This is a genomic window from Psychrobacillus sp. PGGUH221 (assembly GCF_042055255.1).
Taxonomy (GTDB): domain Bacteria; phylum Bacillota; class Bacilli; order Bacillales_A; family Planococcaceae; genus Psychrobacillus.
On record NZ_JAQMHQ010000013.1, the window covers coordinates 1 to 57,671 of the forward strand.

Annotated in this window: 51 protein-coding genes and 8 pseudogenes (1 of these 59 running past the window's edge); 19 read left to right on the top strand and 40 right to left on the bottom strand. The window is 35.2% G+C overall.

Features of this window, described 5'->3' with window-relative positions; translation table 11 throughout:
• Nucleotides 1-197: 197 nt before the first annotated feature.
• The 4 genes from PGC35_RS19810 to PGC35_RS19825 all read right to left on the bottom strand — a co-directional run bounded on the left by PGC35_RS19810 (nt 198) and on the right by PGC35_RS19825 (nt 3,045).
• The gene (locus tag PGC35_RS19810; RefSeq protein ID WP_375220382.1) at nt 198-650 is read right to left on the bottom strand and encodes an NUDIX hydrolase; all 453 of its coding nucleotides are present in this window, start codon (nt 648-650) and stop codon (nt 198-200) included.
• Between the two features lie 750 nt (nt 651-1,400).
• On the bottom strand, nt 1,401-1,625 hold the full coding sequence (locus PGC35_RS19815; RefSeq protein WP_375220383.1) for a hypothetical protein: 225 nt from the start codon (nt 1,623-1,625) through the stop codon (nt 1,401-1,403).
• A gap of 65 nt (nt 1,626-1,690) precedes the next feature.
• A complete protein-coding gene (locus PGC35_RS19820) occupies nt 1,691-1,837 on the bottom strand; it encodes a general stress protein (protein WP_375220384.1) in 147 nt (48 codons plus the stop codon).
• A gap of 644 nt (nt 1,838-2,481) precedes the next feature.
• Nucleotides 2,482-3,045, bottom strand: coding sequence for a hypothetical protein (locus PGC35_RS19825; RefSeq protein ID WP_375220385.1), 564 nt, complete (start codon nt 3,043-3,045; stop codon nt 2,482-2,484).
• Between the two features lie 409 nt (nt 3,046-3,454).
• Between PGC35_RS19825 and PGC35_RS19830 the strand changes: the two genes are divergently transcribed.
• Nucleotides 3,455-4,906 carry a PQQ-dependent sugar dehydrogenase gene (locus PGC35_RS19830; protein WP_375220386.1) on the top strand — a complete coding sequence of 484 codons (1,452 nt, stop codon included), beginning with the start codon at nt 3,455-3,457 and terminating at the stop codon, nt 4,904-4,906.
• 405 nt (nt 4,907-5,311) lie between these two features.
• Here PGC35_RS19830 and PGC35_RS19835 read toward each other — a convergent pair whose 3' ends face one another.
• The 6 genes and pseudogenes from PGC35_RS19835 to PGC35_RS19860 form a co-directional block, all read right to left on the bottom strand.
• The gene (locus tag PGC35_RS19835) at nt 5,312-6,679 is read right to left on the bottom strand and encodes an MATE family efflux transporter (protein ID WP_375220387.1); all 1,368 of its coding nucleotides are present in this window, start codon (nt 6,677-6,679) and stop codon (nt 5,312-5,314) included.
• Between the two features lie 393 nt (nt 6,680-7,072).
• The gene (locus PGC35_RS19840; RefSeq protein WP_375220388.1) at nt 7,073-7,279 is read right to left on the bottom strand and encodes a hypothetical protein; all 207 of its coding nucleotides are present in this window, start codon (nt 7,277-7,279) and stop codon (nt 7,073-7,075) included.
• Between the two features lie 86 nt (nt 7,280-7,365).
• The gene (locus PGC35_RS19845) at nt 7,366-7,647 is read right to left on the bottom strand and encodes a TIGR04104 family putative zinc finger protein (RefSeq protein WP_375220389.1); all 282 of its coding nucleotides are present in this window, start codon (nt 7,645-7,647) and stop codon (nt 7,366-7,368) included.
• A 274-nt stretch (nt 7,648-7,921) separates the two neighbouring features.
• Nucleotides 7,922-8,065 (bottom strand): annotated as a pseudogene (locus PGC35_RS19850) (dihydrofolate reductase); the annotation flags it as partial.
• A 195-nt stretch (nt 8,066-8,260) separates the two neighbouring features.
• Nucleotides 8,261-8,827, bottom strand: a complete 567-nt coding sequence (gene lepB, locus PGC35_RS19855) for a signal peptidase I (protein ID WP_375220390.1) — start codon at nt 8,825-8,827, stop codon at nt 8,261-8,263.
• Between the two features lie 192 nt (nt 8,828-9,019).
• Nucleotides 9,020-9,520, bottom strand: a complete 501-nt coding sequence (locus tag PGC35_RS19860; protein WP_375220391.1) for a fructose-bisphosphate aldolase — start codon at nt 9,518-9,520, stop codon at nt 9,020-9,022.
• Nucleotides 9,521-10,915: 1,395 nt separating this feature from the next.
• Here PGC35_RS19860 and PGC35_RS19865 point away from each other — a divergent pair.
• A complete protein-coding gene (locus PGC35_RS19865) occupies nt 10,916-11,266 on the top strand; it encodes a hypothetical protein (protein WP_375220392.1) in 351 nt (116 codons plus the stop codon).
• A 736-nt stretch (nt 11,267-12,002) separates the two neighbouring features.
• Here the strand turns inward: PGC35_RS19865 and PGC35_RS19870 are convergent.
• From PGC35_RS19870 to PGC35_RS19880, 3 genes are all read right to left on the bottom strand, one after another.
• Nucleotides 12,003-12,728, bottom strand: coding sequence for a B3/B4 domain-containing protein (locus PGC35_RS19870; RefSeq protein WP_375220393.1), 726 nt, complete (start codon nt 12,726-12,728; stop codon nt 12,003-12,005).
• An 89-nt stretch (nt 12,729-12,817) separates the two neighbouring features.
• Entirely contained in the window at nt 12,818-13,453 is a 636-nt protein-coding gene (locus PGC35_RS19875) for a LysE family translocator (RefSeq protein ID WP_375220394.1), read from the bottom strand.
• Between the two features lie 70 nt (nt 13,454-13,523).
• A complete protein-coding gene (locus PGC35_RS19880; RefSeq protein WP_375220395.1) occupies nt 13,524-14,147 on the bottom strand; it encodes an FMN-binding negative transcriptional regulator in 624 nt (207 codons plus the stop codon).
• Between the two features lie 114 nt (nt 14,148-14,261).
• On the opposite strand from PGC35_RS19880, the gene pdxR reads away from it, so the two are divergent.
• Nucleotides 14,262-15,641, top strand: coding sequence for a MocR-like pyridoxine biosynthesis transcription factor PdxR (gene pdxR / locus PGC35_RS19885; protein ID WP_375220396.1), 1,380 nt, complete (start codon nt 14,262-14,264; stop codon nt 15,639-15,641).
• Between the two features lie 196 nt (nt 15,642-15,837).
• Here the strand turns inward: pdxR and PGC35_RS19890 are convergent.
• From PGC35_RS19890 to PGC35_RS19910, 5 genes and pseudogenes are all read right to left on the bottom strand, one after another.
• A pseudogene (locus tag PGC35_RS19890) lies at nt 15,838-15,969 on the bottom strand (MarR family transcriptional regulator); the annotation flags it as partial.
• Between the two features lie 14 nt (nt 15,970-15,983).
• Nucleotides 15,984-16,631 (bottom strand): annotated as a pseudogene (locus PGC35_RS19895) (aminoglycoside phosphotransferase family protein); the annotation flags it as partial.
• A 15-nt stretch (nt 16,632-16,646) separates the two neighbouring features.
• Nucleotides 16,647-16,907, bottom strand: coding sequence for a protein kinase family protein (locus PGC35_RS19900; RefSeq protein ID WP_375220397.1), 261 nt, complete (start codon nt 16,905-16,907; stop codon nt 16,647-16,649).
• A gap of 591 nt (nt 16,908-17,498) precedes the next feature.
• The gene (locus PGC35_RS19905; RefSeq protein ID WP_375220398.1) at nt 17,499-18,230 is read right to left on the bottom strand and encodes a class I SAM-dependent methyltransferase; all 732 of its coding nucleotides are present in this window, start codon (nt 18,228-18,230) and stop codon (nt 17,499-17,501) included.
• A 50-nt stretch (nt 18,231-18,280) separates the two neighbouring features.
• Nucleotides 18,281-18,592 carry a CPBP family intramembrane glutamic endopeptidase gene (locus PGC35_RS19910; RefSeq protein ID WP_375220399.1) on the bottom strand — a complete coding sequence of 104 codons (312 nt, stop codon included), beginning with the start codon at nt 18,590-18,592 and terminating at the stop codon, nt 18,281-18,283.
• 779 nt (nt 18,593-19,371) lie between these two features.
• Between PGC35_RS19910 and PGC35_RS19915 the strand changes: the two genes are divergently transcribed.
• A complete protein-coding gene (locus PGC35_RS19915; protein ID WP_375220400.1) occupies nt 19,372-19,911 on the top strand; it encodes a GNAT family N-acetyltransferase in 540 nt (179 codons plus the stop codon).
• A 263-nt stretch (nt 19,912-20,174) separates the two neighbouring features.
• On the opposite strand, the pseudogene PGC35_RS19920 reads toward PGC35_RS19915, so the two are convergent.
• Nucleotides 20,175-20,777: pseudogene (locus PGC35_RS19920) on the bottom strand (GNAT family N-acetyltransferase).
• A gap of 320 nt (nt 20,778-21,097) precedes the next feature.
• On the opposite strand from PGC35_RS19920, the gene PGC35_RS19925 reads away from it, so the two are divergent.
• Entirely contained in the window at nt 21,098-21,598 is a 501-nt protein-coding gene (locus tag PGC35_RS19925; protein WP_375220401.1) for a DinB family protein, read from the top strand.
• A 593-nt stretch (nt 21,599-22,191) separates the two neighbouring features.
• A complete protein-coding gene (locus PGC35_RS19930) occupies nt 22,192-22,848 on the top strand; it encodes a CatB-related O-acetyltransferase (RefSeq protein WP_375220402.1) in 657 nt (218 codons plus the stop codon).
• A gap of 773 nt (nt 22,849-23,621) precedes the next feature.
• Here PGC35_RS19930 and PGC35_RS19935 read toward each other — a convergent pair.
• Nucleotides 23,622-23,759 carry a YfhE family protein gene (locus PGC35_RS19935; protein ID WP_156350754.1) on the bottom strand — a complete coding sequence of 46 codons (138 nt, stop codon included), beginning with the start codon at nt 23,757-23,759 and terminating at the stop codon, nt 23,622-23,624.
• Between the two features lie 644 nt (nt 23,760-24,403).
• A pseudogene (locus PGC35_RS19940) lies at nt 24,404-24,581 on the bottom strand (GNAT family N-acetyltransferase); the annotation flags it as partial.
• A gap of 16 nt (nt 24,582-24,597) precedes the next feature.
• Between PGC35_RS19940 and PGC35_RS19945 the strand changes: the two are divergent.
• Nucleotides 24,598-24,807 (top strand): winged helix-turn-helix transcriptional regulator, encoded by a 210-nt coding sequence (locus PGC35_RS19945; RefSeq protein ID WP_375220403.1) that lies wholly within the window; start codon nt 24,598-24,600, stop codon nt 24,805-24,807.
• A 118-nt stretch (nt 24,808-24,925) separates the two neighbouring features.
• Here PGC35_RS19945 and PGC35_RS19950 read toward each other — a convergent pair whose 3' ends face one another.
• On the bottom strand, nt 24,926-25,366 hold the full coding sequence (locus PGC35_RS19950; RefSeq protein ID WP_375220404.1) for an Lrp/AsnC family transcriptional regulator: 441 nt from the start codon (nt 25,364-25,366) through the stop codon (nt 24,926-24,928).
• A 121-nt stretch (nt 25,367-25,487) separates the two neighbouring features.
• Between PGC35_RS19950 and PGC35_RS19955 the strand changes: the two genes are divergently transcribed.
• A complete protein-coding gene (locus tag PGC35_RS19955) occupies nt 25,488-26,039 on the top strand; it encodes a cysteine hydrolase family protein (RefSeq protein WP_375220405.1) in 552 nt (183 codons plus the stop codon).
• Nucleotides 26,040-26,108: 69 nt separating this feature from the next.
• Here PGC35_RS19955 and PGC35_RS19960 read toward each other — a convergent pair whose 3' ends face one another.
• From PGC35_RS19960 to PGC35_RS19995, 8 genes are all read right to left on the bottom strand, one after another.
• Nucleotides 26,109-26,687 carry a beta-class carbonic anhydrase gene (locus PGC35_RS19960; RefSeq protein WP_375220406.1) on the bottom strand — a complete coding sequence of 193 codons (579 nt, stop codon included), beginning with the start codon at nt 26,685-26,687 and terminating at the stop codon, nt 26,109-26,111.
• A gap of 56 nt (nt 26,688-26,743) precedes the next feature.
• Complete coding sequence (locus tag PGC35_RS19965) at nt 26,744-27,373, bottom strand: nitrite reductase (RefSeq protein WP_375220440.1); 630 nt, start codon at nt 27,371-27,373, stop codon at nt 26,744-26,746.
• 88 nt (nt 27,374-27,461) lie between these two features.
• Entirely contained in the window at nt 27,462-29,879 is a 2,418-nt protein-coding gene (locus PGC35_RS19970; protein WP_375220407.1) for a heavy metal translocating P-type ATPase, read from the bottom strand.
• A 74-nt stretch (nt 29,880-29,953) separates the two neighbouring features.
• Nucleotides 29,954-30,166: a copper chaperone CopZ gene (gene copZ / locus PGC35_RS19975; RefSeq protein WP_375220408.1), complete on the bottom strand. Its 213-nt coding sequence runs from the start codon at nt 30,164-30,166 to the stop codon at nt 29,954-29,956.
• Nucleotides 30,167-30,272: 106 nt separating this feature from the next.
• Nucleotides 30,273-30,605 (bottom strand): metal-sensitive transcriptional regulator, encoded by a 333-nt coding sequence (locus tag PGC35_RS19980; protein WP_056830215.1) that lies wholly within the window; start codon nt 30,603-30,605, stop codon nt 30,273-30,275.
• 141 nt (nt 30,606-30,746) lie between these two features.
• A complete protein-coding gene (locus PGC35_RS19985) occupies nt 30,747-32,018 on the bottom strand; it encodes an MFS transporter (protein WP_375220409.1) in 1,272 nt (423 codons plus the stop codon).
• Between the two features lie 160 nt (nt 32,019-32,178).
• A complete protein-coding gene (locus PGC35_RS19990) occupies nt 32,179-32,538 on the bottom strand; it encodes a peptide ABC transporter substrate-binding protein (RefSeq protein ID WP_375220410.1) in 360 nt (119 codons plus the stop codon).
• 281 nt (nt 32,539-32,819) lie between these two features.
• Nucleotides 32,820-34,277 carry a flavin monoamine oxidase family protein gene (locus PGC35_RS19995; protein ID WP_375220441.1) on the bottom strand — a complete coding sequence of 486 codons (1,458 nt, stop codon included), beginning with the start codon at nt 34,275-34,277 and terminating at the stop codon, nt 32,820-32,822.
• Between the two features lie 557 nt (nt 34,278-34,834).
• On the opposite strand from PGC35_RS19995, the gene PGC35_RS20000 reads away from it, so the two are divergent.
• Nucleotides 34,835-35,329: an SRPBCC family protein gene (locus PGC35_RS20000; RefSeq protein WP_375220411.1), complete on the top strand. Its 495-nt coding sequence runs from the start codon at nt 34,835-34,837 to the stop codon at nt 35,327-35,329.
• A 786-nt stretch (nt 35,330-36,115) separates the two neighbouring features.
• Here the strand turns inward: PGC35_RS20000 and PGC35_RS20005 are convergent.
• The 3 genes and pseudogenes from PGC35_RS20005 to PGC35_RS20015 all read right to left on the bottom strand — a co-directional run bounded on the left by PGC35_RS20005 (nt 36,116) and on the right by PGC35_RS20015 (nt 39,557).
• Entirely contained in the window at nt 36,116-37,213 is a 1,098-nt protein-coding gene (locus PGC35_RS20005) for an L-dopachrome tautomerase-related protein (protein ID WP_375220412.1), read from the bottom strand.
• 102 nt (nt 37,214-37,315) lie between these two features.
• Nucleotides 37,316-37,723: pseudogene (locus PGC35_RS20010) on the bottom strand (aldo/keto reductase); the annotation flags it as partial.
• Nucleotides 37,724-37,841: 118 nt separating this feature from the next.
• Complete coding sequence (locus PGC35_RS20015) at nt 37,842-39,557, bottom strand: methyl-accepting chemotaxis protein (protein WP_375220413.1); 1,716 nt, start codon at nt 39,555-39,557, stop codon at nt 37,842-37,844.
• A gap of 644 nt (nt 39,558-40,201) precedes the next feature.
• On the opposite strand from PGC35_RS20015, the gene PGC35_RS20020 reads away from it, so the two are divergent.
• A complete protein-coding gene (locus PGC35_RS20020) occupies nt 40,202-41,884 on the top strand; it encodes a sensor domain-containing protein (protein WP_375220414.1) in 1,683 nt (560 codons plus the stop codon).
• A gap of 78 nt (nt 41,885-41,962) precedes the next feature.
• On the opposite strand, the gene PGC35_RS20025 is transcribed toward PGC35_RS20020, so the two are convergent.
• From PGC35_RS20025 to PGC35_RS20050, 6 genes are all read right to left on the bottom strand, one after another.
• Nucleotides 41,963-42,109 carry a hypothetical protein gene (locus PGC35_RS20025; RefSeq protein WP_375220415.1) on the bottom strand — a complete coding sequence of 49 codons (147 nt, stop codon included), beginning with the start codon at nt 42,107-42,109 and terminating at the stop codon, nt 41,963-41,965.
• Between the two features lie 43 nt (nt 42,110-42,152).
• Nucleotides 42,153-42,488, bottom strand: a complete 336-nt coding sequence (locus tag PGC35_RS20030; protein WP_375220442.1) for a YolD-like family protein — start codon at nt 42,486-42,488, stop codon at nt 42,153-42,155.
• Between the two features lie 141 nt (nt 42,489-42,629).
• Entirely contained in the window at nt 42,630-43,994 is a 1,365-nt protein-coding gene (locus tag PGC35_RS20035) for a PAS domain S-box protein (protein WP_375220416.1), read from the bottom strand.
• 519 nt (nt 43,995-44,513) lie between these two features.
• Nucleotides 44,514-45,650, bottom strand: a complete 1,137-nt coding sequence (locus PGC35_RS20040) for a zinc-dependent alcohol dehydrogenase (protein ID WP_375220417.1) — start codon at nt 45,648-45,650, stop codon at nt 44,514-44,516.
• Nucleotides 45,651-45,674: 24 nt separating this feature from the next.
• Nucleotides 45,675-46,037: a spore coat protein gene (locus PGC35_RS20045; protein WP_375220418.1), complete on the bottom strand. Its 363-nt coding sequence runs from the start codon at nt 46,035-46,037 to the stop codon at nt 45,675-45,677.
• A 16-nt stretch (nt 46,038-46,053) separates the two neighbouring features.
• Nucleotides 46,054-46,260, bottom strand: coding sequence for a spore coat protein (locus tag PGC35_RS20050; RefSeq protein ID WP_375220419.1), 207 nt, complete (start codon nt 46,258-46,260; stop codon nt 46,054-46,056).
• 221 nt (nt 46,261-46,481) lie between these two features.
• Between PGC35_RS20050 and PGC35_RS20055 the strand changes: the two genes are divergently transcribed.
• From PGC35_RS20055 to PGC35_RS20085, 7 genes are all read left to right on the top strand, one after another.
• A complete protein-coding gene (locus PGC35_RS20055) occupies nt 46,482-48,122 on the top strand; it encodes a spore germination protein (RefSeq protein WP_375220420.1) in 1,641 nt (546 codons plus the stop codon).
• Complete coding sequence (locus tag PGC35_RS20060; protein WP_375220421.1) at nt 48,112-49,329, top strand: Ger(x)C family spore germination protein; 1,218 nt, start codon at nt 48,112-48,114, stop codon at nt 49,327-49,329. The genes PGC35_RS20055 and PGC35_RS20060 overlap by 11 nt, the downstream gene beginning before the upstream one ends.
• 25 nt (nt 49,330-49,354) lie before the next feature.
• Nucleotides 49,355-50,512 (top strand): GerAB/ArcD/ProY family transporter, encoded by a 1,158-nt coding sequence (locus PGC35_RS20065; RefSeq protein WP_375220422.1) that lies wholly within the window; start codon nt 49,355-49,357, stop codon nt 50,510-50,512.
• The gene (locus PGC35_RS20070; protein ID WP_375220423.1) at nt 50,509-50,739 is read left to right on the top strand and encodes a YczF family membrane protein; all 231 of its coding nucleotides are present in this window, start codon (nt 50,509-50,511) and stop codon (nt 50,737-50,739) included. Before PGC35_RS20065 ends, PGC35_RS20070 begins: the two co-directional genes overlap by 4 nt.
• 941 nt (nt 50,740-51,680) lie before the next feature.
• Nucleotides 51,681-52,445 carry a TerC family protein gene (locus PGC35_RS20075; protein WP_375220424.1) on the top strand — a complete coding sequence of 255 codons (765 nt, stop codon included), beginning with the start codon at nt 51,681-51,683 and terminating at the stop codon, nt 52,443-52,445.
• Between the two features lie 228 nt (nt 52,446-52,673).
• Nucleotides 52,674-53,975: a hemolysin family protein gene (locus PGC35_RS20080; RefSeq protein ID WP_375220425.1), complete on the top strand. Its 1,302-nt coding sequence runs from the start codon at nt 52,674-52,676 to the stop codon at nt 53,973-53,975.
• A gap of 68 nt (nt 53,976-54,043) precedes the next feature.
• Nucleotides 54,044-55,120 (top strand): hemolysin family protein, encoded by a 1,077-nt coding sequence (locus PGC35_RS20085; RefSeq protein ID WP_375220426.1) that lies wholly within the window; start codon nt 54,044-54,046, stop codon nt 55,118-55,120.
• Nucleotides 55,121-55,541: 421 nt separating this feature from the next.
• Here the strand turns inward: PGC35_RS20085 and PGC35_RS20090 are convergent.
• Nucleotides 55,542-56,306 (bottom strand): annotated as a pseudogene (locus PGC35_RS20090) (IS3 family transposase); the annotation flags it as partial.
• 320 nt (nt 56,307-56,626) lie between these two features.
• Between PGC35_RS20090 and PGC35_RS20095 the strand changes: the two are divergent.
• Nucleotides 56,627-57,027, top strand: a pseudogene (locus PGC35_RS20095) (Rrf2 family transcriptional regulator).
• Between the two features lie 108 nt (nt 57,028-57,135).
• Nucleotides 57,136-57,671, top strand: partial view of an SDR family oxidoreductase gene (locus PGC35_RS20100; protein WP_375220427.1) — the 5' portion only. It continues 328 nt past the right edge of the window; the window shows 536 of its 864 coding nt (coding positions 1-536); the start codon lies at nt 57,136-57,138; its stop codon lies beyond the right edge, outside the window.

Sequence of the window (57,671 nt, forward strand, 5' to 3'; positions counted from 1 at the left end):
TCCCAAGTAGATTGTCAAAGGCTCTTTTCACTTTGACGATCTACTTGGGAATGTGGAACACTCCATGAATGGTGGTTGTGCAGAAAAAACTTAATCTTTTTGTGTCCAGAATCTTGACGTAGATCCATAAAGCACCCGGTTGTTAAACAATATATATCTTTTACGGACAATGGCAATAAATTTCAATTTAATACTACTTAAACTATAAGCTTAACTATACCGTCTTTGTACTCGAATAAATAATCATTCTCTTTTTCTAATAGTACAGGCAAGTACTGTAATACCATTTTAGCAATCCCTAAGTTATTAGGGTTAATTATCCAATCTATTTGTTTCCAATCGAGAATCCCTTCTCTTGTTTTTTGTATGGATTCATTCCCTAATGTCTCATCTACTTCAAATAAGTACACATGTAACCCATCTTTTCCCCCGTCATTTTTATCCCATGTAATTAAACCTTTTGAGTAATATTCGGTTACTTTGATGCCTGTTTCCTCAAATACTTCACGTATTGCACCCTCATCAGCTGTTTCTCCTGCTTCATATTTACCTCCAACCCCGTTCCACACACCCATAATCGGTGGCTTTTCACGATTCAGCATTAAGATTCGGTCATTACTTTTCAAAAAACATACGTTATATTTAAACACTAGATCATCTCCACAATTAAATTCAATTCATTATCTCATTATTCTTCAACTAATATTGAATAAACCTGCTTCGTTCATTAGTTCAATAAGAAAAAATGGCTGTCTAAGTAACCCCATAATCTTTCACTAAAGCACCCGTTAGTGTAAGTACATTTTTTCACAATCTTTTTAGTAAGAGTAACATAATAATACTCACACTTTTTTTGTAAATCTACAGTAATTAATAATCAGGATTGATGTTATTACTAATTTCCTCAACTCTAACTTCCAATCCATGACCCTCAAGATAATGATGAACCCTTCGAATATTCATCTCTAATTTGTTGGAATATACAAGGGCTTCGTCCTTCACTTATTGAATTAATTTTTCCAACACATTGAAATTAGTATAAATTGCATTCTCCTCTCTCAAAGTTTCAAAAAGCATTTCTCCATAAACTTCATCTATTCTCAACATATTTTATGACATTTTTCTAATCACCTTCTTAATATTATTTGTTGCTAAAGCACCCAAACAAAAAAAGTTCCTATGTTTGTACAAAATTCATACAAACATAGAAACTCACTAATTTTCGTATGCCATCGGCAGGAATCGAACACACATCTTAAGAACCGGAATATCACAAGCTATCCATTGTACTCCATCATTAGTCAATTCCCGAGGAAAACTATTACATCAAGTGATTTAGCGACTATTTGCTAAAATCACTGCGTGTTATTTATGCAAACATCGGACCATCCAATACGCCCTCACTCTTTGGGATGAAGAAATACCAGGATTTTACCATCCTGAGCGTCATTAGAATAGCGTTCAGCTTCATCATCTGGGACTCCAATTTCCATAAGAGCATGCTTTAATCCGCCAGCACCAGAGCTGGCCCCTACGACTGCTCCTCCAATTGTTGTAATAATAGGACCTGCAACCAAAACTGCGCCAAATCCGGGAATCAATACAGTGGATAACCCTGCTATCACGCCCGCTATACCAATTGCTCCTCCAGTTACAGCTCCAGCAATGGCTCCATCCTTAGTGGAGGGTTTTACTTCCTGTGTGATTTCAGATAGTTCTTTGTATTTTTAGCAATAACTGAAATTTCCTCAGTTGTATAGCCTTTCTCTTTTAAGTCTTCAACAACTTCAGCCGCTTGTTGTTCATTTTCGTATACGCCAACAACATGATTCTTCATTAAAAATTACCTCCTGTTTGCTTCAGCTATGTATTCTTTACCCTTTCTTTAGTTTTCTAGACACATTTCACCTTTAAGCTTCATTCTTTTTAGAATTCCACTCCTATTTTCGGTTCCCGGAATATTGTTTACAAACACATGCACTTATTTAAAAATAGAAAAAGATCTCCTTCCCTCTCCTTAGAGGAGTTTAAAACAATTAAGAGATAATCAGCATAATGATAGGAACAAGTTCGGAAAAGTCCATTCCTCTATTTTTATAGTTGTCTTTATAATATTTTTATCCTCAAAACCCTATAACGCAGATTATTGGAATCAATAAAATCAGCAACATACTAGAAGACTCTTTTTCTTTAAAGTCCCTGAAAATCTTTCAAACAGGAATGCTGCCACGATAGCCATCCATGCTTTGGACGTAAAAATAGACCATCGAAATGATGGTCTTCTTTAACTAAAGCACCCGTTAGTTTAATAGGAAAAGAGACGCTTGTTAAACAATCGCTCCCGTTAACTGAATAGTGAAAAGCATCTTAATATGAGTATACTTTTAACAAGAAATCCTTTTGTGACTAACATCTTAGCAAACTATATGAACCTTACAAAGATAGAGCGCATTTCTTATCATAACAATGCGCCCAATTTTCTTACCTATTTTCCCCCATCAATTTATACCATTTCTTAAAGATAAACCTGATTAATTCAACCCAAACCCAGCTATATGCAAAAGAAAAAATGTAAATAAACCCCATAACCTTTAATGAAAGAGATGTACTGGCGATTGGTCCTAAAACAGGGAAATGGACTATATATAGAAGAAAACAAATTCCACTCATTAATAATACAGACGTAAAAACTATGATGTAAATTCGTATTTTTAAAATAAGAAGAGCTATTCCAATTCCCAAACCTACTATCCCTGTAGTAAACAGGAAAACAAAAGATTCGCTAGGTTGAATCAGAGTCAGTAAAAAAAACGTTAAAACGTAACTTTGAAGCCCAAAGGGAATAGATATAATAGTACAAATCAAGATAGGGAGAGTTGCAAAAGGACTGATTAAATAACCAAACCCTGGGAGAAAGTTTCCGGTTGACTGCAGGATAGCTGCAAGTGCTGAAAAAATGGCGGCTAATACGAGCTTTTTAGAATAAGAAAACGTTTTAAAATAATGGTGGAGCTTGTATGATTCATCTGATAAAACGCTAAACAATTCATGAGTTCCCCCTTCTCTTCTTACAACACATAAGCTTTATCCTTTTCGGTACAAAAGAAACTTCACACAAATCGCATTTATATATGCAATAGCCATCATTACATCACTTATAACTACTAATATCACTAAAAAAGAATAGAAAAATAATCATATTTCGAGTGGTAATTCAGAGTAAACAGCAGTCATTTCAATTAAATACACGTACTCAGTTCCTCCATATTGGATTCAGGTTTTAGTTAAGACGAAATCCATACTATTTAATGACTGAAGACAAAGAAGAGATTGTTCTATATATGTTTATATTATTAAGTATATTCCCGAAATTTCCCGGGGCTTAATTTAATACTAGTAGAACAGTTCTAATCATATTCTTATAAAAAAACTATAAAAAGGAGCATTAAGTTAATTGTTAAATGTAAAGGTTAGTTTACTACCCATGGTAAGTAAAATAAATTTGCCCACTGTTTTAAAAACAGCAATACTTCCGGGTGACTCAATTGAAAGATTATTTATTGCAACCCAGGTAGGAGAGATCTTTTACATTGGAAACGGAGTTATAAGGACTTTTTTAGATATTCGCCAGCGAATCATAAAACTAGGTGTTTCTGGTGGTGGATATGATGAACGAGGATTGATAGGGCTAGCGTTTCATCCTGAATTTCATTATAACGGTCTGTTTTATCTTCATTATTCTGTAGCTGGTACACAAGGTTCAAGTGCTCTTCCTTCAGAAGCTGCAGGACGAGGCCAAGATGGTCTTCCTGAATTTTTTCAGCCTAATCCGTGTGACCCCAGAACCTTAAACCTAAAGTGGATTAATAGAGAAACTAAATTTGATCATATTGATACAGTTGAGGAATGGATTTTACAATCGAATGATCAACCTCAAAAACGGCGGGCATTACTTAACTTAAGAAGACCATTTTTTAATCATAATGGTGTCAATAGCTTAAACTTTTCACCTGAAACAGGAAAACTTGTTTTAACAACCGGAGATGGTGGATCAGGCTATGATCCATTTAATTTAAGTCAGGATGATATGGAAATCGCCGGTAAAATAATTGAAATTGATGTAGCTAAGAATACATTTATCGGTAATCCACCCGTAGTCACACGTTTTAATGAACTTCCCGCACCTATTCAGGAAACACTAACGGTAATTGCCAAAGGGGTTCGTAATATACCTGGTATTTCATTTCAAAGGTTTCTTAATCAGTATATCAAATATGTGGGAAATGTCGGCCAGGATTTAGTAGAGTCGATATTTTCATTCGTTCATTATAAACCAATACCGGTTACTCAACTTATTCAAGCTTTTTTAATGAAATCTGAAACTGAAAAAGAAGGATTTATTAACTTTGGCTGGAGAGGATGGGAAGGTACTTTTCCTACTTCGATTATAAGGGGCTGCTCTGCAAATCCGACTTTGGAAGAGAAAACAATTGCTTATTACAATGATACAGTAAAAAATTCATTCAGGCGTCTTCAGCCTTTAACTAGTTATTTTCATAAAGATCCCCGACCCGATAAGTTTGGCGGAACTGCACTTACAGGAGTGCAGGCCTATTTGGGAAATGGAATCCCCGATTTAACGGGCAGCGTTCTGTTTACCGATTTTGCCCGGGATGAAGGATCTCAACCACCGGTTAGTGGGGTTTTAGCTTATACTAGGGTAAGAACAGATGGTAAACCAAATGATTTTAGTGTTATTCAAACCGATTATAATTTTGGGTCTCAATCAGCTTATTATGTTAGCTTAGGAACGAATCTGGATCAAACTAAACTATATTTAGGGGTTTATGGCTCTATGAATGTGACTGATTCTAACCAAGGTACTGTTTTTGAAATTGTTCCATGATTCATAACTATAAAATTCGACTTAATACCAGATAAATCTCTTTCCTAGATTTAATTGAATCGAAATTTAAAACAAAATTTAGGGATATATGGAATTACGATAATGATTAACCATCCTATTGTCTCTCCCATAATTGCTCCCAGTACCCACCACGAACCATTAAGCCTATTAGAAGAGATTTAAAGACATATATTGAAAATAACTAAGTTTTAAAGGTCCTCTTTAACCCTTATATAACCATAAATATAAGAATCCATTTTGAAAAAAGATTGTTCAAAATGGATTCTTTCGTTGTGATTTAGTATTCAGTTTCATAAAAATGCTTGATATTTTATTGTTCCTACTTCAACTAAAGCTCCCGTTAGTTGAAGAAGAAATTAATTAACTTGATCTCTAGAATGAACATCATAAAAGTTGTTTGTTCCATTTTTCCTTTGTGAAAAAGTTTTTAAATCTAAAAAACAAGAATATAGCCCGAACTAACAAGTCAATGGCTATAGATAACCAGACCCCTGCTATTCCCATTTCAAGTTGGATTCCTAAAATATATACTCCTAACACACGGATAAACCACATTCCAATCGCAGTACTATACATCGGACTTTTTGTGTCTCCCATCCCCTGTAATGCACCAGCTAATATTAAACCTACTGCTAAAGCAGGTTGTGCAAAAGCATCTATTCTAAGTGCTGTTATAACCATATCAATAGCTACCTTATCATTCGTGAACCATGTGGCCAACCATGGAGATAGGAAGAATAAAAATAACCCTCCAATAGACATTATTATGATTCCGATCCACGTTGTTAATAAACCAAACTGGTAAGCTTCCTTATGACGATTTGCCCCAATACTCTGCCCAACTAAAGTCGTTGCCGCTATTGCCAGACCATAACCAGGCATATATGAAAACATTTCTATATTACCTGCTATTGAATGAGCAGCATACGTTTCAGTACCGATTCGAACGATGAGTCCAAAGTATAGCACCTGTCCTAACCGCATAATAAGTCGTTCAGCAGCAGCAGGAGTAGATAAATTTAAAATTGGATATATATATTGAGTATCTTTGAATGTATACTCAAAAAGAGAGAAACTGAGTTTTGACTTTCTTATGGAACGATATAAGGCAATTGTCCCTAATACCCGTACTATAACTGTTGCGATCGCTGCCCCTGCCACACCCAAGCCAGAGAAATTTAAAATGCCAAATATTAAGACATAATCTAAACCAATATGGATGACGTTAATCCAAACACTTACTTTCATAGGAGTTTTCGTATCCCCGGCAGCCCTAAGAATGCTTCCGAAGATAAACATGAGTGAAATGAAAACAGAAGGTACAGCTACAATACGGAAATAAGTTATACCATCTTTTAGTACTTGCGGGTCTGCACCCATAATCTTTAGAAGTGGTTCTGCAAAAAAGTAAGAAATTATTCCAAATAAGATTCCGCTGATTATTGAAATCCATGTAGATTGTTTTGCAATTGACTTAGCCTTTCCAAAATCTCCAGAACCGACACTTCGTGCGATGAGAGAAGAAGTCCCTACACCAATTGCCATGAAGATAGCTATATAAACCGCTATAATAGTGTTTGCAATACCAACAGCTGTAACTTCATTCAAACCTAACCGAGCAACAAAAAGTGTATCCACGAAACCAACCACAGTCTGCAATACATTTTCGATTATTGCTGGAATAGCTAAAGATAAAATAATCCATACCTTCTGTTTGGTTGAGTGATCTTGAACCGTGCCATTTGAGGACATTTGCCGTCACTTCCTTATTAAATTTAAAAAGAATAATAGAAATATAGCTGACATTTAGAAACTGTTTATCAGAGTCTTTTCCCTACTATCCTGCCTTGTTAGTTCAATTAGCTATTTCTCATTTGCATGGAATCAACCTGCTGCGTTTGTTCAACTAAAGCAGCTGGTAGTTGAATAAGAAGGCTACGTTAGTAACAGTTCTTTATTTGGGTCGAACGTTCTCGTCATCCTTTCTGACAACGGATTACCGTTCGAAGTATGTCCTCCGACAGGAAAATTTATAGTAATATTTATTTCACTGACTGGTTTTCCATCTTTGTCTACATAAAAAGCTTTTTCTTTGTACCACCCTAAATCAAAAATAAACTTTGAAGGTGATGAAGTTAGAATATTTCAGTGTTCAGGTACTTTAAATAGTAAGGTATCATCTATAATTTCCAGTTCTTTCTCATTAGGTTGATTGAAATAAATGTTAATACATCCTTTGAAACCTTCAGGTAAGTGATAAACAACGGTAGTTTCATTGCTTGGTTTACTCATCCACCATGTGATGACTACCATAAGAACTAAACTAATTACTATCCATAGACTCTTCCTCATATCACTACTCCAATTACTGATTTCTGACACTCTATATAGAAGCTTTTTATAATACTTTCTTATTGATTTTACATTTTTATTTAAGTTCACTCATATTTTACTAAAAATGGAGTAAACAAAGAACCTATAATAGCCATGATGATACTGATCATTATTGTTGTAAAATCATTGAATGGCGACAAAAAATAGGCGAATATTAACATTGGTAAAATAGTTAGACCCACTACTATTAATCTGGAGGTAAAAGTTATTTTATGTTCGGTACTACATTTACTGCATTGAATAGGTTTATAACCTTTTATCAATGACAAGTAAATCACTTTCCATTTAAAATTGGTATTACAAGAATCACATTTTTGTAAACTCATCTTTACCTCCCTTTAAACTATTTACTTTTTAAGTAAATTGCCCCGTTCGAAGTGATTTGCATAAGCAACCCATGTTCTGTAGTTCTTCGACTAAAGTACCCGTTAGCTTAACAAGAATACTCCGGTTTTATTGTTTATGAGACTCATGTTATCTCGTCCCCAGAATTTAATGTAATTGTAGTCTTAAAATATTCATCTTCTACTTCTAATCAATTGAGTTAATATAAAAGCCACTTGTTTCCAGAATTGGAACGTAAAGCACTTCCGATTGATTCAAAGTTTTTCTACCTAATATTATTGGAAATCCTTTTGTGATGTTTTTAACATACTCCCAATCATTCGGAATTCTCCAAGGAATGTCATTCTCCTTACCTATTACCCTATTCTTATCCATTACAACAATTATAGAAATTTTCAAGTATCACACAGTCTTTTTTAAACTATCTTTTCTTGAGATTTTTATTTCTATTAAAAATTAATTTTTTTACTAACCTGTCCCTTTAGTTGTACAAGAAAAAAGAGCTGTCTAAGCAGCTCAAAGATCTCTTCAAGTAAAATACACGTTAGTTGAACAGGAACATCAATTAACTTATTTCATTTACAATTCACTTTATTATTTTATTATCTTTAGATTATCTAGAGGTAAAAATACAATTTTTGCGGTACCCAATATTTTATCCTTCGAAACAAATCCAACACTAGGGTCTCTGCTATCTGTGCTGTTACGACGATTATCTCCTAGTACAAAAAAGTATCCATCTGGCACAGTTAATTCACCTAAAAATTCGTCTAATGTAAAATCTCCTGTAAGTGTACCATTGTCTATCAAAGCTTTTTTATATTCCTCTAAGTATGGTTCTTCGTACCTTTCACCGTTAATAAAAAGTTCATCGTTTTCATAAGCGATGCGGTCACCAGGAATACCAATAATACGTTTGATATAATTAGTATCTTCTTTTGCTTCAAATACAATCACATCAAATCTTTCATATTCCATCAATTTTGGTCCGATTTTATCCACTACTACTCTGTCACCATTCTCAAATGTGGGCATCATAGAAGCACCGTCAACTACAATAGGTGTAAATAGGAAAAATCGAATACCACATGCAAATAAAATAGCAATTCCTATTGCTTTTGCCCATTCCAAAAATTCATTTTTTTCTTTTACTTTTTTCACGTTCAACACCTCTTTCTCTTTTAAACACTTAACATTTACTTGAATAAATCATTAAATTATCTTATTCGACCTCCCTTTAATAATACCTGCTAGTTATACTAAACTGCTGCGTTAGTTCAATATTAAAAAATGAGCTGTCTAAAGCAACTCGTGTTCTTCAGCTAAAGCACCCATTAGTAGAATAAGACCTTCTTAATCGTTATTAAACTCTATTAAATCCGCTATTTTGTATTGTTTTTCTTCTTGTTCATTATTATTGTCAGTCCACGAAACTGTAAGCTTTGCATCACTAAACGCTTTCTTAATATCCTCTTCAGATAATCCTTTTGCGTAATAAACAAGTTTATATTGATATTCCGCAAAGTTTTCAGATGCGTTATCTTGTGATGAAGCACTTCCATACCAATAACGGTCAATTTCATCTATGCTATTTAGCGTTTTTCTCCAATCTTCAAAACTCTCAATTTTTCGATTGGTCACAGCATCTGTGTGTTTCATATTAAATGTATATTCAAGTACCTTAAAATCTTCTTGTTTTGGTTCAATTAAATCTTTAGTGGCACCAACTTTACTGTATTCATCACCACTGATTGAAGAAACTTTTACTTCAATTTCTATTAAAGGTTCTTCATTATTACATGCTGTTAATAAAAGAAAAAATAAACATAAGATTAACAAACTAAATTTATTCATACTTACACCCCCTCGAATACATCTATTTCAGTATTATTTTATTTAACTATTCTACAAAAAAAAACAATACCTAATGATGGCTTTTTTAACTAAACACCCGTTAGTTTAAGTACAATTCTTCACAAACTAACCTTCAAGAAGTTGCAAATAGTACAAATATCTCCCTTCAAATTAAGAAAATAAATAAATAAATAAATAAAATAATAAATATATATTTTGAAGAATTTTTCGTCACTGATAAACTCCTCCACTAATTTTATCATCAGAATTTTTCTTCTATCGTTAGTTGAACAAGTAGACTCTTCTATTGCGTAAAACGTATAAAATCTTGTGCTATGAACACACTACTTTACTTTTAATGTTTGCTCATTCATAAATATTTTCAATATGCTTATAAAGAGCATAATAAATGGTATTGGTTGAACAAGTAAAAAACATCTAAAAAAATCAATATTATCACTGTCAGGGGTGTCTATTGCCATTCCGCCTATAAATAAAGAAAATGGAAGAGCAGTTACATTAACTCCTAAACTAAGATATATAAATGACAAATATATGTTTTTAGTCCTCGTTGCCTATGCCTTCATGAGTAAAAGTATTGCAAAGAGTATAATAATAATTACTACTCCATAAATAATATTCATATTTCAACCTACCCTTTGCTCGAAATAGTAGGAAATCTACAATGACATTCTATCTAATCTTCAATTAACCTGCTGCGTTAGTTTAATAAGAGAATAGATACCTTTTTTTTCTTATAGACGAGTAACAGCATTAAACACCAAATATTTTTAATCGTTAAAACCAAAAATGATGATTTATCAAGTTCGTTTTTTATACTCTAATAAAGCCCAATAAAGCATGAAAAGAGCACCTACAATCATCAGGGAACCTAATATAAAGGAATTTATTCGGTGGGTGGTTTGAAAAAAAACCTTGTAGATACCGATAGGTAAGCAAATGATCCCCACTAAGAAATTCCTCAAAATATTCGAATCTTGTTTTAGGAATAATTTAATTTTACTTATCTTAAGCGCTCCTTATTTTAGAGAGTAGAAAATTAGATTGTTATTAATTCTCCTTATTAACCATAATTTCCTTCTTCAACTATTCTGTTACGTTAGTTAAGTGTAGCATTTCACACTGGATCGTCGAAATCTACTTGATGATCTAGACATAAAAATAGACCATCGAAACGATGGTCTTGTTGCTGGGTTAGTTACTACTAATGGGGTTAAAAAACCAAAGGCAATTACTTATAGTAAAGACTTTCTTAATTAATATTTAATATTAAATTTAGTTTTTTTATAACACCATTCAGACTACCCGAACGGTGTTATTGCCATTATAATATGATATTAAATAAGTAAGTCGTTTTCTAATGGGAGGAACAAAATGATTAAAGGATATGGTCTACTTGCATTTATGAGCGTATTTCTATTATGTGGTTGTTCGGAAGAAAATATTAAGAATGACAGCAATACTGGGACTAATGATAGCAACCTAGTAAGTGCATCAGACAACAAAGAAAATTATCAAATACCTTTTAAAATAAACGCTATTGATAGTAAAATACTCGATCTTAACGATACTGCATCTACAAAGCCCCTTAAATCAGTGAGGTTTGAAATATTATTATTCTCAAAAGAAAAAATCCCTGCTGAAAGTTATTTATCTTATCTGTTTGAAATTGAACCCAATTCCCCTTTGAAAGAATCTTTAGTACCAGTCGAACCTCTTATCTAACCTCTTAGGTTTGCAAAAACTTTAAGTGATGGATATTTGTATATTGTTTCATTCGAAACTATCTTCAGAGAGCATTCACAAGAAGAGCTTGAAACTTTAAATAAAGTACGAGATTTCAAATTATTTGTTAATTATGAGGGAAAAAGATATCCTGTTGAAGTTCAATCATGATCTTTATATTTCATTCACTAAAAAAGAATGTATATAAAAGTTCAGTTGTCTTTTATATAAATTCCTTTATTATATAAACTCAACAAATATCTCTGGTTTCCAACTATGAATCGCATGACGTTCTTTTCAAATAAAAGAAATGAGGCGGTATGATGGCACTTAAAAAGATAAGCATTTTTTTATTATTTGTTTTAGGTGTATTAGGTATAATCTTTGGAATCAGTTCAATTGTATTGTAAAATCATACATTAGTTCCAATTTCATTGTTTTTAGGATTTTTTACTTTGTTAATAGCTTTATATATTAATAGAATGAATAATTGAGCATTCAATTGAAAAAAGAGAACTGAATTTTTTGATTCAGTTCTCTTTTTAACAATTTCAAGCAAGCAATCCTTGTGAGCAAATTGGACACCAAGCAACTTTTTTTTCGTAATATCCCGTTTAAAAATCTCCTTTTCAAACATATAACCAATATTATAATCCTTATTAAACTTATCTGCCCCGTTAGTTCAATAAGAAAAAGCTACCCTTACAGGCAGCTACTTGTTCAAGTAAAGTACCCGTTAGTTTAAGTTAAAATCTTCACAAACTGTAATTTCCCTATTATTAATATCTAATACCTCAATCTTCACGTTACCACCAAGATAATGTGAAACCAAATCAGCCAAACCGTTAAGCGCCATATGAAACTCATCGTTTCTTGTTTCATCTATTGATTCAATACAGAGGAATGCATTTTTAGTATTTTCTGTTAACATCGTTCTCTGAGCTTCACGCCAATTCCAGCATCTGCATATTGCACCGTCATCATCTTTATAAATAATTTCACCTTCATAAGGAGAAGCATTTTCATCATTTCCCAATGGGGTAAACGGTTCATTACCATTTGCCTGTGCTAGTCTAATATCGCCTACAAAAGTATCGATATCTTCTCCACCACATGGAAACCCATAACACAATGAAATTGAATTATAGATGTCAACAAGCGGGTTTATTGTTCCTATATGATTGTCATTCTTCACTCTTTTTAATAAGGCTTCAATGGAACACCTTGCCCCTTTCTTTGTCTTAAATTTTTGAAAAGCTTCTCGCCAAACGGATATGACTGGATTACTACTGAATTCCTCCTGACTAAGAAATTTATGTGCTTCTTTCTCTGCCTCCAACAGCAGCATTTCGAAAATTTCTACGTCCCTTATTGAATTATCAATCCCCTGGCAAATAACGGTTCCTATTTTTGCATGAGGGAATAACGTCCAAAAACCTTCTTCAATGATAAATTTAGGCATAAAAATATCACTCCATTTTATTTTACTCATTTTCTTGGTATAATCGCTATTTATGGTGTAGCAATTTGATACATTTAATCATAACACTCTTATATTTTGGAGGGGCTCGCAAAGGCGCAGATTACTCCTAGAACAATATACAGATAACTAGTTATCCGACTCTGTAACTTTGAACTCACTTTACTACCTAAAATCCGCTTTCTAATACTTGCTGCAAGAACTGCATACAGACCATCACAAATAAAAGCCAAGAGAAGAAATATAGCTCCTAAAAGCAAAAATTGTACTGGGACTGATCCAGCCGAAGGTGATATGAATTGCGGAAAGAATGCTAAAAAATAGAGTGCTGTCTTAGGGTTCATTATCTCTACGAGCGCAGATTGGTAAAAAATCTTTAATAATTTTTGGCTAGGGGCTTTTGGAATTTCTGAAGTCGTTTTATCAGGTCTAGAAAATAAAGTCTTACACCCCAGATAGATAAGATAAGCAGCACCCAAGTATTTCACTATACTAAAGGCTGTTTCTGATGTCATAAGGATCGCAGAAACTCCAATTGCTCCAGCTAAAACGTGAACCGAACCACCAAGAGATACACCAAGAACTGATACCAGACCTGCTTTCTTTCCTTGTTCTATACTTCTTGCCATAATATATAACACAGCTGGTCCGGGTATTATTAACACTGTAGCAGCAATTACAAATAGCCAAATAGTTGAAAAATCCATAAGATGCATCTCCTTGTTTTACTTTTGCACACGAGTTGAAAATGTTTAGGTTATACATAATGTTTTTTTCTCATTTCCCCCTATTTTTTATTTTTTTCATCGCTTCTGCCAATTGATGAGAATTCAGGTCTTCCTCCTTCTGTAGTTGACCAATGATGTTGCCGTAATCCTCCTCATTTCGATTCTGGCTTAATTTATAAGCGGCTTGAACTTCTTGTACTTTAATCTTAAATCCCACAATACCTTTAAGTTCCCTTTCCAATAGCTGAGGCGAAAGCTTATCCCATAAAATTGGATTTTTCCGATGTTTTTCATATTTTTCTAGTAACATAACCAGGTCTTGCTTTAACTCTTCTTGCTCTAAAATAACCGGTTTGCCATATACATGGACGGCTTGATAATTCCATGTTGGAACATTTTCATGACCATACCATGAAGAAGAAATATACGCATCCGGTCCCTGGTACATAACAAGTGCGTTCTCACACGTCTCGAATGTTCTCCATTGATGATTCCCATATGCCATATGTCCAGTGATATAAAATTCATCGCCTTTTTTTCTAAACTCCAAAGGTATATGAGTGGCAATTGGTTTCCCTTGTTTTGTTGTGACGATGGTTCCAAAAGAGTTTGCTTGAATAAACTCTTTGACTTCATCCATGTCCGTGACTTTAAAATATTTAGGAATAAACATGTTTGACAACTCCTTTATTGGTTTTATAAATTTTCGATATAAGTATCCTACTATACAAACTGACATCTAAAAAGGTACAATTACAAACAAATAAACATGTCAAGGTGATTGTAAATGAAAAATACTATTTTTGTTTTGAATGATGAATCCCCCAAATACAAGCAAATATACGAGCAGTTTAAGTCTTTTATTGAGCGTGGCGACATACATCCTAATGACCCATTGCCATCCATTCGACAACTTGCAGAGTCCCTTCAAGTCAGTCGCAATACGACATTGATGGCATATGAGCAGCTTGTAGCGGAAGGCTATATCCGCGGAGAAGGGAGAAAAGGGTATTTTGTAAATGAATTAGAGCCGGTTTTATTTCAAGATACCTTCATCCCACCTGATAAAAAGCATAAAGAGACGGTAACGCGTGTCGAAATTGATTTCAGAGCAGGGGCCGTGGATCAAACCAATTTTCCCCTGAAAATTTGGAGAAGAATATCAAATCAAGTTTTAACATTACGAGAGAGCTTTCGATATGGGGAACCATTTGGGGAAGTATGCTTGCGTGAGCAAATCGCCGCTTATTTATTCCAATCTCGTGGAGTGAAAACAGATTCAAATACGATTATAATCGGCAGTAGTACCCAACAAATGTTAATTCATCTTGGACAAATCTTGAAGGATGATATTGCTGGCATTATTATAGAGGATCCAGGTTATGATGGAGCAATGGAAGCTTTTCGATTTCATCGTTTCACGATTGAGACTTTACCAGTTTATGAGACAGGGGCTAATTTTTCAAAATTAGAAAAATTGAGGTCAAGGTTAATCTATGTAACCCCCTCCCATCAAAGTCCACTAGGTGTAAGTATGTCTATCCAGCAAAGACAAATGCTTATTCATTGGGCTAATAACAAAAATGGATTTATTATCGAAGACGATTATGATAGTGAATTTCGCTATACTCAACAACCATTTCCAGCACTTGCATCCATTGATTCAACGAGAGTCATTTACCTAGGGAATTTCTCAAAGTCCTTTCTTCCAGGAATCCGCCTAAGTTATATGGTGTTGCCACAGTTAGTATTAAATCGTTATAAAAATCAATTTCTTCATTTCGAGAGTACCACTTCACTCCTAAGTCAGCTTACAATGGCTAAATTTATGGAAGAAGGAGAATGGAATCGCCATATTAAACGAATGCGACTTGTGTATAAGCGAAAAATGCAGTGCTTAGTTTCAGAATTAAAAAAACACTTCAAACAAAGTATAACCATTATTGGGGAACAGTCTGGTTTGTATGTTTTAGTTAAGGTACATCTAAATCGTTCAGAAGATTGGTTAATCGAGCGTGCTTCCGTTTATGGGGTTAAAGTGTATCCTACCTCGATCTATTTCATAAAAAACCATCCTGCAGAAACAATTATTAAACTTGGATTCAGTAATCTTACCTGTGATGAAATTCAAGAAGGCGTGAAGCTTTTAAAAGAGGCGTGGGCATAAAAACACCCCTTCGTCGTTAGTTGAGTCTAACGATTAAGGGGTGTTCCAATTGTAAGATGTCTAATTTCAGCGTTTATATAACCAGGACTTTTTTATTTTTTCCCATAACAATTTACTTAAAAAAGGCTCCAATAGATAATCAATAATTTATCTTGTTTCCTTTTTTTACAAATTCCCAGTCTTTTTCTATATTTTTTCATACTTTTTGAAGAAGATTAAAAATGGTTTCAACTACTCTTTCGGAAAATCCCTCTAATACAACGATATTGGAAAAATCATTTGCTCTTTTTATAAAAGGAAAAACATTTTTCCCTTTCTCTGTTCTAAAAGGTTGAAGAGTATTTACGGTCCTTTGTGGTTTGTATTCATTTCACCCTGAATGAGATCTACTGCTTCTTCAAACATCTCTCTATCATTTCTTTTTAGTCCAGCTAATAATAGTGTCACGTTATCAGCTGTCAGGAAAAAAGAGAGCTTTTCGAACTTATGTTGAACGTTTTCTTCCTCTCTCAATTCCATCACTTTTATAGTAAATGTTTCTCCACACTCTTCCAACAAATATAAATATTCATAATCAGGGTCACCAATCTTCATGTCACCAAAATCGATGATTCCTGTTATTTCTTGCCTCTTTAGATCAAATAATAAATGGTCCATCGATAAATCAGCATGAAGAAGCTTAGGTGAATATCTGAAAAGGTTTTTATCTTCTAGGTATGTTTCGAATCGAAAAGCAATATAAGTTTGCATATCTTGATTGATTTTAGGAAAGACTTTTTCCTTCACCTCGTTGAAAGTCTCTAAGTAATATTGATAGAAATTCGTTTCAGGTATATTTAAATTCTTCGCCTGTTCAACACAGAATGAACTGATCTGATTCATAAACTCGGCGATTTGATGGGCGATTTTGCTTTTTGTTTCTGATGGTAATGAGCAAAATAGTTGTTCATCCATAGGCTCTCCTGGCAATAATCTGTAACCGACAAAGGGATAACCATTATCTTGTTACCCACAATAAATAAATTCCGGTATTTTTAGAGAAATATGTTTTTTTATGCTTGGTAACGCCTTTATTTCTTTTTCTGTATCAATAGCTCCATCTTTTTCCTTTGGAAATCGAAATACTATCTCATGATTGACTAGATAGGCACGACTCATCCATCCCTCGCCAAGTTGCATTATATGATTAATTTTCAAGTTCTTATAATTAATCATAATCATTTTTTTAACCCACTCAAACTCAGCATACTCGATACTGTTATCCATCCTATTTTGTCTCCTTTACTAGTATGGGGACTTCTTAGTATGACCCTACATACCGAACAATTTTGTTTAACTAAACTGCTCCATTAGTATAATAAGTTCAACAAAAAGAGCGTTAATCCCTTTCAAGAATCAACGCACAGATTTATTTCATCAGTTTTCTGAAAACCTTTTTTAAGTTCAACTCGTTATTCCTTCGGTTCGCTCAATTTTCAACCTTTTTGCGTTAATCCTTCTTTTCTTCACTTTAGGAGAAAATAAAAAACGGCTAAGACCCTTGTCGTAAAAGGATTTTGGCTGTTTTAAGTAAAGCAGGTTATTTGCGTTAATTACGACTTAATTATCGATTAGGCACGAACTGTTAGAAACAATGGAAATCTATTTAGAGAAAGTATTCGCAAAAGAAAACCATGCTACTTTACCTAGATTAAAAATTGTTATTCGATGAAGCAAACATAAGAGTTCAATTCTCTTTTATTTCGTTTTTTGTGTCAAATACAGCATAAAAACTCTCCTACTCTTATTCAACTAAACTGCCCCGTTAGTCGAATAAGAAAAACGACCCTACGTATCGAAGGGACGTATAATAAACAATTACTTTTCTGCTGAGACTAATAAGAACATAGGTCTACGGAGTTCATCTTTCATTTCAGGAATACTCTTTAACATTTCTTCAGAGGGAATTGGTTCCTTGACTGTCCTTACAATAAAACCAGCATTAATTATGTCATTGATATAAGTTGAAAATGTATGATGATATTTAATAACGTTTTCAGTTAGGAATGTTGTTTCACGCAAGCCTTCCGATTGGTAATTGTCAACTGCCCAATGCAGACGATTCCCTTTGTCATCATAATACCAATCTTGTTCGTTCCGAGAAGTGAAAATTGGATGTTCAACTGAAAAAACAAAAGAACCTCCAGGCTTAAGGCAATCATAGACCTTTTTACAGATTGCTTCAAAGGACTTAATATAGTGAAAAGCCAATGAACTGATGACAACATCAAATTGAGAGTCTGAAAAATTAATGTCTTCAATCGACATTTTAATATATGTAATTAAAGAATCATTCGTCATTTCACGAGCTTTTTGAAGCATTTTTTCAGATATATCTACTCCAATAACAGACCTTGCTTGCTGTTCACGAGCATAACGGCAATGCCAACCGAAACCGCATCCCAAATCAAGTACACTTTTATTTCGGAGTTCTGGTAAGAGTTCTTTTAATACGTGCCATTCTCCCGCACCTTCAAGCCCTTTGACTGAACGTGGCATTTTTTCATATGCAGAAAAGAAATTCACATCATCATATTTGTTTTGCTTCATAATTTATTCAACTCCTAAATATTAATATAGCCTCCTAAAACAATTCGTCGTTAATTTCCAATCACGCCACTGAATACCATAAGGAAATTTAGAAGGATATGCCAGATGATTGCCGGCAGGATGCTATTTGATTTGATAGTTACAACAGCATAAAAGAATCCACCAAATGCAAAGCCGATGCAGACAGGCCATGGAAAACCAAGTGAGTAATGCTGCAATACAAATCCCAAACTGGTGATTATAACAGCCCATTTCTCACCTAACTGCTCTGTAAACCTGCTCAGCAGTACCCCACGCCATACCAATTCTTCAAGTATTGCATTGGAGAATGAGAAAATAATGGCAACCCAAAAAACTTCCATGATAAAATTTCATCCGTTCATGATAATGAATGGCAACATGACAGCAATGTTAATCAGGAAGGCAATTGGAAGGAAAACTTTTATCTGAACATGATGGAATCCGGTCCAGATGAATGGGAATATAATAATTCCGTTCCAATCTGGCCTCTTTAGATAGTTTATAAATGGAACCTTTATGTATAAGGAATAAGTGAATAATGGAATTAGGATAAAAACCAAGGAAAGCCGATTGAGAAAGATATCCATTTTCGATGTTTCAACGCCTGGCACCGCAAAATCCTTGGCGAATAAATAGATGATAAAACCAAATCCGAAAAGTATGGTCGTCACAATAAACAGCTTGCCCGACTTTTCCACTATAAAATATATAAAGAGTACAATGGTTGCCCAAACGATCAATAACGTGTAATTCTCTGTTTGAAGTAAAACCAACAGTACTGCAAATAGGAATAAAATGACGATGTTCTTCATTATGTCTTTGCTAATAATCTCACCCCCATTCCGATTTTTCCTACATTCGGAATTCCACATATACTAACTAGTTCGACACTCTTCTAAAAAACTCCTATTTATTCAACTCATTTGCAGGACATTAAAAAGAAAAACAAGCTTCCTATTCAGCTCAATGATCTTTACTAAAACACGCAAAGTTGAATCAGCACCTTATATTTTATTACACATTATGGTCGTACTGTGTACAATCTCCTAACTAAAATCTCAATCTACCCTCTTGCATGATATAATTTTATAGGTTCCATCCATAAAGAAAGGAAGATTAGATGTCCAAGAGTTTTAATGTATATATACGACCGCTTATCCTCTCAGATGCTGTCGAATTACTAAGTTTAGAAAAGAGAAATCGAGCTTTTTTTGAAAACTATTCTATAACTCATCCAGAAAATTACTGGACTTTAGAAACTCACAAAGAATTAATCGAAAAATGGGAACAAAATACAAAAAAAGAAACAGAATATCGGTTCGGAATTTTTAAAATTAAGGATGATATTCTTATAGGTACTATCGGCTTATTTCAAGTTCTCCGTGGACCTCGTGAAAGTGCGCTTTTGGGCTATTCCTTAGACCAAGAACATAATGGCAAAGGTTATACTACCGAAGCTGCCAATTTAGTTGTTAATTATGCTTTCGAAATTTTAAACTTACATCGAATTGAAGCTGGAGTGATGCCAGATAACATAGGTTCTATTCGAGTATTAGAAAAAGCTGGTTTCCATAAAGAAGGAATAGCTAAGAAAAACGTTAAAATTAATGGGTCTTGGGAAGATCATCAGATGTTAGCTATTATAAATCCGAAAGACTAACCTTGTAATTCATAATAATTAATAGACAATCTCTATCTCCACTCATTTAAATTATAAGTGGATTTCTTATTGTTCATGACGTATTTTGTTTCAAATGCGACATAAAAACTCCGATTCTCTTCTTCAACTAAACTGCTACGTTTGTTTAAGTGTAACATTTCACAATGGATTTCTGAGATTCGCTTAATATATTAGATAAAAAATAGACCATCAAAATGATGGTCTTGTTCAACTAAAGCATCCGTTAGTTTAAGTGCATTCTTTCACAATGTTGTTCTCATGCTTTTTTCTATTATCACTTGTTTTACTTTTCTCCAATCATCATCTGTAATTGAGTATATTACTGCATTTCTAATATATCCGTTTTCAAGAATTCTTTCTTTTCTTAAGATACCTTCTTTAATAGCTCCTAAACGTTCGATAGCTTTTTGAGAACGGACATTTCTCTCATCTGTTTTAAATTGTACTCTTATCATCTTTAATTCCTCAAAACAATATTTTAGTAGTAGATACTTACACTCTGAATTGGCAAAAGTCCCTAAAAAGTTTCTTGCATACTAAGTTGCACCTATTTCACATGACTTCTGACTTAGGTTAATTTCGTAAATACTTGTTGTTCCAATAATTTCATTTGTTTCTTTTAAAAAAACAACAAACGGTAATGCCTTCATTTGATTGCGAAGTTGAATTTTTTTGGACACATGTTTTTCCATTTCAGTTACCGATTTAATTTCACCAAACATATATGTCCAAACTTCAGGGTAGCTAATAGAAAATAAATATCTTGCATTCTCTTGTTGTAAAGGTCTAAGTATGATGCTTTCACTCTCTAAGACAGGTGGTTCTATAAACAATAACTGACTCAAATAGGTTCTCTCCTTAATTAAAACAATATTTCATTAAAATATTCTCTTAATACATCTATTTCAACAAAGATTATAACGATTCCTTCCTCAACTAAACTGCCCCGTTAGTTAAACAAGCACCTTCTCTTCTATTACACATTTTTATCATAGTGTACAGTAAAAGAAACAGTTTACTTAATTATTGTTCACGAAAAATAAAGTTGTACCGTTTTGTAAAAGTTAAACTGTTTGTAAAAAAGATAAACATAATATGCTCAAGCGGAAAGTATAATTGAATTAAGATTCATAGAAATAAAACTACAATTACTAGGAGGATTTTTATGTTCCAAAACTTAGACCATTTTTTGAAATCTTGGGAGTTCGAAGCTAGTTCTACACAGAAACTACTAAATATTCTAACTGATGAATCACTTAAACAGGAAATAACTTCACAAAATTGGAATTTAGGAAGTATTGCTTGGCATACCGTTACAGCTATTCATATTATTACTTCAAATACAAACTTAACGTTCGAAGCACCAACTAACGATTTTCCCGTTCCTACTTCGGCTCAATTTATAGCAGAAAACTATTACCAATCCAGTAATGCATTTGTAAAAGCATTAAAAACTCAATGGACTGACCATACATTGAAAGAACGAATTGAATTTATAGGTCAACAAATACCAAATGGTTCACTATTATTGTTTTTGATTCAACATCAAACCCACCATCGAGGACAAATGACTGTTCTTATGCGACAGGCAGGATTAACTGTTCCAGGCATTTATGGTCCGTCAAAAGAGGAATGGGCAAAGTTTGGTATGAATGCCCCGCAGTAATAGTAAACGCATCCGTTTTAGTAGTCTGTAATTCTATTAATTCATTATGTAGTTGCTTCTTTGAGACGGAACTATGAAGTATAATTCTCAATTCAATTGTTGATAATGCCTATACACTGAACCGAAAGCAGTCTGGGAAGCACTGTTGACTATACACCAGTCTAGGTTCTGTATTCTTCGCAACATGGTCGTACAGTCTAGCAACGACCTTTGGCATGATATAGATTCCTTTTTTATCTAATTCTATTTCGCCTATACCCCAACCCAAGAGGTCAGGACTTTCTACCAATCGGAAAGTCTTTATTATTTTTGAGAGGGTTTATTATTTAAATATTTACCTTGATAATGGTGATATATCCAATTGCCACTAAATTGTTTATCTTAAATACAATTTCAAAAATGTATTTCGCTTTATGGTCGCACTGAGCAGTAAGGTTTGACGAACAGATGATTCATTTGTTACAATCTCCCTATTAAATAGGAAAAGGATGAGGACGATGGTTCGTCGTTTGAAACGGTTTAAGAATGTTGCTACGGCATTAAGCTTCTAAGTAAAAAAAATGATTTATACTACTTAGAAGCGAGGGAAAAAAATGAAACAACATCGATTTAACCACTGGTCTGAAATTAAGTATTTAAAAGATATTGTCACCAACCCAATGATTGTAGTAGGAGAATACTCCTACTACTCTGGTTATTACGATAATCATGATTTTGAAGATGGGTGCGTTAGATACTTATGGGGAGATGAAAAATCTAGAAAGTTATTTAACCCAATCGAAGACAATGGTTGGCATTTAGATAAGTTGATTATAGGAAATTACGTATGCATTGCAAGTGGTGTAATTATTTTAATGGGTGGAAATCACAATCATCGTTCTGAATGGATTACCGTCTATCCTTTTGTGGAACAAATTGAAACTTCTTACGAACCAAAAGGGGATACAATCATCGAAAATGATGCCTGGATTGGTATGAATGCAATGATTATGCCCGGTGTGACAATAGGTGAAGGTGCCATTGTTGCGGCTGGATCAGTTGTTTCGAAAGATGTCCCACCATATACGATAGTAGGAGGCAACCCTGCTAAAGAGATAAAGAAACGATTTACAGACAAAGAAATCGAAAAGTTGAAAGAAATGCGTTGGTTCGATTGGGAACGTGAGAAAATTGAACGAGCTAGTCATATCTTGTCCAGTTCATCTATTAACCATTTATACGACTTTTATCAAAGGGAAATTAAATCATAATTAATGGATTAATTTTAGATCATCACATGGAATAAATTTAAATAAATTTAATCATAGTCTCTTCTTAATTGCTAATTAAGAAGAGACTATTTTTAAAGTAAAAACTCATCACTACACAGTGCTACTCCATTAATAATCCCAAAGGACATTAATGCTGCCTGTGCATAATCACTCAGGGACTAACATGACTGCATATAATGTTGCAACTACTGAACCTCTTTCATTAGATAATGTAAATTCTGACAAGATAGATCGAAGAATGTTTTACACTTTCTTCAACTAACCTGCTGCGATAGTTCATAATCACTCCGTATATTAAAGCTGTTAAAATATATGTACGAAAACTATATTAAAAAGCCTTATAGATATATTAGCATTAGAAACAGCTTTAAATCTACCTACTAAACGTCTGTTATAGTTCCTATTATAATGTTTATATTATATCCGATATTTAGGTTTTCAATTTCTACTACTTCACCTTCCCGTATAGCTACATAGATTATATTTTTAGGAATTATCAAACGCCTTGACTCATCTCCTAAATGTGAAAATATACAAAAAAATCATCATTTTTGTTAAAAAGTTTTTTATTATTACAACTTTACAAAAAAATGATAAATAAAAGTGACCATCTCATTTGGGAGAAGGTCACTTTTTTCGATTGGATTCAAATTTTTTGGATAAACTTATCGAATCGTACTGTTTTATTCATCTTAAACACGTGTCTCCTTATTTGTTAAAAAGTGAACTCCGTGTATGGCCTATTAATGTGTTTACTTTTTATTTTGTTTTTTCTTAATTGTCTCTTTGTCAGCACGATTAAATTCTTTTTGATATAAAACTTCTTGCATCGAAGACAACCCATTATCCTTCATTGTGAACTGCTCATGTGGTTGCTTACGGTTCTTCATCGTGAACACTCCTTTCGTATTTAATCTTTTTAGTTTTACCTTTGTTACCATTGTTATTCGATTGAAAGGAAATTAAATTTGTTAAATTTTATTATGTTTACTTGAGCTATCCATAGAATCGTGGTTGTTCCTTCAGTAAGTGTAATTCTTATCTTGTCATTAAAAAATACATAACAAGGACTATTAAGCACAACATACACTTATTCAACAATCGAGCCCTTTCGATACTATCTTTTATTTAGCAAATACAGTTTATTTGATTTATAACAAAGAATGAATATAAAATAATTGTTAGCGGAATAAACGACCAAGCGAACCCCTCATTAATGCGAAGGGTGTTTCAAATAGGAAAGAAAACCAAAAGATGTATAAATTGTCTACTTTGATTTCATCATAGTTATGCAAATCTTTAGGCTTTCCTAGATGAGTTATTAAATCCTGAATAGGAGGAGCACAGCAATCATTAACTTGAATGGTTTTTACTGAAACATGTTCACCTTTTGACTAAAGCCATCTTTTCACATTTGCATCTAACTCTACATCCATTAATATCCCTCTCTTTCACCTAATCTTTAGTTTAATAAGAAAAAAGGCTTTAAAAGTAAACCACTCGTTAGTTGAAGTAAAAATTACTTAAACGGAAACTACTCATATCCTATATAGTTAAATACATTTCTGAATCCTATATTTTCTGCAACTGCAATAGATGGCTTGTTTGATTCCATACACCCCCATTCGAAACAATATTATTATCCAAACAATCTTTACAAAAGATAGAGCTATTTTTTGGTCTAACTTTTTTCCTTGATGCCCTTCTAAAGTGTGTTTCTGGTAATGTATGCAATGCTTTTCCAAGCAAAACATAATTTCTGATACTAAGCGTTTTTTCATTTGTTTTCGTAGAGTACATATTTCCATCAACATCAATAAAATTGGCTATATCGAAATTGTGGATGAATTCATTAAAAGCCTGCCCCCCGTCGAATATAGCCTTACTGAAAAGGGGCAAACTTTCTGGCCTATTATTCAGGAAATGTGCCAATGGTGAGAACATAATAATTGAAAGATCCTTTGTCTCTATGCAAAAAAGGTATAATACCTCAGTACGAGGAATTATACCTTTTTTGCTGTTTTTTAATCTTATAGAAAAGTAAATCACTTTTTTATCATGTAGCAGTCAACGGATTCTGTAGTTTAATCTCCTGAATGGATAAATGTACGGTATAATTCCCGTACTCAAGAATTTTATCCAAAAAATGATTCAATTGTTCTTGAGAACTAACTTTTATTTTTATATGGTAACAAGCTTCTCCCGATACGCGATGAACTTCCACTACCTCACTACGATCATTCATTAATCGGATAAACGAATCATGGTTTGCTGTTTTCATATAAATAATGACAAAAGCAGTATATGTAAGTCCTAATTTCATTTCATCAACTATTAAAGAGTAAGCTTTAATGACACCACTTTGCTCTAGTTTTTTTATACGATTCCCTACTGCTTGTCCCGTCATATGAATTTGTTCACCTAAGTCTTTCCATTGAACACGTGAATTTTCGGATAATAACCGAAGAATTTGAAAATCAATATTATCAAGTTCCATTATAAATTCCTTTCACCATGAAATTTTTAGAGATAAAAGTGTTTCGTCAACTTATCGATAAAAATCAATAAACAATCTATGATTATAGTGTAACAAAATAATTTAAATGAGGTGGAGAAAAATGAGCACAGCTCTAATTATTGTAGATATTCAAAATGACTATTTCCCAAATGGAAATATGGAATTAAACAACCCTGAAAAAGCGGCCGCTAATGCTGCGAAAGTGCTTGAATCGTTTAGAAAGAACAACAAAGATAACATTTTTCATGTTCAACATATCGCAGGTGATCCTGCATTAGGATTCTTCCTTCCGAATACAGAGGGGGCTGAAATACATGAAACTGTTCAACCATTGGAAACTGAAAACATTATCATCAAACATTTCCCTAACAGCTTTTTACAGACCGATTTAGAAAACAAATTACGAGAAAATGGCGTAACTAATGTAGTAGTTGTAGGAATGATGACACATATGTGCATTGATGCAACAGTCAGAGCGGCAGTGGATCTAGGCTTTAAGACGACACTTATTGAAGATGCATGTGCAACACGAGACTTGTCTTATAAAGGTGAGGTCGTTCCAGCTGAACAAGTTCATTATGCGTTTGTCGGTGCGCTTAACGGTATGTATTGCGCTGTAGAATCGACCGAAGATTTCCTACAAAAAAACTAACAAATCATAAAGAACATTTAAATGTAAAAGGCTGTCCAGATGCTACTTTTTCTGGACAGTCTTTATTCATTACGCTTTATTTTGTTGTTCGATACAAGCATTCCCATCTGATAAAAGATCCAAATAACCTTTTTTTGGATCCATGACAAGACCATGTACAGGAATTGTTTTTGCTATTAATGGGTGATTACGAACAACTTCACAACTCTTTAATACACTTGTTATTACATCACCAAAACCTCGAAGCCAACTGTTAATATCAAGTGAAGAATATTTTAATATATCAAACGTTTCATCCGAAATGCCGCGTTCTTTCATATGCTCAATCATGCTATCCGGATCCACTGCGCTCATACCACAGTGACCGACAATGAACACTTCCTCTGCATTTAGCTTATATAGCGCAAATAGTATACTGCGCATAATACTACCAAATGGATGGTTTACTATTGCCCCAGCACTTTTCTCAATTTTCACATCACTATTACGTAGATTCATCGACTTTGGTAAAAGTTCGACAAGGCGTGAATCCATACAAGATAATACAACTAGCTTTTTATTCGGATATTTTGTTGTGATGTAGGGCTCATACCCTTTTTCTTCAACGAATCTACCATTAAATTCTAAAATATCTTTTAGGGAAGACATATTATACCCCCTTATTTCTAAACATGTGTCTGATACTTGGCTTGCAATACAAAACCCTATCTAGCTACTTCATTTTTCAAGTTTTCAAATCCAAAACGATTAATAAATTTTATAAACGTTTCCCTCTTCTTGCCTTGTTCAGCATAGATGTGAATGATTTTTTCGACAACTTTATACAGCTGTTCAGGCATTAGCTGCTCCATCAATAAAGTACCTATTTGAGCGTCCTTTCCTTTTGCTTTTCCCCCAATGTATAAGTCATATCCATTTTTTACTTTCATGATGGCGATATCATTTACGAGCGGTTCACCACATCCTATAGGACATCCAGTGTAAGCTGGGCGAAGTGTGAAAGGAACAGGTTTTCCTGCTATTCGCTTGTTTAGTTCAATGGCTACAGGCATTCCTTCTTCTTCTGAGCCTTTACAAAAATTACAGGTCCTTAAACTTTTCACAAAATTTCCTACTGGATAACAGGACAATCCTACTTCCTTAAATTTCTCTTCCACTAATTCAAGCTTACTTTCAGGTATCTCGATGTAAAGTTGTTGAAATGTGGTCAACTCCAGTTCATCACTATCACTCATATACTCCACAATTACAGCCAATTGTTTTGCATTTAGTTTTGCTCCAAATGAAATGCCACCATTTACAGCCAGTTTAATCTTTTTATCGATTTGGTTCATTACTATTCTCACCCTTACCCTCCATTGAATTTATTCTATGTAATCTATAGAGTAAACAACGTAGTTTACTCTATAGGTAACAGTTATTTTATTTATCTAATTTTACTCTTTGTAAACGTAAAGCGTTCAATACGACTGACACGGAACTAAATGCCATCGCTGCACCTGCAACCCAAGGAGCAAGTAACCCTATTGCTGCAATCGGTATACCAAGTGTATTGTAGCCAAATGCCCAGAATAAGTTTTGTTTAATGTTGCGCATTGTTTTACGACTCATAATGATCGAATCGGCAATACTATTCAAATCTCCACGAATTAGTGTCACATCAGCGGCTTCCATCGCTACGTCAGTTCCTGTACCAATGGCCATCCCAATATTGGCTGTTGCAAGGGCTGGGGCATCATTGATACCGTCTCCGACCATCGCTACTTTTCTACCGGCAGCTTGCAGTTTCTTCACTTCTTCTGCTTTACCTTCAGGTAGTACTTCAGCAATGACTGCATCAACGCCAACTTCTTTCCCGATGGCTTGTGCTGTTCGCTCATTATCACCAGTCATCATGATGACTTTGATACCCATCTCTTTTAAACGACGTATGGCTTCCGCTGATGTGTCTTTGATTGTATCCGCTACAGCAACTAGCCCTGCATATTGCCCATTAATTCCAGCTAGCATCGCGGTTTTACCATCGCTCTCCAATTTCTCCATTGCCGGGAGAACTGCTGTAATATCGATGCCGTATTGCTGCATGAGTTTGCGTGTACCTATAACAACTGCTTGACCTGAAACGGTTGCTTGCACACCATAACCCGGGATTGCTTCGAAAAATTGAACGTTACCAAGTTCGATGCCTTTTTCTTGAATACCTTCAACGATTGCTTGTGCTAATGGGTGTTCAGATTGTTTCTCAGCCGCACCAATTAAAGATAAGATTTTTTCTTCCACTTGACCAATTGCTAGCACAACGTCTGTTAAAACAGGTTTACCATGTGTAACAGTACCTGTTTTATCAACTACAACCGTGTCAATACTTTGTGTCTGCTCTAAGTGCTCTCCACCTTTGAATAAAATACCGAATTCAGCTGCACGACCAGAGCCTGCCATAATGGACGTTGGCGTAGCCAGACCTAGAGCACATGGACATGCAATTACAAGTATCGTAATTAACACTTCAAGTGCGGGTGTAAATTCACCTGGTTGTACCCATAAAATCCAAACAAGGAATGCAATAATGGCGATCCCTACAACGATTGGAACAAAAATACCTGAAATTTGGTCTGCTAAACGTTGAATCGGTGCTTTAGAACCTTCCGCATCTTCTACGACTTTAATGATTTGTGCTAACGCAGTATCGCGTCCAACTTTTGTTGCTTTCATTTTAATAAAACCGTTTTTATTAATCGTTGAACCGAATAACACGTCACCATGCTTTTTATCAACCGGAAGACTTTCCCCTGTCAACATCGATTCATCAACAGCTGTATTTCCTTCTAATACTTCACCGTCAACCGGGATTTTTTCACCTGGTTTCACTAAAATTGTGTCACCAATGACGACTTCTTCTAATGGAATTTCTTTTTCAACACTGTCACGCACGACAATCGCTTTTTTCGCTTGTAAGCCCATTAATTTTTTTATCGCTTCCGATGAACGACCTTTTGCTTTTACCTCAAATAACTTACCTAAAATAATGAGTGTAATCAGTACTGCACTTGTTTCAAAGTAAAGATGCGCATCATGATGGGAACCAGCTGTGACAATCGCTTGGTACACACTGTAGAAGTAAGCTGCAGATGTACCCATAACAACTAGTACGTCCATATTGGCACTGCCATTTCGTAATGCCTTGTAAGCACCAACATAGAACTGTTTTCCGACAATGAATTGGACAGGTGTTGCAAGTGCCATTTGTAGCCATGGATTCATTAAGATATCCGGTAGGTAAAGGAACGATGTAAATGAAAAATGTGCAACCATCGTCCAAAGTAATGGTAAAGATAAAATCGCCGAAATAATGAATTTACGTTTTTGGTCTTTAATTGCTTTTTCACGGTGATCGACCCGTTCTTTGTCATTTTTCTTTTGGTGTGCACCATAGCCTAGTTTCTCCACTTTCGCAATCATGTCTGAAATCGCTACCTCAGACGGGTTAAACTCAATTGTTGCTTTTTCTAATGCTAAGTTGACGTTCGCATTTGCGATTCCATCCATTTTATTTAACCCTTTTTCAATACGTATCGCACATGCTGCACATGTCATACCCGTAATATCAAACTCTGCTTTTTGTTTCACTACGCCGTAGCCAAGTGCTTCGATTTTCTTTTCAAAATCGGCAGCACTCAGTTTAGACGGGTCATATTTAATCGAAGACTTTTCAAGTGCTAGATTGACATTTGCTTGTTCGACACCATCCATTTTATTTAACCCTTTTTCAATACGTATCGCACACGCAGCGCATGTCATCCCTGTAATTTGCAGATTAGCTTCTTTGACTTCTTTACTCATGTTACTTCCACCTCTTCCATACCACTTAGGGGTATATATTTTTGAAAATAATAGAGTGCTAAAGAAGCACTCAATCAATTTTGTTCGATCTCATAACCTTGATCTTCAATCGTTTCTTTAATTTTATCAAGTGACACTTTCACTTCATCAAATACTACATCTACTTGAGCTTCCGTTAAGTATACCTTTACTAGTTCAACGCCTGCTAATTGACCAACACTTCCCTCAATAGCATTCACACAATGTCCACATGACATTCCATGTACCTTTAATGTTATATCTTTCATGTTTTCTCTCTCCTTTAATTGAAGTATTTTAATCCAGACTTGTTATACGATATAGGGGTATAAATACTTAAAAATTTTTTTCATTTTCTATCGTGCTATTTCGTTTTTATTTTTTCATTAGCTTTTGAATCGTCACAACTAATTCGTCTAATACCTCTTCATCACCTTCTGAAAGGCGATCTACCACACAACCTTTTAGATGACCTTCCAAAAGGATTTTTGCTACGCTATTTAAAGCAGATTGTGTCGCAGACAGTTGTGTGATTACATCGTCACAGTAAACGTCTTTGTCTATCATTCCCTTTATACCTCTAATTTGACCTTCGATACGATTTAATCGAGTTGTTAAATCCTTTTTTACACGTTCTGGATGATGACTTTTTCGACAAGACACTACAATCTCTGTATGGCAAGCTGCTTCTTTCACTGTGTTTTCCATCAGCTCAACCTCCTAACTTGATTTTATATTACCATACCCCGGTGTGGTATGTAAAGTGCAAAGTAGAAAAGTATTAAAAGCCTTGCTATACTTTTTCGTAACAAGGCTTTTACTGTTGTCTCATTTTTTATTTAGACTTTATCATGCTTTGCCTCTTCGCGACCAAATTATAATAGGTATGAGAACTAAGGATAAAAGTCCCCCACTTAAAGACAATGTAGCATAACTTGTATTAGCTACTACCATTCCCGAAAGAGCACCACCTGAAGCACCTGCTAATGCAATAAAAACATCAAGTGTTCCTTGAGTTTTCGCACGTGTTGAAGGCTCAGTAGAATCAACAATTATAGCAGTGCCACTAATTAAGCCAAAGTTCCATCCCAATCCAAGTAAAGAAAGAGCAAGTACTAATAGAACCATTGAATCGCTTGGTGCGAATGCTGCTAATAAACCAGCGAATAACAATGTAATCCCCGAGGCTATGCTCATAGTTGTTCGACCTACTTTATCTACAAGGACTCCGGTGACAAGTGAGGGAAGATACATTGCACCTATGTGAAAACCAATAACAATTCCAATTTCATTTAGACCATGTCCATGGTGTTTCATATGTACCGGTGTCATAGTCATAATTGCAACCATTACAATTTGGGTAAGAACCATAACCGTGGCACCAATCATTAGACCTCTTCTATTTATTGCTTTATCAACAGAATCCCTTTTATTTATAGGCTCATATTCTTGTTTATAGGCTGCTATCCTGTTTGCAATATCTAACGGGTCGGGACGCAACATAATTAAAAGTACAAGACCTGCTAAGATAAATGCAGTAGCTGATAATATGAATGGACCTGCAAGTGGCGGAACACCTATGAAACTAGCAAATTCACCCATAACTTCTACTAGGTTTGGGCCAGCAACAGCCCCGAATGTTGTCATAACCATCGTAGTACTAATAGCTGTTGCTCGTTGTTTTTTGTTTGCTAAATCAGTTCCCGCATAACGAGCTTGTAAATTTGTCGCAGTCCCTGCACCATAGATCAGTAGAGAAGCAAATAATAAAATGACACTATTCATCAAGGCAGCAATTACAACTCCAATTGCACCAAGTCCACCTACAATAAAACCTGTTGATAAACCTGTACGGCGTCCATATCGTTGTGAAATTTTCCCTACAATTAAAGCAGCTCCTGCTGAACCTAAAGTAAATAAAGCTGCCGGCACTCCTGCATAAGCATCAGTTCCAAGCATTTGTTGAGCCAACAGGGCACCTACTGTAACTCCAGCTGCAAGCCCTGCACCACCGAAGATTTGTGATAAACTTACAACGAACAACACACGTCTATACAAGCTCTTTAATTTTTCTGGTGAATTTATATAACTCTCAATTGAATCTTGTGCTTTACCAGACACTTATTAACACCTTCTTCTATTTATTTTTATTAAACTAAACTGCTGCGTTAGTTTAAGTGTAACATTTCACAATGGTTCACCAAAGTCTACTTGATGTTTAAGATAAAAAAATAGACCATTGAAATGATGGTCTTGTCTAAACTAAAGCACCCTAATAATCTTAACTAATCCAAATCATTTTCAATTCTTTGGATTCCCATTTATTATCTTTATAATGAACTTTAACTTCTACTCCAACTGCCCCTAAACCCGAACGATATATGGAACCCTCAAAAAAGATTTCATTGTTGGACTTAAAATCAACTTTTTCTATTCTAAGAAGTACGCCATCCAAACGCATCGTATCTGAATATCCCTTTTCTTTCAGTTGTTCAAGAGTAGCGTCCATTATATTAACTTTATATTTTTCCTTAAAGTAACTTAAGATTTCTTCAGTATTACTTTCATCTGCGTCCTCGAAATTACTCATATCGATTGCTATATATTCCATATCACTACTTAATGCTTCATCCTGTTCCATTATAGAGTCCAATGCAACACAAAGTCTGATCAAAAATATTTGGCGAAGTCGCATTTTATGGAGAATAAAAAGAATCCATATTGAAAAAAGTTTGATCAAAATGGATTCTTCTCTTTCACATTGAATTAAAATTTTATAAAAAAGTTTGATCAAAATTTAAGGAAATGTTAACTTAAAATAAAGTCTTCAGACCCATAGAAAAGCGTTCCTGGCTGTACCAAGAACGCAATCGTTAAGTATGCAAAATATAATAATTTCCCTTACTCCAAGTAATATTTCTTTCAAGGCAAGCCATTGACTTCATGTACTACACGTATTCCAGACTCAATTGCACCTTGTATCCAACCGTGTGGCAGTGCAGTGTGTTCCCCAGCAAAGTGTACCCTTCCTTCAGGAGTGCCGAGGTATGGAAAAAGTTCTGTTTCTTGTTCTGGTTTGAACAACGTGAAAGCCCCACCTGAATATGGATTCTGAGCCCAACTGTAAGAAGCTCCTGTTATAAATTCATCATATACTTGTTCTCCATGGATGGTAGCCAAGTTCTTTAAGGCTTGTTGAATCCGATTTTCTTCACTCAAGCTGTCCCACGGAATGGCATCATCCTCCCACGTATAGCTAGCTAAAATTACGCCCGACTCGTTCTTTCCAATTCCATGGCTTGGATAATAACTAAATCGGATGGGTAAATCAGAAACCGTTTGACCACCTTTTATCCCTTCATCTTCCCAAAATCTACTTTTAAACTGAAGGCCAATCTTTGTAGAAGTCACATAATGAAGTTCTCTAATCGCTTTCCACTTGTTATGGGAAAAAGAATCATGGGGTTCAACATCAACGAATTGCAAGATCGAGAAAGGAATGGTCAAGATGCAAATGTCACATGTCATTTCAGTGGGTTTTAACGACTCTGTATTCTTAGTATGAAGTGTAACTTGGTTATTATATTGAACAATTTTGGTCATCTGTTGCCCATAAATAATATTTTCTTTTAATTGTGGGAGAAATGCTTGTGGGAGTTGGTCATTTCCTCCAGTAATCTCATAGAAACTGATATTAGGATTGAAAAGAATCATAAATTCACGTAATAGATCCAGGAATGCGAGTTCAGACAAGCCCTCGATTGCAAGTAGTACCTTAATCATTTCAATTGCACCAGGAGATAAAGTCACCCCATTAGGGTTATATCTTAAAAACTCATCCATTGAGAATCTATCATATTCTTTTATTACCCAACTCCAATTTTCCAACGGATTTAGATTGATAAAGTCTATAACCGGTTGAAGTATTGGTTGAATCAACTCCACAGCTGTTTTTCCCTTTTCGTTAGGGGCAACTGGGTAGCCAAGGATATCAGGGGTCTGTTTATACAGATATTGGCGTGTTTTGATCCCATTCACATAGATCAGGTCGTTAGGCGTACTGTTAATAAAAGAATTTACTGGTAAGCGGAATTTTTTTATGTATTCCAAAGTCAAATAATGATGAGTTGGAATACGCATTGCCCCTGCTTCCATGTATTGCCCATTGATAAAAGGGGATCGTTTTGTGTGGACACGTCCTCCTACTCTTTTAGAAGCTTCAAGGATAACTACGTTATGTCCGGCTTCCTTTAACAATGAGGCAGCGACCAATCCTGACATACCTGCGCCGACAATGAGAATCTTTTTGGGATTTTGTGTTTTTTTTAGTCCATGTTGAATTGTCCAAATCATTTGATCGGGTGACACAGGAGGAAACATGTTAGTCACACTCTTTCTCCTTAGTTTGTATTGTAAGCCATCCTTTACGGGACTTACTTTCATCCTATTCATACTAGGCTTATCCTATGTGTAAGATAATACAAGGAGGCAGGTAAAGTCATGAATTCAGCGGTTTGGTCCCTTATAACCAAATGGAAAAATGAGGAAGATTATTATTGAAGATGATATACCAAAGTTATTGTAAGTAGAAAAAACCTTGGAAATTCGAATATTACATACTCAAAATTTTCAGGTTATAAGAAAGTCAAAAAAAGAAAAATCCCAAATTAAATTACAATACATGATTTTTAATCAAACATTTTTATAAACGATCAAACTCTATTACAAATGGTTATATAATAATTATCGTTGCTCTCCATTAGTTCACCTTCATTCTTTACCTTCTTAATATAATGATAACAGCCCGTCCCCTTGTTGAACTAAACTGTCCCATTAGTTAATTAACAAACTAAAAGATATATCAGAATATTCTTTATCTAGTTTTCGATTAGTGATACGATATTAAATGTTAAATATATCTAAAAGGGGAGATTTTTTTGAAAACCACTTCTAATGAAAAAGCTGTTACTAATGAAGTTACAATTAATGCACCTTTAAATTTGGTTTGGTATGCGTGGACAATATCTGAACGAGTTTCAGAGTGGTTCGCTAGTGAAACGGTAGTAGTAGCTAAAGAAGGGGGAGCATATGAACTTTATTTCGTTCCAGGAAATAAAACTGGTATGAATACTAAAGGTTGCAAGATAATTAAACTTGTTGATGAAAAAGAGCTAGTGTTCACTTGGAAGGGACCAGACCAGTTTGAAGATATAATGAATAATGAAAATGACCTCACAATAGTAAAAGTTAGTTTTGAATCAATTAATGAAAACTCTACAAAAGTCTGTATACACCATACAGGATTTAAGGATAATGAAAGTTGGACAGATGCATTTCAATGGCATCAAATGGCTTGGTCTGGCGTTCTTAGTAGCTTAAAGTCTGTTCTTGAAAAGGGCGAAGGTAATTTATGTTGTCAACCTGTAAAATAAGTACCTTACAAAACCGTCTATTTTTTATGAATAGATGGTTTTTGTTTACTTAAATATATCGCCTTTTAACGAAAGAAGAAAACTCTCTTATTCAGCTAAACTGCTTCATTAGTTTAAGTGAAACATTTCACAATGGATCTCCGAAGTATTCTTGATGTATTGGACATAAAAATTGACCATCGGAAAGATCTTGTTTAACTAAAGCACCCGTTAGTTTAAGTACATTTTTTCACAATCTTAAAGGCTGTAAAGGCATCAATCCTTTTTTGGATCGACGCCCCCGTTAGTTTAAGTATATTACTTCACAACTTTCCGGGGTTCTGATAATCCATTAGTAATCCACGCTATTACTGTCCCTACGATGGCAGCTCCAATAAATTTAAGTATTAAATCCTTACTTAGTCCTTGATTTTTTCCTTTGGTTATATCTACTTGCCCCTCTAACTCTCTAACTCCTCGATTACAAACTCTAAGAAATGGCTGCGAAAAACAGTGCCTCCTTTACTTACTAACATTTTATAAAATAATAAATAATTACGTTCAAAATATTCAAACCATTTCAGATTTCCATCAGCAAAACTTAATTCAGCATTAGATTATAATGTATAATCGTACCCACTTCACCATTTAGCTACTTTTTCATATGAGGGTTCGTTTTGGGAATTTGGTAGATTTTTTATTGTAGTTTGCTATCTGAATTGTTTCTTGCACAGGTACCTGTTTCTTATTTTAACTGACAAAAAAGGCAGCTCCCTAATGAGGGATAGCTACCTTCGTTTAAGATAATTATGAAAAGGTAGGAGCAGGGAATTCATCAATTCTCATACGAAGTAAACTGTATGGTTTTTCCCGCAGGTCTCTTCCATAATGAAATCTCGCCTGCCGATGTAATTGATTCACTATGACATATAAGTATTGATCGGGGCCAATCGAAAAAGTATCCGGCCATAAAACTCTCGGGTCATGTGCGATGGTTTCCATTGCGCCATTCGGCAATATCTTCCGGATACTGTTGTTCTCATAGTCTCCCGCATAAACGGTTCCTTTTGCGCCGGTGATCATTCCATCAGACGCACCTTTTTCCCCCCAATACTTCACATATTGGGATAAATTCATGTCCTGTATCCTTCTGTCTCTAAGGGCTTCTGTTGAGATCGAGAACAGCTGACGGCTGGTTAGCGGAGCATAAAATAAAACCTTTCCATCAGGAGAAATCGCTAAACTATCGGAAGCCAATCTAAATGGGAAAGTCGAGCCATCCGGGTTTCGGTTCATCAAAATTTCACCTTCTACTTTCGGTAAAAAATAGGGATCAGGTGAAGTTGAAATTGCCCCATTTAACCGTCTTAACGCGTTCCCATTTTCTAAATCTACCACGATAATGCCCCCTGGACCTCTGGAAGAAGAATCCGTTATATATGCATAGCCTGCTCTTCCAACCCGAAAATCCAAACGGACATCATTCAAATAAGTTGTTGGCAAAACAACATCTTCTGTAAAGGTATATACTCTCCTTATAGTATTCGTGCTTAAATCAACAGCAACTAATTTTGCTCCCCCTTGAATAGGTTCAGAAAAATTTGGTGCGCCTGTATCTAGTACCCAAAGTGTTCCTCTTCCATCAGCAACGATACTTTGAACACTGACGAAAGACATCGTAATGTTTCTAGTGTTAACCAAATTAGTTTCTAAGCTGGGATAAGGCTGCAATTCACCCTCAACAATTTCCGCCACAGTAAATTGAACGTCGTCTCCCCATTTCGGAAAGCAAACAAAAATACGACCAGTTTCGGAAACGCTGACACCTGTTGGCATAGCCCCATAAAAAGCATGCACCAGTTCAAACTGCCCAAAATATTTCTCCATAGGTAATATAGGCTGCATGATATCCTCCTCATCAAATTCGAACGGATATCTCCTATATATGTTGAAAAAATTTTTTAGTGCCTGGTTCTTGATAAATTTTTTTTATCTTGATGGTTCTATGGGTATAATTGATTCTTGAACAGGTACCTGTTCTTGTCCCACGAGCCACCGTACAATGACTTGTGCAACTGACTTATTATATTTTTTACCTATTTCACTAAGAATATCATTTTGAAAAATGCCATTTTTTCCTTCTGCTCTTAGCGTTTCAATAGCTTCTGTTTTTTGGTTTTGAATGGGTTAATCTCAATTTGGTTGATAGCTGGGATCACTTCGTGAAACATTGATAAATCTATAGCACGATCCACCGTAAAAATTTGAAATATCAATCGCGCGAATTTCCCCTTCTTTTTGAAGCTCTTCCATTGCACGCCATGCACCATAAACATCATTGTAAGGCTGGTGTATAAGCAATAAGTCAAAATATTCTAAGCCAAGACGGTCAAGTGAACCTTGGAAAGAATTCATTTCGCACTGAAGCTCTGTTTCTTTGTGAATCTACAATTGTATGAACTCTATTTATCTGCTAATTTAAATAAAACCTCCCGACATTGATCGTTTTTCGATTAGTCAGGAGGTTCTTATTTTATAGTTTAAACTTGCTTACTAGTTCTTGTAGATTCATAGCCATTTCCGATAGGTTGTTAGATGCGGAAGAGATCTCTTCCATGGATGCTAATTGCTCCTCTGTAGACGCTGCTACTGATTGAGAATTCATGGATGACTCTCTTGACATAGAAGCACTACTTGTTATATTGGCAGAAACCTCTTGTGCACTAGCAGACATTTGTTCAGCTGTCGCGGCCATATCATCAATTTGCATACTCACTTTATCCAGGGAACCCAAGATAACCTTAAAGCTTTCTTGCGTTTTCCCAACAATAGCAAGTCCTTCTTTAACATCTGATTTCACTTGATTTATAGAATCGTTCGAACGAGTCATATCCATTTGGATTTCGTTGATTAACTCTGAAATTTGCGTAGAAGATTGTTGGGATTGCTCAGCTAACTTTCGAACTTCGTCGGCAACTACAGCAAATCCTTTTCCATGTTCTCCAGCTCTTGCAGCTTCGATTGCTGCATTTAATGCTAATAAGTTGGTTTGATTTGCGATTTCTGTAATTACTTTTGTGATTTCCCCGATTTCCTGTGAACGTTTATCTAAAGATTTAATTGCTTCACTACTCTCGTTTACCGATTGATTGATCGCTTGAATTTGTTGAACAGTCTTTCCAACAAATTCCCCTCCCATTTTCGCTTGAGCACTTGCATGTGAGCCAGCTTCAGCGATGGTATTCGAACTATCGGCAATGTTTTGTATACCTAACGTTACTTCTTCTAAACCTGTTGAACTTTCTTCTAGGCTAGCTGTAGAAGTCTCTGCCCCCTCGGCAATGCCTTGAATGGCATTCGTAATTTCTTCTGTTGCTTGGCTGGTTTGTTCTGCACTTGCAGTTAGCTCTTCTGATGATGCTGCTACCTGTTGAGAAGTATTCATAACGTCTTGCATCAGTTTGCGTAAACTTTCAACCATCACATTCGTTGATTTTGCAAGTTCTCCTACTTCGTCCTTTCTATCAATATCCGTAGTTTGACTTAAGTCACCATTCGCAACCTGCCCTAATAAAGTAACGACCTTTTTCAATGGTCTTGATATCAGTTGTGCAATGAGGTAACCGGAAGCGATACTTAATACCATTGCGACTATAATGACTATTATTGTGTTAATTTTTGCTTGTTTAAACTCTGCATTTGACTCTTCATTTGATTTTTGAGCAAGCTCAACATTATGCTTAATAAGTTCATTTATTATACTTTCTACTTTATCTCCTGATTCATTGAATGCTGGGGCAAGACGTAAATACCCCTCTTTATCATCAGAATAGGCAAATATTTTAGCCTGTTCTAATATAGAATAATATTCTTCTAAGGCAGGATACAATCCATCAATAATTTCTTGTTCTGATGCAAGCATAATAGTACCGGCTTCATAATTCTTTAGCTTGGTATCAATTTCAACTTTAATTGTGTTTATTGTATCTTCAAACTCTTTCTTTTTTGAAGATGTTTCTCCCACAAATACTAAATCTCGAATATTTACACGAATTTGCTGGTATAAAGTCTCTACCTTCCCTAATTCACTTATCGGAATCATCCGTTCTTCCACCATAAATTGAAGTTGTTCATTAGATTTATTTAAATTAGTCAATCCGTAAAATCCTACAATACCTAAAACAATACTCATTAATACAAATGCAGCGATCAATTTTACCGATGTTTTTAAATTTGACAATAGTTTCACGATGATTACCTCTATCCTCTTTTTTTACTTCCTGTTATTGCTACTTAGGACACTCTTACATAAAATAAATAAAATTACCTTAGTATCAAACAAACTTTAAAATATTATACCATAAGTACTAGTTGTTTTTAACATATTAGCAAACTAAATTGTGTCTGATTTATGAATATTTATTCTATTAGAATTACTATCTAACATCAATGATTAATTTCCTTTAATTATTTGAGTGTTTTGCGAAATATAAAAAAGCACTGCTAAAAGCAATGCTCATTTTGACTTTAATGTAGTGTTATTTGGATTAATATTTATGTTGTTATTAGTGTTGTGTAACACTCATTGAACAAGTTACCATTATCAATGGTTTGGCTTTGTTTGAATAATAGCGCTGTTCAATAACCTTCAATTCCTTTTCTTTGGCCATATTAATTGCATCACTTTCCAGCATAACTACCATTTTTACTCCATTTAATTTGACGGGTTTCAGTACAAGAACATCTGTATCAGTTGCAATACTGTGTTTTGTCCATCCTTAAATGTTACCTCAACAGAATACTTTTGTTGATTACACCTTCATAATCTTTTCTCTTTACCGATAATAAATAATGCTTAAGAAATAAATTATGCTGGGACATTAGGGGGTCACAATGAAAGAGCGAGATATAAAAGGATTAAGCCAGACAGAGCTGACGTTGATTGAATATTCATATGGTTTGGATTCTTCAATAGATGGTATTGGCATTACAGATGAAGATGGTAAATTTGTATTTGCAAATGAAGCTCATGCCACCATGTATGGATTTACTAAAGAACATCTGTTGAATAACACCTGGCATATTTGCTACGATGAGGAAGCTTTGCAAGGAATTTTATATTCTTCTGCTATTCCCATCTTAAATGAAAGAGGGCTTTGGAGAGGCGAGACAGTTGGAACCAGGGTAGACGGAACGAAATTCCCGCAAGAGCTTACGCTTTCCAAAGTCGAAGAAACAAATAAGATTGTTTGCGTTGTAAGGGATTTAACCGACCTTAAAATCAAGGAACAACATATCGATTTTCTAGCGAATCATAATGAATTAACCAATCTTCCTAACAGAAGAAGTCTTGAAAGAAAGCTTATCAACATAAAGCATTCAAATACAGTTTCAGTTCTATTTGTGGACATCGACAGATTGAAGCTGATAAATGATAAGTTTGGACATAGAGTTGGTGATGCACTGCTAGAAAGAATAGCTGAAACATTAAGATCATTCCAAAATGAATCCATCTCTGTGTTCCATTTAAGCGGCGATGAATTTATCGTATTAATCACCAATAAAAGCCAAGATGTTTCTCTTATGATTGCTGAACAGATTATTGAACAAATCAAGGTTCCTTATTTCATTGAAGGAAATGAAATATATGTTACCACTAGTATAGGCGTAAGCTATTATCCTTCTGACAGTACCGAATTAACTGAACTTATAAATCTCGCGGACATGGCTATGTACTCTGCAAAACAAGCTGGCAAAAACAATTTCAAGATTTTTAATAAACGCCTAAAGGAAAAGCAAGACCAAAAAATCAAGGTTGAAACAGAACTACGGAAAGCAATTGAAAATAATGAGTTTCTTCTTCATTATCAGCCTAAGATGGATTTGGCCACTTTAGAACTCAATGGGCTGGAAGCGCTTATTCGATGGAGAAACCCCGTACTTGGTAATGTACCTCCTATGGATTTTATTCCAATTGCTGAAGAAACAGGCTTAATAGATGAAATTGGGAATTGGGTTATCAAAGAGGCTTTAAATCAGATATCCAAATGGGAAGCAAAAGGATATTCACTCGTTAAAGTGTCAGTAAACGTTTCTCCTCATCAGTTTCGATATACCAAATTAACTGAGTATATAGAAATGTGCATGATGGCCACAAAGGTGGAACCAAAATATTTTGAGGTTGAAGTGACAGAAAGCGTTTTTGAAGATTTTGAAATAGTACATCCTATCCTCTCACAATTAAAAAAAATGGGTATTGGCATTTCGATAGACGACTTTGGTACGGGTTACTCTTCTCTAAGTCTGTTAACAAAACTACCCGTAGACACGTTGAAAATCGATCAGTCGTTTATTCGTTGCGGAATGCACGACTCCAAGGATTTGGCTCTTGTTAAATCGATAATTGATATAGGAATAAATTTAAACCTAAACGTCATTGCTGAAGGAATTGAAACTGACAAGCATGTAAATCTCCTTAAGAAGTTTGGATGTCCTAGCGGCCAAGGGTATCTGTTCAACCCACCTTTAACTGCAGAAGAAATTGAAGAAACCTATCTAATCCAATCAGTCCCATAAGAAAAACTTCTATGGCCAACAAAAAAACAGCTCAAAACAGCCACCTACCAAATTAACGGTTGGTGGTTTCTCTTTCATCTAGCATGTAGCAATATTCCGCCAACTCATCAAAGCTTTATTTGGCATATGTAGTTGATTTGATGTATCCATTACTTTTTCTCTAGGCATCTTCTTCATCAATGCTTCTATTAATTGATTTGCTTCTTCTTTTTTATTACTGTCCATGTTTAACACCTCGACTCTATTCTAATATAGTTACATCCTTAACTTACACATCTTCCATTTCAATAGTTCTTCTTTTTAAAGAAACCCAGGAGATAGTTCCAATTTGAAAATTGAACTCTCCATTTTTCCGTGTCTTGACTTCCACATCTACATTTCGTTTCATGGCAATTTGAACATTATCTTGAATAATATCAAGGTCCCACTTATCCAACTCAGGTTTAGATATTTTCTTTTGTTCAACAACGTATTCACGAATAAATCCTCTTTCGATGTATACGATTGACGTGCGATTTGTGATATACCCTTCTGTAAATTTCTCACCCTTTAGATTTATAGGTAAAATAAATAGAACCTCCTTTCTGAACGTTCTAAAATTAATGTATTATGGTAAACTTTATTCATCAATTACTTTCATTCCAGCTAATAAAGTTTTTGCATCCTCATTAAGATAGTGCTTTATATCTTTTCTAACCAATAGCGCTAAACTGTCAACTTACTTTTGGGTTATGACTACTTTTTCTCAAGAAAGTGGCAACCTAATTTCAACGGTTGTCCCTTTATTATTCTCACTTATGAATGTGATACTCCCCTTATGCAGACTTATAATCTTAAAGCATAACATTAACCCTAAACCAGTCCCTTTTTCTTTATTACTAAAAAAAGGTTCCCCTAATTTTTTGAGACGTTCCTCATTTATTCCAACACCATTATCAATGATTTTTATCAATACATTTGACTTCTCTTTAACGGCTTGAATGTTCACGTAACCTCCACTAGGAATGGCTTCAATACTATTTTTAATTAGGTTGACAAGCACTTGTTTGATTTGATTAATATCGCAATAAATCATAGGTATGTCTGGTTCGATTTGACTGAATATTCTAACGTTTTTCATATTTGCTTCTGATTCCATCAGTATCTCAACATCTTTTAGTATTTTTTCAAGATTACTCTTCTTTATTTGAATCTCTTTTGGCTTTGCGAGATTAAGAAATTCTTTAATAATATCTTCAAGACGATTAAACTCATCATGAATAACTTCAAAGAATTCCTGTTTAATAATTCCTTGTTGTAATAGCTGAATAAGACCTCTTATAGATGTAAGAGGATTTCTTATTTCATGGGCGACACCTGCTGCAAGTTCTCCTACCACAGTTAATTTTTCTGACTTTGAAAGCTGTTCTTCTGCTTTTCTTTTTTCCGTTATATCTCTACCAACAATAATAATATGCTCTGTTTCACCATTTTTTCCAATTACTAATGTACCCACACACTCCATTAAGATCCAATACCCATTAGCATGCAAAAAGCGAAATTCCATCTGTAAGGAAGACTTAGTTTTGACAATTTGATTAAATTTAGCTAATAATAAAGGAACATCTTCTGGATGTACTCTATCTATTATTTTATTGATAACAACATCTTTTTGGGATAAACCAATTACTTTTTCGTTAGATGGGGAAGCATACAAAACATGTCCGTTAATGTCAAATAACATAATTGAGTCAGTCATGTTTTCTGCAATTAGGCGATATTTGTATTCACTTTCCCGCAAAGCTTTCTCGGCTTTTTTGCGTTCTGTTATATCTACACAAGACCCAATGACTTCTACCACTTCTCCACTATGTTTAATTGGACGTAAAGCAGCAAGATAAAATATTCCATTAATCATGCTCTCGTACGTAACAAGTTCTTCTCCCTCCCAAGCCCTCTGATAATATTTCGTTTTTTCCATTGCACTTTCAGTAGGAAGAAACTCGTGTAGTGCTTTTCCAACTACTTGATTAGGAATTAAACCTAGTCGGTACAATAAATCACCATCACAAAGTGTGTGAATAAATTGACCAGAGATTTTTTTATACTTAAAGATCATTCCTTGTTGCATACGAACAGTGTCTTGAAGTTCCTTTTTTGCTATTTGAACTAGTTCGGTAAGGTTGTTAATATTAATTTTAAATCCCCCTTTTCAAAAAAACTGCCCGTTTAATTCCCTATAAAATAACTACTTCGACAACCTTTCAATAAATACCTCCATCTTCAACTAGACTCCCCCGGTAATTTAAGTGTAACATTTCACAATCTACTTGATGGTTTGGATAAAAAATAGACCATCGAAATGATCGTCTTTTTTTCTAAAGGTGTGTTTGCATTAAAAATTGGTCAAAAGTTGGAGATAAATGGTGTAGTAACAATGTCAGTGCCAATAGTTACCAATAGAAAATAGCTTAATTCCCTTGGTTGGAAAAATCCATGTTTATACAACATATTAATAAATGAATCAGATTGCACATGATGAAATAATATTTCGTCATGTGCATTTTTTTATAAAGAAATACACTTATAATCCTCTCCAAAATCAAAAAAAGCACCTCATAAGAGATGCTCGAAAACTAACCCGCTATATTTACGGTTTTAGTACAACTTTTATACAGTCTTCCATTTTGGTGTCAAATATTTCATAGCCATGCTTAGCTTGATCTAAAGGAAGTACATGAGTGACAATATCGCTTGGATCAACCTTACCTTCTGCAATTAAATTATATAAATGCGGCATGTAGTGAATAACTGGAGCTTGGCCAGTCCTAATATTCACATTTCGTTGAAAGATGTCACCCAATGGGAATGCATTATAACGTGCCCCGTAAACTCCTGTAATTTGAATTGTTCCACCTTTGCGAACAGCTTGACTTGCAATTACTAGAGCTCCCATTGCTCCTCCTTGTAATTTCAGACCAGATGCAAGAAATTCCAGTGGAGTCATTTTTCCGCTCATTCCTACGCAGTCAATGACTACATCTGCTCCCCCCTGTGTTATTTCTTTTAAATATTCACCACAATTTTCATGATCTTCAAAGTTAACAATCTCCACGTTATTCGTACGTTTTGCATGTTTTAAACGATAACCAACGTAATCAACTGCAATAACTCTTTTTGCACCTTTTAACCAAGCGAATTTTTGTGCTAACAGACCAACTGGACCGCATCCTAAAATTATGACCGTATCCCCTGCTTTCACTCCCGCATTGTCTACACTCCAAAATGCTGTAGATGCAGCATCTGCAAGTAACACTAAACTTTCATCCGCTACTTCACTGTTTTCTGGAATCTTAAAAGGTGTAAAATTAGCATATGGAACTCGCATAAATTCCGCTTGACCACCTGGGAACCCTCCCGTCGTGTCTGAGTAGCCAAAATATGCGCCCATTTCTCCATTTTCATTCGCATTGTCGCATTGACTTTCTAATTCATTATTGCAATACCAACATTGACCACATGCTATATTAAATGGGATGATAACGCGATCCCCTTTTTTAACTTTCGTTACATCTTTACCGACTTCTTCTACAATTCCCATAGGTTCATGTCCAATAACATAATCTTCTCCAAGGTTTGGTATCATCCCATGAATTAAGTGTAAGTCTGATCCGCAAATGGCAGTAGTAGTCAGTTTAACTATGATATCATCCGCTTTTTGGATGCTTGGGTCTTTCACGTTTTTTACTTGAACATTTTTAACACCTTGAAAAGTAACAGCTTTCATTATTTAAATCTCCTTCTCTATTCATTAATTCTTCGGTGGACTTGGAAACATTCCTTTCCGATTTGTAACGCCCGGAAAGAGATTTAAGTTAGCTATATCTACTGCATTTTGAGCGGATTTTATATCCAATTGTTTTTGAAGTTCCAAATCGTATGGGTTTAACCATTGTTTTTTCATCATGAGATCTGCAATTTCGAAATATAATGCAATGGTTACATCAAGTTGTTCCTGTAATAACTTTCTAATTGTAGGTGTTGCTGTTTCTGTCAATGCAATTGAAAGATTTCTAACCCCAGTTTTTGCTGATAACAAAAATTCAAGGGCTATCCCTGAATCAGTAAGTTCAGCCATGCCAACAGAATTTATAGGATCTAAATAGTCATTCATACGAACCGACCTCCGATTAGTTTAACTCAGAATTTGAATATAGTTTAATCATTGCAGTTAAAGCTGGTATAGATTGTTTTACGTCCTTCTCCATTAGTGCTTTTAGATCTTGGTCAAAAACGATACCTTGCATCATTTTAGATTTAAGTAAACATACTGTCTTAAAATTTATTACTTCATGAAATTCCAAACTTTCATGAAGTGCTAATTTTTTTTCAAACATTCCTCCACCTCCAAATTTTTTCTTCCGTTATAGACTGCCCAAAAAAGAGGTTAATATTCAGTAAAATTGAGGTTTTTTAAATTGAGTGTATGATAAAAAAAGTATTAAAATCTTATGACAAATCTCTCATTTGATTTTTATTCATGACTAATCTTTTTCCATTTTGTTTAAAAAGGTTCTATCTTGAACAAAATGGGTTAAAAAAGAAAGGTATTTGAGCTATGTTTTCATTTTTAAAACGAAAGAATCAAAAAGATGATAGAAAGATTCAAGAGAAAGACAATCAAATTCAATCTAACAACAGACTACCGAACCTCATCCAAAGCTCCTTGTCCAAGAATCTTGAAGTCATTAAACAAAAAACAGGAAACAGTTCAGATATCGTAATCCGCCCGTTAAAAATTGGTCATAATTCCAAGATAAAAATAGCCATTTTATATGTAAAAGGAATGGTTGACAATCAATCTGTTAACGATTTTGTTATCGAATCAATTATGAATAACCAAAATTTAAGTGAAAAGCTCATACCACAAGACGTGTTAGAAATTCTCACCGAAGATGTTGTTGCTGTAGGCGGAATCAAAGTAGTTAGTGACTGGGAAAAACTATTTACTGCATTAATGTCGGGTGAAACTATTACACTAATCGATGGAATAAGCAAAGCGATTTGTGCGAGCACACAAGGTGGACAGAGACGATCTGTTCAGGAATCTACTACAAATGTTTCTATTCGAGGCTCTAAAGAAGCGTTTAACGAGTCAATAGAGACAAATATAGCCATGGTTCGTCGAATAATTAACAACACAGATTTATGGGTTGAGTCCATAAATATTGGCAAAATGACAAAAACAGAAGTTTCAATTATGTATATAAATGGCATCGCAAAGAATGAAATCATAGAAGAAGTACGTAGACGTTTAAATAGAATAAACATTGATAGCGTCTTAGAATCCGGATATATTGAACAGCTGATAGAAGATCAAACAAATACTACTTTTCCTACGATACATCATACAGAGAGACCGGATAGTGTGGCGGGTAATTTGTTAGAAGGAAAGATTGCCATTTTTGTAAATGGGACTCCTTTTGTATTGCTGGTACCTGCCCTATTTATAGATTTTTTTCAATCAGTTGAAGATTATTATGAACGTTTTGATATCTCAACAGCTATTCGCTTTTTACGTACTGTGATCTTCTTCATATCACTTGTCGGTCCTGCTTTATACATCGCAGCCACCACCTTTCATCAGGAGATGATCCCAACAGAATTGGCTATTATTATTGCTGCACAAAGGGAATCTGTTCCGTTTCCTGCATTTATTGAAGCACTCATAATGGAAATAACTTTTGAAATTTTAAGGGAAGCCGGCATTCGGATGCCCAAAGCTATGGGTTCCACTATATCTATAGTAGGAGCACTTGTCATTGGACAGGCAGCAATACAGGCTGGCATTGTGTCACCTGCTATGGTAATAGTAGTCTCTTTGACAGCAATCGCCAGCTTTGCGACCCCTTCCTATGCAGTTGCAATATCTGCCCGTTTGGTTAGATTTATTTTTATGGTCAGTGCAGCGACATTCGGTTTTTATGGAATTATTCTAGTGTTTATTCTGCTGATAGTTCACTTATGCAGCCTGCGTTCGTTCGGTGTTCCATATATGTCACCTCTTGCACCATTTATCCGTGAGGAAGCAGGTGATACCATTTTCCGAAGACCAATTTGGGCTTACAAGAAAAGACCACGATTATTGAGTGGCAAAAATAGGGTAAGTCAAGGGGAAAATCAGAAACCACAGCCTCCTCGTACTCGTATTATGAAAAATACTACTAACATGGAAAAAGGTGAACGGAATGAATCATAAATGGATTCTTCTTTTCTTGATTATGACAAGCACAGTTTTTATCTCAGGGTGTTGGAATCAAAAAGAGTTAAATGAACTGGCGATAATATCTGCAATGGCGATTGACAAAAATGAAGAGGGCAAGTATGTCAAGACCATTCAACTTATCAATCCTGGAAACGTAGCGGGAGGACTTCAAGGTGGAGGAAGCGGCCAAAGCCCCACAGTTACCGTTTACACAGCTATGGGAGACAGTGTTCTGGAAGCACATTTTCATGCGACATCTAAAATCTCAAGAAGGCTATATCACGCACATGCAAATCTAATTGTTATTAGTGAGGAGTTAGCAAAAGAAGAAGGCATTACAGATATTTTAGATGCCTTTGAACGTGATCCAGAAATTCGAATGACATCAAGGGTTGTAATAGCCCATCATACAAAAGCAGGTGATCTTCTTAAATCTTTGACTGCCATTGATAAGATTCCAGCCGAGAAAGTGAACGGAACTTTACAGACTACCGAAAGAGCGAGAGGAGAAAGTATGGAAGTTACCCTTCAGGACGTTATTACTACTCTCACCTCTGCAGGGAAAGAAACAGTTATTAGTGGATTTAGCTTAAAAGGAGATATCCAACAAGGAAAAAAGATGGAGAATATTCAACAGTCTGAACTGGATACCACTCTTGAATCTGACGGACTGGCCATTTTTAAAGAAGGAAAGTTGGTTGACTGGTATCAAGGTGAGATGTCTAGAGGAGTAGTATGGATATTGGATAAAATCCAACAGACAGATGTGATATTAGACTGGGAAGGACAGAAAAACACCTTGACTTACAACGTGCTCCGTCAAAAAACAAAAGTCTCAGCTGATACATTAAATAACCTCCCTGTCATTACAGTTAGAGTACGAGCGGAAGGTGATATTCGCGAAGTAAGGTCACAAATTGATCTAACCGATCCGTATGAGATTTTGGATATAGAAAAGGAATTAGAAAAAGAAATTAAGAAACAATTGGAAAATACTGTTATACGAACGCAGCAAAACAAATCAGATGTTTTTGGATTTGGGGAAGTGGTTCGTCGTTCTGACCCAGAAAAATGGAAAAAGATGAAGAACGATTGGGATGATACATATTTTCCAAACTTAAAGGTAAATGTGAAGGTAGAAGCATTTATACGACGTTCTGGTAATAGAACCAATTCATATCTTTCAGATATGAAACAATAAGTGTTAAGAAATGGAGTGAAAAACATTGGAAAAGGCAAAAATCAGCACCTATCAGCTATTCATTCTAATTTTCTTGTTTGAACTTGGTAGTGCCATGTTGGTACCTATTGCAATAGAAGCAAAACAGGATGCATGGCTTGCTATATTAATTGGTATGGTTGGTGGTTTTTGCTTATATTTGGTCTATCATGGTCTCTACTCATATTATCCAGATATTCCTCCAACTGAATATATACAAAAAATTATTGGAAGTTTTTTTGGGAAAATATTTGCCTTCATTTACGTACTCTATTTTATATATCTTTCTGCAAGAGTGTTGAGGGATTTCGGAGAAATGCTAAATACAGCCTTTTATTGGGAAACTCCTTTGTTTATTTTAAATACATTGATGGTTCTTTTAGTTATATATACAATTCGTAAGGGCATTGAGGTATTAGCGCGAACAAGTGAATTACTATTTGTTCTAATCTTTTTACTTGGGATTAGCGTTCTTTTTTTAATAGTTGTTTCCGGGATAATACAAATTTCTAACTTAGAACCTGTGCTTGAAGAAGGTATCAAGCCTGTTATAAAAACGACATTTACTCAAACCCTATACTTTCCATTTGGAGAGGTGATTATATTTGCTATGATCCTCCCCTATTTAAATCGACCGGAAAAAGTGAAACGAATTGGTTTATTAGCAATAGGATTCAGCGGACTCATATTAGCTTCAGTAATGGCCATAAATGTTAGTGTACTAGGTGTAAATAATGTTACCCGTTCACCTTTCCCCCTTCTTTCTACTATACAAACAATAGAGGTAGCCGGTTTTTTAGAACGGTTAGATGTTTATTTTATACTAATATCGGTTATAGGTGTATTTTTTAAAATGTGTGTGTTTTTCTATGCATCTGTAGTATCAACAGCCAATTTATTTAAAGTCAAAGAATCCGCACGATTAGCTTTCCCATTAGGACTAGCCATCCTGATTCTATCCATAACAATCGCCAGTAATTTTTCTGAACATGTTAAAGAAGGGCTTCATGTTATCACCCTTTATTTGCATCTCCCGCTTCAAGTAATTATTCCAAGTCTGTTACTTCTGATTGCATTTATTAAGAACAAAAAAAAGAAAAGCAAGCATAGCAAAAATTTATTTCCAAAAAGGAAGTATCGTTTAGTGGAGCGTGATAAAAAATGAAAATAATCGGTATTTCTATTCTGATGTTCATCTTTTTAACTGTTTTTTCTCTATGCATGGACATTCTTTTAGGTTTTGACCTAAACACCTCCATTAATAATGCTATTAGACCTTTTCTAGTGATGGAAGTAACAGAAATAGTTATTTTCTTTCTCTTAATTGTTCTTATGGTTGTTGGTCCAGTTCGTACCTCTTATAATAAAAGAAAAAAGAAACAAAAAAGATAAAAAATATGTAAGTATATTACTATACAGTTTTATTGCTTTGTTTGTACATAAACTTCTTGGTTTTAGCTCGTGGTTTGCCCATTCTATATTTCAAATGTACGAAAACTATATTAGAAAGCCTTATAGATATCTTAGAAACAGCATTAAATCTACCTACTAAACCTAAAAACCACCTTCCGAATTAACGGTTGGTGGTATCTCTCTCATCTAACATACGACAATATTCTGCCAGCTCGTCAAAGTTTTAATTAGGCATATGTAGTAATTGATTTAAAATATCTATTACTTTTTCTCGAGGCATCTTCTACATCAATGCTTCTATTAATAGATTTTCTTTTTTATATCAACCCAAGACATACTTCCGATTTGAAAATGGAACTCTCCATTTTTCTATTTCTTTTACTTACTACAATTAATAAAGCACCGCCAGGCAAGCATAAATTAACGCTTTTAAAACATTATTTATTTTTATTGAAGGTTCATGTAACGCTACCCAAAATAAGTTACAAAAAAAATGTTAAGCTTTCAATTGACAAATCAAGTATAGTAATCCTATACTTTAATTAACTTAATGAATAGTTCTCCTAAAGGGGAGTAGCTTTTACAGCAGAGTCGTCAATTCGGAAGATTATCCTTCCCGGCTTTGTTGGCAACTGTATTGTTGTTAGCAAGACCTTTACCTAATTAGTAAAGGTCTTTATTGTAATTTAAACCTTTACCAAATCTGGTAAAGGTTTTTTGTTTACAAAAAAATATGGTCAGACATTCTAGAACTCTCATTAAAAGAAATCCTAAACAGACTGGAGTTGAAAAATGAATAATAAATTTATTTCCAGCAAGGTGAAATAAGGATGTACTATACATCAAAGTTGTTTACTATTGTAACGTCTGATATGAACTTTTTGTATAAAAAATAATGATTTTTGAGAGGATTGATTTGATTGGAACTATCAATTTTATTTGAATACGGATGGGTATTGTTACTATTAGTTGCTCTTGAAGGATTGCTTGCAGCTGATAATGCACTGGTATTAGCCATTATGGTTAAACACCTACCAGAAGAAGAAAGGAAAAGAGCACTCTTTTATGGTTTAGCTGGCGCCTTCGTCTTCCGCTTTGCTTCTTTATTTATTATTTCATTTCTTGTGGATGTTTGGCAAATTCAGGCTATAGGGGCATTATATCTATTGTTTATCGCCATTAATCACATAGCAAGGAAACTGGTCTTTAAAAAGAAAGAAGAGAATATAGAGGAAAAAGAGAAAAAAAAATCCGGTTTTTGGGCTACAGTTTTAAAAGTTGAGTTAGCCGATATTGCTTTTGCAATTGATTCTATTCTTGCTGCGGTTGCCTTAGCCATGACTCTTCCAAATACAACTCTCCCTTCAATTGGAGGGTTAGATGGTGGAAAGTTCCTCGTTATTTTTATGGGCGGTTTGATTGGACTAATCATTATGCGTTTTGCAGCTAACTTGTTCGTTAAACTATTAAATTCACGACCAGGACTCGAAATTGCTGCATTTGCAATAGTTGGATGGGTAGGAGTAAAACTCGCTGTTTTAACATTAGGGCACCCGGATGTCGGAGTATTATCCTATGACTTTGCTCATTCTACCGAATGGAAATTATTTTTCTACACAATTTTAATTGGAATTGCAGCAACAGGATGGTTTATGTCAAAAGATAAAAACACAAAAAAAGCGTGAACTTGTGAAAGTGATTAGAGAAATTTCCAATGAGGGAAGGCCATTACATTAAATCGTATTATTAATCCCTTTAAATGCTCTTTTTTGGATCTACAAAGTTTGCATTTGTAACTACTCACATAAAAAATAAAAATTCATAAAACGCTAAAAACACGGTTGATGTCGATTGCTTCCTCATTGACTTTGATGTAATTAATTTGGAGGTGAATCCCTTTAAAGGGAATATAAGTGGATATAATTACCATAATAAATTTAGTTTTATTAGTGATTTTGATTGGCTTGACTGCGTTTTTTGTAGGATCAGAATTTGCCGTAGTCAAGATTAGAATGTCGCGGCTTGATCAATTGATCGCCGAAGGTAACAAAAAGGCAGTACTTGCGAAGAAAGTGGCTGTTAATTTAGATTATTATTTATCAGCCTGTCAGCTAGGAATCACTGTTACCGCTCTAGGATTAGGGGCATTGGGAAAACCAACTGTAGAACGTCTGATGTACCCGATCTTTGAATTTTTTGCTGTCTCCGATGCCCTGGCATCCGCAGCGTCCTATGCCATCGCCTTTTTACTGGTAACGTTTTTACATGTCGTAATTGGCGAGATGGCCCCGAAAACATTGGCCATTCAATATGCTGAAAAAATGACCTTGATTCTTGCTCCTTTTCTCTACTGGTTCGGATATATCATGAAGCCATTTATTTGGACTTTGAACGGATCAGCAGGCGTCCTGTTAAAAACATTTGGCGTTAAGCCTGCTGGACATGAACAGGCATACTCGGAAGAGGAACTGAAAATCATCATGGCCCAAAGTTACGAGGGTGGCGCGCTCAATCAAATGGAACTATCCTATATGGAGAATGTCTTCACGTTTGACGAACGGGTCGCCAAGGACATCATGGTTCCACGAACTGAACTGGTTACCCTGGATAAAGACATGCCACTGGATGAGATCATAAAAATTTTGGATGAAAACAACTACACTCGTTATCCGGTATCGGAAAACGGCGACAAAGACCGGATTCTCGGTTTTGTCAGCGCCAAAAAGATGCTTCCCCATATAGTAGCAGGACGGAAGCGAAAACTCGAGGAGTTCATACGGGAACTCCCTATGGTTTTTGAAACAACGGGACTACAGGATGCTTTGCTTAGAATGCAGAATACCCATGTTCATATCGCATTAGTAGCTGATGAATATGGCGGAACTGCCGGCATTATTACGATGGAAGACATTCTAGAGGAAATTGTGGGTGAAATCCGCGATGAATTCGATGCTGACGAAGTACCAGATATCAGCAAGATTGATGAAAAGCAATACCTCATCAATGGCCGTGTACTCTTAAAAGATCTTCAAGACCGCTTTGGTTTAGTTTTTGATGAAAGCGAAGATATCGATACAATTGGGGGCTGGATTTATTCCCAAAGCCCGGGAGAGGTACAAACCGGGGATACAATCTCCAAAGATAACTTTCTATGGACGGTTACTGAAATGGATAATCAACAAATAAAGCGGGTTATGTTTCATCAAGAAACTTAACAAAAATGTAATTCGATATAACTGAGTTAAAATTACTGGAGGTGAATCCCTCTCTTGAGGGAGAAAATTTGGATGGACAGACCATAGTAAACTTGTTATTAATAGCATTGCTCATACTCTTGACCGCTTTCTTCGTTGGGGCTGAATTTGCCATCTTAAAGGTGCGTATGTCAAGAATCGACCAATTGATATCAGAAGGAAATAAGAAGGCCGCACTCGCAAAGAAAGTTACGAACGAATTGGATTATTACCTATCTGCCTGCCAATTGGGAATTACGGTAACTGCTTTAGGCCTTGGGGCATTGGGTGAACCGACTGTTGAAAGAATGCTGCATCCGTTATTTGAGTATTTTGCTATTCCAGAAGCATTGGCGACTGCGCTATCCTATGCCATCGCCCTGGCAATAGTCACGTTCCTACATGTGGTGATTGGAGAATTGGCACCAAAGACATTAGCTATTCAATACGCAGAAAAAATGACGTTGCTACTTGCTCCCCCCCTGTATTGGTTCGGAAAAGTAATGAGTCCGTTCATCTGGTTACTGAACGGTTCCGCGAGGGTCTTTTTACGGCTATTTGGAGTAGAGCCAGCTGGGCATGAAGAGGCCCATTCGGAAGAAGAGTTGAAATTAATCGTAGCGGAAAGCTACCAAAGCGGCGAGATCAATCAAACCGAATTAACCTACCTTAAAAATATTTTTGCGTTTGACGATAGGATTGTGAAAAACATCATGATACCACGATCAGAAATCGTAACTGTGGACAAGAACCTGCCGCAATCCGAATTGTTCGAGGCTCTAGATGACCATGAATACACGCGTTATCCGGTGACAGAAGAAGGAAACAAAGACAAGCTAATCGGTTTTATTAATACGAAAGAGTTATTGACTAGCATGGCAGCTGGAAGAACAGAGAAATCGGAATCGTTTATTCACGAAATGCCGCGTTTCCCTGAAACAACTTCTATCCAGAAAGTACTGTCTAAAATGCAGCAAAACAGGGTTCATATGGCTATCGTCACAAATAAAGATGGTTGTACTGCCGGTCTGGTAACAATGGAAGATATTTTAGAAGAAATTGTTGGTGAGATTAGTGATGAATATATAGATGTTCAAACCCCTAGGAAGTATAGTAAAGATAAATAATATAATCAATTATAGCTGTGAAGAGACTGCCTCCGTGCTAGTCTTTTCAATGCTTTCAAGACCCTTAGATTCTAATCAAAGGGTTTTTTTCTCTACATAACCACAAATTATTTAATAACCTTGTTCAACTAATCTGCCCCGTTAGCCATACATGCAGCTCAAAAAATCTGCACCACAGAGGATAAAAATTGTTTCAGATCGGGTATAGATAGGTACTGCTGGCAAAGAAGGTCGATATCTATGGTGCCATAGAGCCCATCCGTTAGTCTGACTCCAACGACCACGGTGCATCACAGACTGTCGCTCCCTTACGGGAAGCACTCATGGGAGATTAATCCTACTCTGGTTATTACACCAGCCTCCAATACTAATTTGCCGTAGAAAGGATGATTACAATGGAAGTAATGATCGTGCATGTGGGATGGATGTCCACAACTGGAGAATTATCAGCTGGCGTGCCTTTGCGGGACATGCTCGTGGTAATTCCTTTTTCTTTGAATGCTTTTTGATAAGCATAGGATGTATAAACGGAACCTTGGTCACTATGCAGAATACATCCTTGAAGCAAATTAGGAAGCTGCTTAAGAGTATCTAATACAAGTTTTGTATCTTGATTCAGTCCAATCGTATAGGCGATAATTTCGCCGTTAAAGAGATCCTTAATACTTGAAAGATACATCATCGTTTGACCAAAAGGCAAGTAAGTAATATCTGTCACAAGCTTTACTAGTGGTTTAGTTACCGTAAAATCACGTGCCAATAAGTTATCAGATACATAAGCAGGCTGCCCAGTTTTCTTACGTTTCTTGACGTTAACCTTACATTGCCAGCTGTGCTTTTGCATGATACGTCGCACGGTCTTCTCACAAACTCCTGAATACAAAGACGATATTTTTCGATAGCCATATCGGAACTTATGTTATTTGCACAAGTCGCCAATCTGTTGGTCTCGAATTTCTTTTCAGTCATTTGATCTGCATTCTTTCTCCAACGATAGTAGGACGAGCATCCTACACCTAGGTGCCGACTGATCTTGCCTATTGGCATAAAATCATTTAATCCTTCGACTAATGGGATCACTACTTTTGGCGCCACTCCCTTTCCAATTCTTCGTACTTTTTTAAGACTTCAATCTGCTGTTTTAAATACCGATTCCTGCCTGTAGTTTGGCAGTTTCACTTTCATATGAATTCTAAAGGAAGTGGCTTCAATCTAGATCTTCCAATTGTAAAATGGACAAACCTTCTATCAAAAGACCTATCCCGGGTATTGAATATGAAACAGTAATATTGATAAGACTCAAAATGCTTAGAAAAATATTCTGAGCATTTTCTAAAATTCCCCCCTTCCCTCCTCATAGCTTGAGTTTTAAAATATTTTCGTTAAGAGATTGTTGGATTTATATAGGAATTGCTCAACTGCTCACATTATCCTTCCTCTTCAAACTAATTCTTTGACTTCCATTATCGTTGTAACTATAATGATTACATCGAGAGGGTGACTAGTATGAAAAAATTTAGCAGCCGTTATTCCATTGCTGTACCTATTTTATCGCTAATTGCATTAAGTCCAACTTCATGTACTTCCGATTTAATTGCTGAAAGCGTCAATACGAACCCTGTCATTATTCGCCGTATTATTGGCATGTTGAAGAAAGCTGGGTTGGTCCATGTACGTGCCGGTGCAGGAGGTACCTTTTTACAAAAGGGACTTGATGAGATTACTTTACTTGATGTGTATAAATCATTGAAGTTGCAGACGATGGTGATATTTTTAATTTTCATAATGAAACCAATCCAAAGTGTCTAGTAGGCGCAAATATTGAGTCTGTTTTTCGGACAAAGATGTTGCAAGCACAATCTGCCATGGAGCACGAATTGGCTAAAAACAATTGGTGTCTGAACTAAAAGAGAAAACCGGCTCTATTTGGAGCTATTTTTTATACTAGTTGTAACGTTATTGGTTACACTAAAACCTCTTGAAATAATCTGCAAATAGAAGGGTAGGAATTTTATATGTCAATCGTTATTACTGGTGCAACAGGTCATTATGGAAACCGTGTCATTCAAGAACTATTAAAAACTATTCCTGCAAGTGAAATTATCGCTAGCGTTCGCAATGTAGAAAAAGCTGATGCGCTTGCCGAACTGGGTGTACAAGTTCGTCATGGCGATTACATGGACTACGAGTCGATGAAAACATCGTTTGAAGATGCTTCAAAAGTTCTTTTTGTTTCAGGACCGGATTCAGATAATACTCTTCGTATTCGTCAACATGCTAATGTCGTCCAAGCTGCACGAGATGCTGGTGTGAAACACATAGCTTACACAGGTTATGCATTTGGTGAAACATCCCAAATCGATCTTGCACATGTCCATATGGCAACAGAGTATGCAATTCGTTCAACTGGGGTACCCTATACATTCTTGCGTAATTCACTTTATTCAGATGTATTCATTGATGAAAGCTTAGCTGGATCAGTAGCAACTGGTGAATTAGTAACAAACACAGGTGATGGCAAACTAAATGCCGTAAGCCGTGAAGATCTTGC

Coding starts and splice junctions, on each gene's coding strand:
- PGC35_RS19820 (WP_375220384.1), bottom strand. CDS start 1,837: ATGAAGAATCATGTTGTTGGCGTATACGAAAATGAACAACAAGCGGCT.
- PGC35_RS19835 (WP_375220387.1), bottom strand. CDS start 6,679: ATGTCCTCAAATGGCACGGTTCAAGATCACTCAACCAAACAGAAGGTA.
- PGC35_RS19840 (WP_375220388.1), bottom strand. CDS start 7,279: ATGAGGAAGAGTCTATGGATAGTAATTAGTTTAGTTCTTATGGTAGTC.
- PGC35_RS19845 (WP_375220389.1), bottom strand. CDS start 7,647: ATGAGTTTACAAAAATGTGATTCTTGTAATACCAATTTTAAATGGAAA.
- PGC35_RS19860 (WP_375220391.1), bottom strand. CDS start 9,520: ATGAATAAATTTAGTTTGTTAATCTTATGTTTATTTTTTCTTTTATTA.
- PGC35_RS19865 (WP_375220392.1), top strand. CDS start 10,916: ATGATTAAAGGATATGGTCTACTTGCATTTATGAGCGTATTTCTATTA.
- PGC35_RS19870 (WP_375220393.1), bottom strand. CDS start 12,728: ATGCCTAAATTTATCATTGAAGAAGGTTTTTGGACGTTATTCCCTCAT.
- PGC35_RS19875 (WP_375220394.1), bottom strand. CDS start 13,453: ATGGATTTTTCAACTATTTGGCTATTTGTAATTGCTGCTACAGTGTTA.
- PGC35_RS19880 (WP_375220395.1), bottom strand. CDS start 14,147: ATGTTTATTCCTAAATATTTTAAAGTCACGGACATGGATGAAGTCAAA.
- pdxR (WP_375220396.1), top strand. CDS start 14,262: ATGAAAAATACTATTTTTGTTTTGAATGATGAATCCCCCAAATACAAG.
- PGC35_RS19900 (WP_375220397.1), bottom strand. CDS start 16,907: ATGGATAACAGTATCGAGTATGCTGAGTTTGAGTGGGTTAAAAAAATG.
- PGC35_RS19905 (WP_375220398.1), bottom strand. CDS start 18,230: ATGAAGCAAAACAAATATGATGATGTGAATTTCTTTTCTGCATATGAA.
- PGC35_RS19910 (WP_375220399.1), bottom strand. CDS start 18,592: ATGGAAGTTTTTTGGGTTGCCATTATTTTCTCATTCTCCAATGCAATA.
- PGC35_RS19915 (WP_375220400.1), top strand. CDS start 19,372: ATGTCCAAGAGTTTTAATGTATATATACGACCGCTTATCCTCTCAGAT.
- PGC35_RS19925 (WP_375220401.1), top strand. CDS start 21,098: ATGTTCCAAAACTTAGACCATTTTTTGAAATCTTGGGAGTTCGAAGCT.
- PGC35_RS19930 (WP_375220402.1), top strand. CDS start 22,192: ATGAAACAACATCGATTTAACCACTGGTCTGAAATTAAGTATTTAAAA.
- PGC35_RS19935 (WP_156350754.1), bottom strand. CDS start 23,759: ATGAAGAACCGTAAGCAACCACATGAGCAGTTCACAATGAAGGATAAT.
- PGC35_RS19945 (WP_375220403.1), top strand. CDS start 24,598: ATGCAATGCTTTTCCAAGCAAAACATAATTTCTGATACTAAGCGTTTT.
- PGC35_RS19950 (WP_375220404.1), bottom strand. CDS start 25,366: ATGGAACTTGATAATATTGATTTTCAAATTCTTCGGTTATTATCCGAA.
- PGC35_RS19955 (WP_375220405.1), top strand. CDS start 25,488: ATGAGCACAGCTCTAATTATTGTAGATATTCAAAATGACTATTTCCCA.
- PGC35_RS19960 (WP_375220406.1), bottom strand. CDS start 26,687: ATGTCTTCCCTAAAAGATATTTTAGAATTTAATGGTAGATTCGTTGAA.
- PGC35_RS19965 (WP_375220440.1), bottom strand. CDS start 27,373: ATGAACCAAATCGATAAAAAGATTAAACTGGCTGTAAATGGTGGCATT.
- PGC35_RS19970 (WP_375220407.1), bottom strand. CDS start 29,879: ATGAGTAAAGAAGTCAAAGAAGCTAATCTGCAAATTACAGGGATGACA.
- copZ (WP_375220408.1), bottom strand. CDS start 30,166: ATGAAAGATATAACATTAAAGGTACATGGAATGTCATGTGGACATTGT.
- PGC35_RS19980 (WP_056830215.1), bottom strand. CDS start 30,605: ATGGAAAACACAGTGAAAGAAGCAGCTTGCCATACAGAGATTGTAGTG.
- PGC35_RS19990 (WP_375220410.1), bottom strand. CDS start 32,538: ATGGAACAGGATGAAGCATTAAGTAGTGATATGGAATATATAGCAATC.
- PGC35_RS19995 (WP_375220441.1), bottom strand. CDS start 34,277: ATGTTTCCTCCTGTGTCACCCGATCAAATGATTTGGACAATTCAACAT.
- PGC35_RS20005 (WP_375220412.1), bottom strand. CDS start 37,213: ATGCAGCCTATATTACCTATGGAGAAATATTTTGGGCAGTTTGAACTG.
- PGC35_RS20020 (WP_375220414.1), top strand. CDS start 40,202: ATGAAAGAGCGAGATATAAAAGGATTAAGCCAGACAGAGCTGACGTTG.
- PGC35_RS20025 (WP_375220415.1), bottom strand. CDS start 42,109: ATGGACAGTAATAAAAAAGAAGAAGCAAATCAATTAATAGAAGCATTG.
- PGC35_RS20035 (WP_375220416.1), bottom strand. CDS start 43,994: ATGCAACAAGGAATGATCTTTAAGTATAAAAAAATCTCTGGTCAATTT.
- PGC35_RS20040 (WP_375220417.1), bottom strand. CDS start 45,650: ATGAAAGCTGTTACTTTTCAAGGTGTTAAAAATGTTCAAGTAAAAAAC.
- PGC35_RS20045 (WP_375220418.1), bottom strand. CDS start 46,037: ATGAATGACTATTTAGATCCTATAAATTCTGTTGGCATGGCTGAACTT.
- PGC35_RS20050 (WP_375220419.1), bottom strand. CDS start 46,260: ATGTTTGAAAAAAAATTAGCACTTCATGAAAGTTTGGAATTTCATGAA.
- PGC35_RS20055 (WP_375220420.1), top strand. CDS start 46,482: ATGTTTTCATTTTTAAAACGAAAGAATCAAAAAGATGATAGAAAGATT.
- PGC35_RS20060 (WP_375220421.1), top strand. CDS start 48,112: ATGAATCATAAATGGATTCTTCTTTTCTTGATTATGACAAGCACAGTT.
- PGC35_RS20070 (WP_375220423.1), top strand. CDS start 50,509: ATGAAAATAATCGGTATTTCTATTCTGATGTTCATCTTTTTAACTGTT.